Consider the following 40,890-nt stretch of genomic DNA (forward strand, 5'->3'; position numbering starts at 1 on the left):
GGCTCAAAGTGATAGGCCTCGATCAGGCGACGGGATGACCACCGCGCGGCCCACCTCGAGAAAGCGAGGGGGCAGCGGCGAGGGGTGGCCATCCCAGAGCCTGCCGGTCCGGCGAGGACAGCTGTTGTTCTATGGCGTTCGTTGACCGCGGCGGAGCGGCAGGGGAGGTCTGGTGACGTCGTTGGTCGGCTTGCGCTGCCGGCCGCCGGTCTCCGGTGACCTTCAGCCAGCCGCCCGCCGCGCCCGGCCCGCCGCGCCCGGCCCGCCGCGCCCGGCCCGCCGTGCCCACCCGGGCCCGGCTAGCGCCGGCGCCACTGACCCGGACCCGGCTTGCTCGCCGCCACCCGCCCCGTCCGGGCCCGGTCGCGTTACCCCCGCCGCCGGGCTGTGTCGAGGAGTTCGCCGCGTGTGCGGGCAGCGAGGCTGTCTCCGGCCACGACCTCCCGGAGGCCCGGAAGCCCCCAAGTCCACTATGGACTGAGCCGCCAAAGCGATGTGACTTCGGCGGCGCGAGCCCGGTGCAGCGGGTCGGTGGAGTCGAGCGCGCGCGGATGACGCGGTGTCGCTTCGGTGCGGTCCACGACCCGCAGCCCCGCCGCCGCGATCCAGCCGAGGAGCTCGGCGCGCGTGCGCAAACCCAGGTGCTCGGCGAGGTCCGAGAGCACCAGCCATGCCTCGCCGTGCGGGGTCAGGTGGCGGCGGGCCCGGTCGAGGAAGCCGCGCAGCATTCGGCTGCCCGGGTCGTACACCGCGTGGTCGAGCGGTCCGCGCGGGCGGCCCGGCAGCCACGGTGGGTTGGCCACCACCAGTGGTGCCCGGCCGCGGGGGAACAGGTCGGCCGGCACCACTTCGGTGCGGCCGGCGAAGCCGAGCCGGGCCAGGTTGTCGGTGGCGCACGCGATGGCCCGGGGGTCGGTGTCCGTCGCCACCACCCGCGCCACCCCGCGGTGGGCGAGGACGGCGGTGAGCACGCCGGTGCCGGTGCCGATGTCGAACGCCAGGTCCGTGCCCGGCAACGGCGCCTCCGCGACCAGGTCGACGTACTCCTGCCGCACCGGCGCGAACACGCCGTAGTGGGGGTGGATCCGCGCCCCGAGCGCCGGGACGGCGACACCGCGGCGGCGCCATTCCGCCGCGCCGAGGACGCCGAGCAGCTCCCGCAGCGGCACCGCCGCGGCGGTGTCCAGGGGGCCGTAGACCGCGGTGCACGCCGCGCGCACGTCCGGCGCCCGGCGCAGCGGGACGACGTGCCCGGGGTCCAGCGGGACGTACAGCAGGGAGAGCAGCCGCGCCCGGCGGGCCCGGTCCGCGCGGTAGCGGGGGTAGTCGTCGGGCGGGGGCGGCGGGATCCGCCGGTTCACGGCGTCGAGCAGGTGCCGCGCGGCGGGGTAGCTGCCGCGCCAGAGCAGGGCGGTGCCGGTGGACATCGAGCGGAGGGCGGCGTCGGCGGACAGCCGGTCGTCGGCGGCGGCCGCATGCCGCGTGGGTGGTGAGAAGAGCCGGCGATCGGGTTCGCCGGGCAGGACGAGACGAGCCACGGTAAGGGGGTTTCCGTTCTTGCTGCGGGCACGACGAAGCACCCGCGAGAGGTGCGGGGTGTGCGAAGGACCGGAGCGGGAACTAGCTCAGGACAGCAGCATGAACGGGAGTCACTCTTCGAGCCTAGGGCCTGGGGCGATGGCGTACAAAGGATGAAGAGGTGATGCCGGATGACGCCCTCGGTGGTGCGGCACGAGAAGCGGCGCCGGTGGGCGGTCGTCGCCGCCGTGGCCGCTGTGCTCGTTTCCGCGCCGTCGGTCGTCGCCGCGCTTGCCCCGGCCGGCGCTGCGGCCGATCCGGACCGGCTGCGGGCGCTCGTGCTGGATTCCGCCGGACGGCCGTACCAGGGTTACGCCGAAAGCGCCGGTTCGCTCGCGCTGCCGGAGCTGCCGAACCTCGCCGCCGTGACCGCGCTCTTCTCGATGCGGACGCCGATGCGCGCCTGGTACGCCGGGCCCGACCGGTACCGCGTCGACATCCTCGGCACCGCCGGCGAGCACGACGTCTACCGGCTGCCCGACGGCGAATACACCTGGGACTACGGCGACAACACGTTGACCGAGCTGATCGGCGAGCCCGGCCTGCGGCTGCCGCGGGCCGGTGACCTGCTGCCGCCCGAGCTCGCGCGGCGGATCCTGGGCGCGGCGAAGGGCGACCCGGTGAGCGCGCTGCCGGGGCGGAACGTCGCCGGGGTCGCCGCGTCCGGCCTGCGGCTCGTCCCCGCCGATCCGGACACGACCGTCGGGCGGGTCGACGTCTGGGCGGACCCGGCGACCGGGGTGGCGGTGCGCGTCGAGGTGACCGCGCGCGGGCAGGAGGCCCCGATCCTGGTGACCGAGTTCCAGCAGCTCGAACAGACGACGCCGGTCGTCGAGGCACCGCGGCCGGCGCTCGGGTCCGGGTTCGGCGTGACGAGCGCGCCGGACGTCGCCGACACGCTCGGCGCGTTCGGCCAGGTGCCGCTGCCGTCCTCGCTGGCCGGGCGCCCCGCGGTGTCGTCGAACTTCGGGGGCTTGCAGGGCGCCGCGCTCTACGGCCGGGGGCTGGCCGCCTTCGCCGTGATCGCCGTGCCGCGCACGGTGGCCAACGCGGCGGGCGACGCCGCCGGGAAGGCCGGTGCGGTGCAGGTCAAGCTGGCCGCGGGGAGCGTCGTGCAGCTGTCGATCACGCCGCTGTCCCTGGGCATCGTGCGGTCGTCGGTGTCCCGGCGCTCCTACCTGCTGGCCGGGACGGTGACACCGGAGGTGCTGAAGTCCGTGGCCGACGAGCTGTCCCGGCTGCGCCGGAGCGGCCCGTGATCGTCACGCGCGCGCTGACCAAGCGCTACGGCCGCACGGTGGCCGTCGACGCGGTCGACCTCGAAGTCCGCGAAGGCGACCGCTACGGCTTCCTCGGCCCGAACGGCTCGGGCAAGACCACCACGGTCCGGATGCTGCTGGGCCTGGTCTACGCGACCGCCGGGGAGATCGAGGTGCTCGGGAAACCGGTGCCGAAGCGGGTCGCCGAGGTACTGCCGGACGTCGGTGCGCTCGTCGAGGGCCCGGCCGCGTACCCGCACCTGTCCGGGCGCCGGAACCTGGCGCTGCTCGACGCCGCCGGCCGCGGAGGAGGGCGGCGCACGCGACGCCGTCGCATCGACGAAGCCCTCGAACAGGTCGGGCTGGCCGGGGTCGACCAGCGGCCGGTGAAGGCGTACTCGCTCGGCATGCGGCAACGGCTCGGGCTCGCCGGCGCGCTGCTGCGGCGGCCCCGGCTGCTGATCCTCGACGAGCCGACCAACGGGCTCGACCCGCAGGGCATCAAGGAGATCCGCGAGCTGCTGGTCGAGCTGAACGCGGGCGGCACCACGGTGTTCCTGTCCAGCCACCTGCTGGCCGAGGTCGAGCAGCTGTGCACGCGCGTCGGCGTCGTCGACCGCGGCCGGCTCGTGCTGGAAGAGGACCTGGCCACGCTGCGGGCGGCCACCGGCCGGATCCTGGTCGGCACGCCGGACGCCGCCGCGGCGGCCGCGGTCCTGGACGGCCAGCTCGAAGCCCGTGACGGCGACCGGCTGGTCATCCGGCACGGCGATCCGGCGGCGCTGAACGCGCTGCTCGTCGAGGCGGGAGTGCGCGTGACGTCGATCCACGCCGAACAGCGGACGCTGGAACAGGTCGTCCTCGACGTGACGGGTCCGGGCTCGGACCGGTTCGGGGCGGCGGGGTGATCGGCGTCGAACTGCGGAAGCTCGCGCTGCGGCCGCGGGTGTGGTTCAGCGTGGTGCTGCTGTGCCTGCTGCCCGCGATCGTCGGCGTCTTCCTGGCCACGGCCGACTTCGCGCCGCCGCCGGGGCAGGGCGGGGCGTTCCTCTCGGCGGTGGTGAACGACGGCGCGCTGTACCCGGCCGCCGCGCTCGCGCTGGTGCTGCCGCTGTTCCTGCCGATCGCGGTCGCCGTCACCGCGGGCGACGCGATCGCGGGCGAGGCGGCCACCGGCACCCTGCGCTACCTGCTGGTGCGCCCGGTCGGCCGGACGAGGTTGCTGGGCGCCAAGATGGTCGCGCTGGCCGTGTACGTCACCGCGGCGATCGTCATCGTCGTGCTGACCTCGCTGGTGCTCGGGGTGATCCTGTTCGGCACCGGCGGCAACCCGGGCGTCGCGGGGCCGGGCGGGCAGCCGACCGGCGTGACGTCGTTGTCGGGGCAGTCGCTCAGCTCGTCCGCGCTGGGCCTGCGGCTGCTGGGCGCGGTGACCTACATCGTCGTGTCGATGCTCGGGTTCGCGGCGATCACCGTCTTCCTCTCGACGGTGTCGGACTCGGCGCTGGGGGCCGCGCTGGGCGGGCTGGCCGTGCTCATCACGAGCACGGTGCTGGAGACCCTGGACGCCGCCGCGTCCGTGCGGCCCTACCTGCCGACGCACTACTGGCTGTCCTGGATCGACTTCTTCCGCGATCCGGTGCTGTGGCGCAACATCGACCACGGGCTGCTGCTGCAGGCCGGCTACATCGTGGTGTTCTTCGGGGCCGCGTGGGCGAACTTCGCGACGAAGGACGTCACGAGCTGAGGCAGTCGGTGGGCGCTTCGAGCGGGGTGGTGCCGAGGGCCTGCAGGACGATCTCGGTGACGGCGGGGTCGGTGGGCAGGTCGCCGTGGCCGGCCGGGTTGCCGGGGCAGACCTGCTGCAGCGAAACGTTGACGGCGCCGTCGAGCCGGGCGGAGTCCGGCGGGGTCACCGTCTCGTCGAGGTCGGTCCAGAGCGACAGCCACGGCAGGCCCGGCGGGAGCGGCTGCTTGGCCAGCTCCTGCAGGAGGCTGCTGCCCGGGGCCAGCTGGACGCACGCGGCAGGACACCCGCCCGGGACCAGCGCGCCACCCGCCGTGGCCAGGCCGGTGCCGTGCATCGGCGCGCCGAGCGTCACGACCCGGCGGGCCTGGTGGTCGCCGCCCTCGCGGTCGACCCACAGCCGCGCGACGACCCCGCCGGCGGAGTACCCGACGACGTCGACCGAAGGCGCGCCTTGTTCGTAAGCCTTTTCGACGGCTTCGGCGAGGACGCCGGCCTGTTCGACGAGGTCGCCGGTGCCGTCGCCGGCCAGGGTGAGCACCTCGGCGGACCGGCCGGTGGCCTGCCGGATCCGCTCGGCGAGGGTCTCCAGCGCACCTCGCCCGCCGCCGTAGCCGGGGACGAGCAGCACCGGGCCGGGCTTGTTCTGGTCCGGCGTCCCGGCGTCGGGCGCGGCTTTCGCCCCCGAGGTGGCGACCACGGTGGCGACGACCACGGCCACCACGGCGACGGCGACACCGCTCAGCATCAGCCGCCGCCGCGGGCTGAGCCCACTCCACCAAGCCGTGATCCGCACCGCTCCATGATGACCCGGTCCGCGCTGGGCGGGCGTGACGGAAGCCGGATCTCGCGTGATGGAGCCCGTAACTCGCGTGATCGGGCCCGTAACTCGCGTGATCGAGGCCGTAACTCGCGAGTTCCGGCCTCAATCACGCGAGTTCCGGCTTCAATCACGTGGGGTACGGGCGGGATCACGCGGGATCCGGGTCAGCCGGCGCCGTAGCAGACGTAACTGGCGGCGGCGGGGGAGTCCGGGAGCTCCGACTGGGCCTGGGCCAGGGCGGCCGCCGGGGTGTGGCCCGCCGCGAGGTGGCGGTGGTGGCGGAGCATCAGGGCGCGGCCGGCGTCGTCGGGGATCGGGAGGACCGTGGCCACCAGGCTCGTCGTGCCCAGCGCCAGCAGGGCCGAGGCCAGGCCCAGCAGCTCGTCGCCCGCGTGGATCGCCGAGCGGCCCGAGTCGCAGCCCGACAGCACGACCTGGCGCGGCGGGCGGGCCAGCCGTTCCAGGTCGTACACCGTCAGCGGACCGTCGGCGAGCCGGAGCGACGAAAACAGCGGGTTGTCCGTGCGGAACACCCCGTGCGCCGCGAGGTGGCCGAGCGCGGCGCCGTCGAGCGCGGCGAGCACCGGCTCGACCCGCGCGGTGCGGCCGGTGAACCGCCGGGCGCCCGGGTAGCGGCGGGCCAGCGCGGCGGCCTCCGCGGCGGCGTGCGGCAGCCCGGGACCGGCCACGAGGACGTGGTCCCCGCCCTCGCCGCGCGGGGCGGTCGTCGCGCGGTGCCACAGCGCCGCCGACGGCGCCAGCGACACCGGACGGCCACGGCTGCCCGGCAGCGCCGGCCACGGCAGCTCGTGCAGCCGCCCGGTCGGCACGATCACCAGCGGGCCGTCGTCCAGCGGGAGCGGGGCCAGCAGAAGGTCGTCGAGGCGGCGGGCCGTCCGCTCGGCGAGCCCGGCGAACGAACCGAGGCCGAACGCGCGGCGCCGCAGCGCGAACCGCAGCTCGTCCAGGCGCTCCGCGGCCTCGGCCGCCGAGCCCAGCTCGCACCGCCGCAGCCGGCCGCCGCCGAGGACGAGCGCCGTCAGCCGCCCGTCCAGCTCAACGTACTCCACCAGCGTGGCCGGGCCCAGCGCCGCGGCGAGCTCCGCGCGCGACGGGATGCGAGTGTCCGAAGCAACTGTGGTCGAAGCAAGAGTGGTCGAAGCAAGAGTGCCGGAGGCGTGCCGGGCGCGGTCGCGCACCGCCTTCTCGAGCCGGGCTTGCCGGCGCAGCAGGGCCGGCGCCTGGCCGGTGCCCGCGGCGAGGTCGACGGCGGTCTGGCGCAGCGCGGCGAGGTCCGCGGCCAAGCCCTCGTCGTCCGGCGGCCGTGCGGGCCGCAGCCGCAACGCACCGGCGTGCCGCTGTTCCGCCCACCGCAGCACGGCCTCCGGGTGGCCCGCTTCGACGGCGAGCCGCAACCCCAGCCCGGTCAGCTCGCTCGCGTGGCCGGACGCGTGGGCGCGCAGCTCGCTCGCCCCCAGTCCGGCCCGGAACCGGCCGATCACCCGGACGCCGGCGCGCACCGCCGCGTCCGCGCCCCGGCGGTCGCCGTGGACCAGCCGCAGCAACGCCGTCGCGTGCCAGGCACGGGCCCGCAGCTCGGCCGGGCCGTCGCGCCCGGCCCGGCCGACGACCGTCAGCTCGGCCTCCGCGACGGCCGGACGGCCCAGCGCCAGCGCCAGCGACGCGACGATCAGCCGCGCGTCCAGGGCCGGGACCACCCAGCCCGCGTCGGCCAGCGCCGCCACCGTGCGCTGTCCGGACCGGAGCATCGCCGTCGTCCGGTGCCCGCTGTCGCGCCGGGCCCGCAGCGCCAGGTAACCGCCGAGCGCGGCCCAGCCCGGCCGGTGCTGGCGGGCCGCGGACCGCCGCGCCAGCGTGGCTTCACGCAACGCCGTTTCCGGGTCGTCGTCCAGCAGCGCGACCTTCGCCAGCAGCAGCCGCGCCTGGACGAGGTCGACGGCGTTGCGCCGGCGTCGGTAGTCGGCGACGGCAGCCGTGGCGGCTTCGCGCGCTTCGGCGATCAGGCGGACGGAGAGCAGCGTTTCGGCGCGTTCGATCGGCAGCAGGCCCTGGTCGGTTCCGGCTTCTTCGTAGCGCGACGCGGCTTCGTCGTACGCGGCGAGCGCGGCCGGGACGTCGCCGCGGACGGTGGCGGCGAGCCCGCGGTTCTGCCACACCATCGCCGTCCGGCCGAGGTGGCCGGTCGCGGTGAACCCGTGCTCGGCCCGGCGCAGGTCCTCCTCGGCACCCCGCCAGTCGCCGAGCCGGGCCAGCACGATGCTGCGGTTCGTGCGGACGGTGGCCTCGATCAGGGCGTCCCCGCCCGCCGCCCGCAGCGTCTCGAGCGCGGCCGCGAACTCCGCGGCGGCGGCACCGAACCGGCTGATTTCGGTGAGCACGACGGCCCGCTGCATGCGCAGCCGCGCCGCCGCCGTCCCGGTCAGCTCCGGCATCGCGCGGTCCAGCTCGCGCAGGGCTTCGGCCGTGCGCCCGGTCAGCGTCAGCACGTACCCGAGCACCCCGCGCGTCTGGGCGGCCCGCTCGCGGAGGCCGGCGCCGTCGGCCAGCCGGACGGCTGCTCGCAGCCGGGTCTCGGCGTCGGTGAGGCGGCCGGTGGCCACCCCGGCGAGGCCGAGGGCGTGCTCGGCGACCGCGGCGGTCTCGGCGTGGCCGTCCGCTTCCGCGAGCGCGGCCCCGGCCAGTGCCCGCGCACGGACCGGCGCGGTGAACGCCAGGTCCGCCGCCGCGACGGCCTTGGCCAGTGCCCCGGTCATCGCCGCTTGTGCCCGCTCCGGCCGGTGTGTATCGATGGGAGGGGTTCGCGGATCGGGTTACCGACCCGTTCACTCATGACCGGTCCCGGAGGGGGACACATGACCCGATATCGCCATCGAGCCGGCGAGCTGCTGGTCCATGCCGACGATTCTGCCGCGATCCACGCCGAACTGGCAGGGTTCGGCTATCACCCGGACGGGGGCGCCGGCCCGCTGTGCCGCTTCACCGGCACCCGCCCGGTCCCGGAGGTGCTCGCCGCCCTGCGCGGCCACGCCGCGAGCCCGAACCACCTCTTCGGGCTGGACCGCATCATCTGGGCGGAACCCGGCCTGCGCCCGAAGCCGACCACCAACGAACTGGCTCCGTTGCCCGACTCCGATGCGCCCCCGACAGTCGGGGTGATCGACACCGGCATCCTGCTGTACCAGGGCGAGCCGCACTCGTACCTCGGCCACCGGGTGGTGTACGACCAGGAGGACACCGTCCGCCCGGAACGCGACGAAGACGGGAATCCGATCGGCACGGCCGCGCACGGAACCTTCGTCGCCGGGGTGGTGCTGAAGCAGGTGCCGCCCAAGGTCCGCGTCCGCATGAAGGGCGTGGTCGACAAGTCGGACGGTGCGGCCGAAGACCTGGCGGTCGCCAATGCCATCGACGAACTGCGCGAAGAGGGCATCACCCTGATCAACCTGTCCTTCTCCGGCGCGACCTGGGAGGACGAACCGCCGAAGGCCATCGAGGCGGCCCTGCGCAGGTTGCCCGCGGACGCGGTCGTGGTCGCGTCCGCCGGGAACCGGTCCAGCCGGCGCCGGGTCTACCCGGCCGCGATCATGCTCGAGGACACCCCCGGCAGGCCCCGAGACTCCCACGCCCGGGTGATCGCGGTGGGCGCGGCCGACCCGACGAAGGATCCGGCCAGGCCGCGGGTGGCCGACTTCAGCAACTACGGTCCCTGGGTTTCGGCCTACGCCGACGGTGTCGACGTGCTCGGCCCGTACTTCCGGCCCGGGTACCCGACGCAGCCTGCCGGCGCATTGCCGCAGTACAACGGTTTTGCCGCCTGGAGTGGAACCTCGTTCTCGGCGGCGATCGTCACGGGGAGGATCGCGGCGAGGATGGCCGGGGACGTCTCGGCGCGGGCGGCCGCCGATCTGGTGGTCCGCCTGCCGGAGGCCGGCCGCGAAGATTCGCCCGTGGTGCAGCTTTGGGACGTGAACGGTGCTCAGCGTGTCCCGTTCGTGCAGGGTCGGCTGATCGAACCGGGTGTGGGTTAGAGGCTCGCCCAGCCGGTGGTGACCGCCGTGCCGTCCGCGGCGGTCACCGTCACCCGGGTCGCTCCGCGTTGGAGCCCCGTCGCCGTGAACCAGCCCTCCGCGCCGATCGGGCTCGTGCGCCGCTCGCCCGCCACCTCGATCACCGCGTCGCCCGTCGCGCCGGTGATCAGGCCGCGCAGCGAAACCCGGCCGCCCGCGTATTCCACCTGCAGCTCCACCGACACGCGCGGCGACTCGAACGACAGCAGCCGGACGTCGTCGCCCGCCGCGCGGACCGTGCCGGCTTCCGCCAGGTCCGAGTCGAAGGCCAGGTCCGCCAGCTCGGCGTCCAGGTCCCGGGTGGTCAGTGCCGCGCGGGCTTGGCGCAGCACGAGGTCCGGCACCGGGTCCGCCTCCGCCGCGGCCGCGGCCGCGCGCAGGAGGTCCATGAGCTCGTCGTCGGTGGTCATGTCCGGTCCTCCGTTCCGAGCCCGGCCTGGCCGGCCCGTTCGCGCAGCCGGCCCAGGCAGCGCTGCCGGGTCGGGCCGATGCTGCCGACCGGCATGTCGAGGGCGTCCGCGACCTCCGCGTACGACGGCGGTGGCGTCGCCATGAGCACGCGCAGCAGCCGACGGCACTGGTCGGACAGCTTGTCGAGCGCGCGCCAGAGCGCGGCGTCGCGCTCGCCCAGCAGCAGGGCCGCGTCGACGGCCGGGCCGGACGCCGGTTCGCTCTGCCAGACCTGGTCGTCGGCCGGGCGCTCCCGGTCGGTGCGGCGGAGCTGGCGCAGGCACTCGTGCCGGGTGGTGGTGGCCAGCCAGCCGGGCAGCCGCTCCGGTTCCTTGATCCGGCCGAGGTTTTCGACGAGCTTCAGCCAGGTCGTCTGGACGACGTCGGCCGCGTCGGCGTCGGAGAGCCGGTGGGCGCGGGCGATCGACCAGAGCAGGCTGGCGAACCGGTCGACCAGGGCGTCCCACGCTGCCTGGTCGCCGCGCGCGGCCGCTTCGAGCAGGGTCGTGGTGTCCACTTCACCTCCGCTTGACCCGCTCAGCCTAGCCAACAGCAGCCCTTCGGACCCGTACGCCATCGGGGGACTCCTTCGCGTCTTCCTCCCGCTCATCCGATCCGGTGAGAGCACCGGAAATACCTGAACCGGCTTCGTGGCGGCCCTCGTGTGCGTGGTGGGAGCGGTGGAGACGGATCGGGGTGAGCCGGTCGTGCGCATGCGGCTTTTCGGGGGTTCCGGGTGGCGGAGCCCCCGGCCTGGGGCGAAGCCCCGGATGTTGCTGCGGGTGTTGCTCGTTGTGCCGGTGCTCGTGCTGGAACTGGTCGCCTGCGGGCAGCCGGTGGTGGAGGTGAAGGGCCGGGCGCAGCCGGTGCCGGCGAGCACCGGCGCACCCCCGTGCGATTTGCTCGGGGACACGCCGGTGGCACCGCTGTTCGCCAGGCTCTAGTCGAACGGATCCAGCGTCAGGTAGGCCGTCGCCGGGTTGCCGTCGTTGACCAGGGATTCGTAGTGGCCGACGTCGTCGAACGCGAAGGCGTACGCCTTGCCGTCGGCCATCTGCGCGTGGATCTTGCGCGCGTAGTGGTTGGTGACCGCGTCCTGGTAGAAGCCCGCCGGGCTCGTGTCCGGCTGGTTCGCGTTGGTCAGCAGCGTCGAGCGGTTGAAGCCCGCGCAGAGCGTGCGCGAGATCCGGCCGCGGACGTCGTTCGGCGCGTCGAGGTTCTTGTAGCAGCCGAAGACGCTGTCGGAGTCCGGTTTCTGGAACGCCGTCACGAACCCCCCGGACGTGTTCGTGAAGTTCATGGTGCTGCCGGAAACGCGGCCGTAGTACTTCACGTTCGGCTGGTCCGCCACCGGTGTCACGGTCAGCGTCGACGAGCTGTACTTCGTCCAGACGCGGTTGATGTAGTCCTGCAGCACGGTCGCGGGCAGCGCGCCCGCTTCGATGCCGTGGCTCGGGGCCAGCGCGCGCAGGACCGTGCCGTCGGAGCGGGTCCGGACCAGGTTGGCCCAGCCGCCCGGCTGGCCGCGCAGCGCGGTGTAGAAACCGTTGTAGCCGCCCGGTTTCAGGTGCCCGGTGCTCCTCGTGGTGCCGCCCACGGGCTGCACGCCGACCGCGTACGGCGCGGAGAACATGTCCACCTGGGTGCTGTTGATCCAGAGGCCGCCGTCGTTGAGCGTGTACTCCGACCAGTTGAAGAGGATGTCGACGTTCGGGTCGGACGGGTTCTGGATCGCCGGCTGCACCAAGCCGCCGGTGGCGAGCTTGAAGACCAGCTTCTGCCCGTAGGAGAAGTAGATCCGGCCGGAGAACTTCGGGATCCGGATGGTGATCGACTGGCCGTTCGCGGGGCCGGGGATGGCCGCGTCGGGCGCCGGGACCGGCGGCACCGAGCCACCGGGCCAGGCGTGGAACCCGCCGTTCGCGTCGGCCCAGCCCTGCTGGCCGGTGGCCAGGTTGGTGCCGAGGTCGTAGAGGTAGACCGGGTCGCCGCGCCCGGAGTTGTTGGTGATCTTCAAGGGGATCGTCGCCGGCACCGCCTCGGCGGCGGGGGCGGTCGCGGTGGCCACCGCGAGTGCCGCGGCCAGCGCCACAAGCCGTTGCCGGACGGACGTCTTCGTGCGCACGGGCGCCTCCTCGTCGAGGCTGATGATCGCAAGTTGTTCAGACCATTTCAGCGTCGGTGGCCCGGTGTGCGGTTGTCAAAGGCTGATGGTTATCAGCCCCCGTCCGGACCAGCGGCCGGCGCTGCGCGGCCACGACGGCGGCCAGCACGATCGCGGCGCCCAGCAGCTGCCACGCCGTCAGCCGCTGGCCGAGCACGAGCCAGCCGAGCAGGGTGGCGACGACCGGGCTCAGCAGCCCGAGGAACGTCACGTGGGTCGCGGACAGCGCACGGATCCCCCGGAACCACAGGGCGTACGCGAACGCGGCCCCGATCAGCGCGAGGTAGGCGTAGCCGGCCAGGTTCGCGCCGGACAGCGACGCGGGCGGAGCGCCTTCGACGGCCAGCGCGACCGGGACGAGCACCAGGCCGGCCGCGACGAGCTGCCAGCCGGTGGTCGCCAGCAGGGGCGCGGGGGACGTCCAGCGCTTGCTCAGCACCACACCGGTGGCCATCACGACCGCCCCGCCGGCCGCGGCGGCGACGCCGATCGCGTCGAGGCGCGCGCCGGCCTGCAGGACCAGCAGGCTGACGCCCGCGACCCCGGCGACACCCGCGAGCACGGTGCGCCGGGTCAGGCGTTCGCCGAGCAGGCCGGTCGACAGGCCGGCGACCAGGAGCGGTTGCAGGGCGCCGAGGGTGGCGGCGACCCCGCCGGGCAGCCGGTAGGCGGCGATGAACAGCAGGGCGAGGAACGCGCCGATGTTCAGCGTCCCGAGCACCAGCGAGCGCCACCACCAGTCGCCCTTCGGCAGGCGGCGGGTGAGCGCGACCAGCAGTAGCCCGGCGGGCAGCGCCCGGATGACGGCGGCGAGCAGCGGCCGGTCGGGCGGCAGGAACTCGGTGGTGACGAGGTAGGTGGTGCCCCAGATGGCCGGGGCCAGTGCGGTGACGAGGACCTGTTTGTTTAGCACTAAGGCAGGTTACCTCAGCACTAAGGTAACTCGCTACTCTTTCACTTAAAGCTAAGGCATCGGTTACGCTGTGCCCATGGCCGACCACGTGGACCGGGTACTGGCGCAATGGCACGCCGAGCGCCCCGACCTCGACGTTTCCCCGATGGCGGTGATCGGCCGGCTGTCCCGGCTGAGCGCACTGGTCGACGCGGAGCTGCGCCGCACGTTCGCCCGCCACGGCCTGGACCGCGCGACCTTCGACGTCCTCGCGACGCTGCGCCGCAGCGGGCCGCCCTACCGGCTGACCCCGACGGAGCTGATGCGGTCGGCGATGGTGACGTCCGGGGCGATCACCCAGCGCTTGGACAAGATGGAGGCGCGGGGCCTGGTGGAGCGCACGCCCAACGAGGCGGACGGCCGCGGGGTGCGCGTGCGGCTGACCGAAGCCGGCGGCGAGCTGATCGACCGCGCGCTGCCCGAGCACGTCGAGACCGAGCACCGGATCCTGGCCGCGTTGGACACCGGCGAGCGCGAAGAGCTGGCCGCGACGCTGCGGACGCTGCTGGAGAGCCTGGGCGGCTCGGGCTCCTAGGAGATCTGCCGGACCGGCTCGCTGCCCAGCAGCAGGTCCAGGTCGATGCGGCCGCCCGCCGCGGCCAGCACGGCGTCGATCGCCAGGTCGACGTCGAGCTTGCGGCCGTGCTGGTCGGCGTAGGCGCGCATCAGGTTCCCGATGTGCCGCTCCGGGTTGCGCCACGACGGCCACCGCATGGACGCCTGCTTCGCCAGCTTCCCGAAGTCGGCCTGGCGCGCGGTCGCCTCCAGCAGCCACTCCAGGTAGACGCGCATGCCGTGGACGGCCGTGTGGCCGGGGTTCGCCACCGGGCCGTGGCCGGGCACCAGGGTGCGCGGGCGGAACGTGTCCTGCAGCCAGTCGAGCGCGTCGAGCCAGCCGGGGATCGAGCCGTGCACCGCCATCGGGGTGTCGCCGATGCCCACCAGGTCGCCGGTGAACAGCGTGCCCGAACGCGGCTCGTGCACCACCAGGTCGCCCGGCGTGTGCGCGACGCCCGGCACGGCCACGACGTCGACGGTCGCGCCGCCCAGGTCCAGCTCGTGCCAGCCGGTCACCGGCCGGACGGCTGCCGGCTCCGGCGGCTCGAGCACGCCCCACTGCGTGTAGGTGAAGACGTTGCCGTAGGTCTGCGGCCCGGCCTTGACCAGTTCCAGGCTGCCGGGAGCGGCCAGCGCGGTGCCGCCGTCACGCAGGGCGACGCCGAGTCCGTTGTGGTGTTCGCCGTGCGCGTGCGTGATGACGACCGTGAGCTCCTGGTCGCCGGCGTACTTGCGGACGTCGCGCAGCAGTTCCAGGGTCGCCTGCTCGGTGCCGCAGGTGTCGATCAGCGCGACGCACTCGGTGCCCTGGATCCAGCCGCTGTTCGCGACGAACCATTCGGCCGGGCTCTTCACGTACGCCACCACTCCCGGCCGCGCGTGCCGGAGCGGGACGATGTTCGATCTGACGGCCGGCATGCTTTCCTCCCCTGGACGGACGATGCGGTTAACGACGGTGACCGGGCCGGGTTGCGCGGATTCTCCCGGAATGTTTCCGGCAATTTCTGTCGGCTGACCGGTCGAGAATTTTTCGGATTCTCCGAAGTGCAAGGTCTTGACAGCCGATCACAACCGTCCATACTGGTATATACCTTTATGGGAGGGTCCGGGAGAAAAACCAGGGGGACTTCGCGCTCGTGGGCCGACGGAAGGTCTGAGGGGTCCTTCCGTCGGCCGCGCGAAGGCCGGTCACCGGCAGTGTTGACACAGATACTGGTACGAACCAGTATGTCTCCTGCCGTCCGGGAGGAGAAACATGACGGGGGCACATCTCCGGATCGACAACCGGCTGATCCACGGTCAGGTCACCGTCGCGTGGACCCGCCGCCTCGGCGTGCGCCGGCTGGTCGTCTGCAACGACGACGTCGCCGCCGACGACCTCCAGCGGATGCTGCTCCCGCAGGCCGCGCGGGGACTGCCCACGGAGGTGCTGTCGGTCGAGGCCACGCTGGCCACCGAAGCCGGCGCGGACGTCATGATCATCGTCAAGCACCCCGGGGACGTCTTCCGCCTCGTCGAGGGCGGGCTGCGGCCCGAGGTCGTCAACGTCGGCAACGTCGCCCCCCGGCCGGGTGATCCCTACACCATGGTCACCCGCTCGATCGCGGTCACCGCGGACGAGGCCGACGCCTACCGCAAGCTCGCCGCCGCGGGCGTCCCGCTGGTCACGCAACTGCTGCCGCAGGACAAGCCCGCCGACTTCGTCTCGCTGCTCGACCGGAAAGGGCTTTAGCTCCAGCATGCTCGTCGCGTTGGCCCTGACCCTGTGGGCGATCTACTGCACCTACGACGGGCTCGGCCCGTTCCTCATCTACGCCCAGCGCCCGCTCATCGCCGGCTCGGTGGCCGGGCTGATCACCGGCCACCCGCTGCTCGGCCTGCTGATCGGCGCGACGCTGGAGCTCGCGGCGCTGGGTGTCTACACCTACGGCGGCGCCACCATCCCGGACTACCAGACCGGCGCGATCGTCGGCACCGCGCTCGCCGCGGGTGCCGCCGGCGCTCCGGCCGCGCAGGCCGCGATCGGCATCGGTGTCGGGCTGCCGGCCGCGATCCTGCTCTCGGCGCTGGACCCGGTCGGCAAGATGGTCACCACCGGCCTGGTGCACCGGGCCGACGGCTACGCCGCCGACGGCAACGCCCGCGGCCTGGCGATGATCCACTGGGTCAGCCTGATCCCGTGGGTGGCCGTGCGTGCCGTCCCGACGTTCCTGGCCGCGCTCGCCGCGTCCGGCGGGCTGGTCAAGGACATCACGGCGAGCATCCCCGCCGGTTTCGTGCAGGGCATGACGCTGGCCGGGTCGCTGCTGCCGGCGGTCGGCTTCGCGCTGCTGCTCGGCATGATGGAGCTGTCGCGGTACTGGTACCTGCTGCTCATCGGGTTCGTCGGGTTCGCCTACCTGCACCTGCCGGTGCTGGGGATCGCGCTGATCGGCGTCGCGGTCGCGATGCTGTTCGTGACGCTGAAACGCGACGAGCCGGCGCTCGCCGTCCCCGAACCGGCCGAGGAAGCGGCCCCCGCGGAGTCCACAGTGGATCCAAGGCTGACGAAACAGGACCTGCGGCGGGTGTTCCGCCGGTACTTCTGGTCGAGCCAGATCTCCTGGAACTACGAACGGATGCAGGCGCTCGGCTTCGCGTACTCGATGGAGCCGGTGCTGCGCCGGCTGTACCCGGAGAAGGCCGACTACGTCGCCGGCCTGCAGCGGCACCTGCAGTTCTTCAACACCTCGGTGCTCGTCGGCGGCCCGTTGATCCTCGGCTCCAGCGTCGCGCTGGAGGAGGCGGGGACGCCGAAGTCGGCGGCGAGCACGAAGGTCGCGCTGATGGGGCCGATGGCCGGCATCGGCGACACCGTCGTCTTCGCGCTGTACAACAGCATCGTCTTCACCATGGGCGCGTCGTGGGCGCTGCAGGGCAACTGGCTCGGCCCCGCCTTCGCCGCCGTCATGGTGCTCGTGCCGTACGCGCTGGTGCGGCGCTGGCAGTTCGGGTTCGCCTACCGCGAGGGCAAGCGGCTGGCCGGGCACCTCGCCGCCGGTGCGCTCGCGCGCGTCGCCCAGGGGGCGACCGTGCTCGGGTTCGTCGTCCTCGGCGGGTTCATCCCGTCGATCGTCAAGGTCGTCACCACGCTGACCTACCGGCAGACCACCACGGTCCAGGGGCAGCCGGTGACGCAGTCGGTGGCGATCCAGGACCGGCTCGACGAGCTGCTCCCGTTCCTGCTCCCGGTGCTCGTGACCGCCGGGGTGTACCTGCTGACGGTCAAGGCGCGGCTGCGGCCGGTCTGGGTCATCGGCATCGTCGTCGTCGCGGGGGTCGTCCTGGGGTGGCTCGGCTGGTTCGCGCCATCGGCCCCGGCGAAAGGTTAGGAGTCCGCCATGACCGTCCCGATCATCCTCGCCGGCCACGGCCGGCTGCCCTCCGGAGTCGGGGAGGCCGCCGAGATGATCCTCGGCCCGCAGACGCGGCTGAAGGTCTGCGAGCTGAGCCCGCGCGACAGCCCGGAGGAGTTCGGCGCCCGCGTGCTCGCGCTGGCCGGTGACGCCGAGGGTGTGCTGGTGCTCGCCGACCTGCACGGCGGCTCGCCGTTCAACGCCGTCCGCACGCTCGCGGCCGGGCACCCGCGCCTGCAGCTGGTCTCGGGGCTCAACCTGCCGATGCTGCTGGAAGTCCTGCTGCACACGACCGACGACGTCACCGCGCTCGCCGGGGTGGCCCGCGCCGCCGGCCGCGACGGCGTCGTCGACGTCCTGGAATCGACCTGGTGACCGCCGCGCTCCTGCTCGCCGCGCAAGACGTCCGGATCACGCCGGGGCCCGGCCACCCGCTCGGCGGCTACCTGGCCCGGCACGGGGTCGCGACCGGCACGCACGACGACCTCGAGGCGTCACTGATCTGGCTGTCCACCGAGGACGACCCCGGCGTGGTGTGGGTGGCGCTGGACGCCCTCGCGGTCGACGCCGGGCTGACCCGCACCCTGGCCGACGCGGTCGCCGCGGCGGTGGGCATCGACCCGGACCGGGTGCTCGTCTGCGCGTCGCACACGCATTCCGGGCCCGAGGGCTGGACCGGCCCGCTGCACCCCGGCCTGCCGGGGCGGCGCGACGCCGGGCTGGTCGGCGGCATGGCGGAGAAGGTCACCGGTGCGGCGCTGCGGCTGCGCGCCGGCCGCGGCCGGGTCCGCGCCTGCTGGCACGCGGGTTCAACCGAAGCCGTCGGCGGCAACCGCTACCGGCCCGACGGGCCGCACGACACGTCGTTCGGCGTGCTCGAGCTGCGCCGCGACGACGGCACCCCGGCCGCGCTGCTGTTCGACTACGCCAGCCACCCCACCGTGCTCGGCCCCGACAACCTCGCCTGGTCGGCGGACTGGCCGGGCGCGACCCGCCGCGAGCTGGCCACGCTGGCCGGGCAGCCGGTCGCGGCGTTCCTGCAGGGCGCGGCGGGCGACGCCAGCTCCCGGTTCGTCCGCCGCGGCCGCGGCCACGACGAGGTCCGCACGCTCGGCGGCCACCTGGCGACGTCGATCGCGCGCACGCTGGCGGCGGTGTCGCCCCCGCCCGCGACGGCCGGCCCGGTGCGGCTGACGCGGTCGACGCTGCACCTGCCCTACCGCGACATCCCGACCCTCGAGGCCAGCTTGGAGCTGCGGCAGGTGGCGGAGGAGCGGTGGCAGCGCGAGCTGGCCCACCACGGCGAGGACCACCCGGCGGTCCGCATCGCCCAGACCCGCTACGAGGGCTGCGCGATGCTGGCGACGATGGCGGCGGGCGGCCGGCCGACGGGCTGCGCGGAGGTGCCGGTCAGCGTGGTGTCGCTGGGGGAGATCGCCTGGCTGCACACCCCGTTCGAGCTGTTCGCGTCCCTGGGCCTGCGCATCCGCCGCGGCAGCCCGTTCCGCCACACCCGGGTGATCGGCTACACGGACGGGTACCTGGGGTACCTGCCGGACGCGGACGGCCACCGCGACGGCATCTACGAGTCGTACGTGACGCTGTTCGGCCCGGAGGCCGCGGACGAGCTGGTGGAGCACTGCCTGAAGGTGCTGCGGGCGCACCAGGCCGGCTGCTGCGCCGGAGGAGAACCGTTGTCCTGAGCGGGGAACCCGGGGGTTGCCTTTCTCAGGAGGACGGGCTGCGCCGGGCCTGGGTGAAGACCGTGTAGCGATCGGCCCGGTACAGCGACCGGCCCGCCTCGATGACGCCGCCGCTCTGGTCGTGCAGCGTGCCTTCGATGATCAGGCACGGCTGGGTGGCCTCGATGCCGAGCAGGGCGGCGTCGTGGCTGTTCGGCAGGACCGCGGAGATCGCCGTGTCGTTCCACTCCGGGCGCACGCCCCAGCGTTCCTCGATCGTGCGGTGCAGGGACTGGGTCTCCCAGTCGAACAGCTCGATGTCCGGGAAGCGGTCGACGGACAGGTTGGTGCGCTCGACCGCGAACGGCTCGTCTTCGACGTAGCGGAGGCGCTCCAGCCGGAACACCCGCGCGCCCGGCGGCACGTTCAGCCGTCCCGCGATGCGCGGGCCCGCGCTTTCGACTTCGGCGTGCAGCACCTTCGTCTTCGGCACGACGCCGCGGGCCTGCATGTCCTCGGTGAACGAGGTGAGCATGTCGATGTGCGCGGCCTGCCGTTCGGCGGTGAAGGTCGCGGTGCCGTGCTGGCGGTACAGGACGCCGTCCGCGACGAGGCGGTTGACTTCCTGCCGCACGGTGCCGCGGGCGACCTGGAAGTGCTCGGCGAGAAACCGTTCGGACGGCATCAGCCGCCCCGGCCCGGCCTCCGTGGCGACGCTTTCCAGGATTTCGCGCAGCTGATCGCCCTTGGGCCGCCCCGGCTGCAGCGCGTCCGGAAGGCGCAGATCGCTCGCGGCGACGTGTTTCGGACGGGGCATGCCCTCAGTATGTCGCGCGACGCCCGCCGGGGTAACACCCGGCGCGGCTCAGCCGGTGGCCCGGTCCCCGAGCCGGTCGAGGAACTCCGCCGCCAGTGCCTCTCCCGTCACGTGCCCCACCGCGCGGTAAAGCGCTCGGGACTCACGAGCCGTCCCGGCCGCCAGCGTCGATCGGCCCGCCGCGGCCTGGACCGCCGCCAGTCCCAGCAATGCCTCCGCCTCCACCACCCGGAACCCGCCCGCCCGGGCCGCGTCCAGTGCCGTCCGGGCGTGTTCGCCCGCCTCGCCCGCGCGCCCGTCGGCCGCCAGGACCCTGGCCAGCGTGGCCGCCGCCTCGGCCAGCTGGCCCCGGAGGCCCGACTCCGCCGTCAGCGAACGAGCCTCGCGCAGGACCCGCTCCGCCGCGCGGAGATCACCCCGGCTCTCCTCCGCCCGGCCCAGCGCGATCAGGGCCGCCGCCTCCACCTGGCGGTCGCCGTCACGGCGGACGCACGCCAAGGCCGCCTCCGCCGTCGTCACGGCCGCGGAGTGGTCGCCGCGGGCCATCTGGAGGGCGCTCAGCACGTTCAGGGCGGTGGCCTCGCCGAAGCTGGACCCCAGGTCGCGGAACGCCTGCAACGCCTGGTCGAGGGTCTCTCCGGACTCCGCCAGCCGCCCGGTGGCCATGAGCACCCAGCCGAGGTCGGCGAGGTTGGCCGCCTCCCAGAACGCCAGGTCCTCCTTGCGCGCCAGCGCGATCGCCTCGACCAAGCAGTCCTCCGCCTGCTCCAGGCGGCCCAGCTGCCGGTAGTGGCAGCTCAGCGAGTTCAGCGCCAGTGCTTCGCCCGACCGGTTGGCCAGCTCGCGGAACAGCTGGATCGCGCGCCGGCTGTGCTCGACGGCCTCCGACAGCCGCCCCGTCCACTCCAGCATCGCGCCGAGGTTCGCCACCGCCGTGGCCTCGCACTGCCGCCAGCCGCACGCGCGGCTGGCCAGCACCGCCTTCTCCGAGTGCCGGATGCCCGCTTCGTGCTGGCCCTCGCGGAAGTACGCCCCGCCGATGGACAGCTGGACCAGCGCTTCGGCGGGCTGAGCGCCGTGGTCCTGCGCCGCGCGCAGCACGATCGGGGCCAGCTCGAGCCACTCCGCCCGGCGGCCGTGGTCGTGGAAGAACCGCCGCAACGCGTCGGCGAGGTACCAGGCGCCCGGGTACGGCCCGCGCGTCGCCGCCTGTCGCAGCGCCGCCGAGAGGTTCGGCACTTCGACGTCCAGCCAGGCTACGGCTTCCGCGGCGCCGGCGAAGACCACCGGGCTCGGCGCCGAGGGCGCGTCCTCGCGGGGGAGGGCCACGATCCGGGCGCCGAGCAGGGCGACGGCGGCGTCCGCGGCCGCGCAGTAGCCGGTGAACAGCCGCTCCCACGCCCGGTCGCGCGCGGGCTCGTCCTCCTCGGCGCGGACGCACTGCTCGGCGTAGCGGCGGGCGAGGTCGTGGAACCGGTAGCGGCGGGGTGCGTGCGCCTCCAGGAGGTTCGCCGCGATCAGCCCGCGCAGCCGCCGGGTCGCCTCCTCGACCGGCACCTCCAGCAGGGCCGCCGCGGCGATCGCCGTGAAGTCGGCCCCCGGCACCAGCGCGAGCAGCCGGAACGCCTGCCGCAGCCCCGGCGGCAGCGCCTGGTAGGACACCGAAAACGCCTTGGCGACGGCGCTCTCGCCCGCCCCGTCGAAGCCGAGGTGGGCCAGGGGATCACCACGCAGCTCGTCGACCAGCTCGCCGATGCTGGCGACGCCGGTGTTCGCCGCGGCGATCCGCAGGGCCAGCGGGTGGTGGCCGCACAGCCGGGCCAGCTCGGCGGCCGCTTCCGGCTCGGCGGCGGTCCGGTCGCCGAGCAGGGTGGTCAGCAGCGCACGGGAGTCGGCCTCGCGCAGCTGCGCCAGGCCCAGCGACCGCGCGCCGACGCGGGCCACCAGCTCGTCGAGCCGGTGGCGGCTGGTCACCAGCACCCGCCCCGACGACGGCAGCAGCGGCAGCACCTGGGTGGTGTCGCGGGCGTTGTCCAGCACCACCAGGGCCTGCCGGTCGGCCAGCAGCGACCGGTAGAGCTTGCTCTGGTCGTCGAGGCCCGGCGGCACGTCCCGCAGGTCGACGCCGAGGGTCCGGAGTAGTTGCGCGAGTGCGGCCGCGGGGGTGAGCGGCTCGTCGTCGGCGTCGAAACCGCGCAGGTTCACGTACAGCTGGCCGTCGGGGTAGCGCGTCCGGGCGGTGTGGGCCCAGTGCACGGCCAGCGCCGTCTTGCCGACGCCGGCGGTGCCGGTGATCACCCAGACGTCCCCGGGTTCGTCGAGCGCGGCCAGCTCCGCGGCCCGGCCGGCGAACCCGCGGACGTCCAGCGGCAGCTCGGCGGGCCGCGGGGTGACCGGGACGGCGGGCGGGACGGGTTCGCCCTCGCCGCGCAGGATCCGCATCCGCAGGTCCTGCAGGGCCTGGCCGGGCTCGATGCCCAGTTCGTCGACCAGCAGTTCGTGCGCCCGCGCGTACGTTTCCAGGGCCTCCGGGGTACGGCCGCAGCGGTGCAGCGCGAGCATCAGCGCGGCCCGCAGGCGCTCGCGGAACGGGTGTTCGTCGACGAGCCGCCGCAGTTCCCCGACCACCTCGCCGTGCCGTCCGGCGGCGAGTTCCTGCTCGTACAGCTCCTCCAGCGCGACGAGCCGGCGTTCGGCCAGCGCCGGGCCTTCGTACTCCGCCAGTGCCTCGCTGACCCCGCCGAGCGGGGTGCCCTCCCACAGCGCCAGCGCCGCCCGCAGGTGCGTGACGGCGTCCGCGCCGGAGGTCGCCCTGGCCTTGGCGACCTCTTCGTCGAAGACGTCGAGATCGCGGTCGCCGGGTGCGACTTCGATGAGGTAACCGGGCGCGCGCCGCACGATGACGTCGCGGCCGAGCAGCTTCCGCAGTTCCGAGATGTGCACCTGGAGCCGGCCGCGGACGCTCGGCGGCGCGTTTTCGCCCCAGGTCAGGTCGATGAGGCGGTCCTCGGTGACCACCCGGTTGGGGTTCAGCAGCAGCGCGGCCAGCACGGACGTCTGTTTCTGGCCGCCGGGGCGGACCGAGCCCGTGTCGCCGAGGACCGTGACCGGTCCGAGCAGGCGGTAGCGCACGAGATGCCCCCCGGAAGACGGACCGAAGCGAAACGGAAGTGCCGTGGTCAACCCTAACTGCGGGCAGGAAACGAGGGAGGCCACGGGTGGACCGAGACGACGTGCAGCGTCTGTTGTTCGTCTGCTTCCCGGACGCCGGGGAAGCCGCCGGCCGCTACCGGGCCTGGCGCGATCCGCGGATCGCGGTGCAGGTCGTGGAGCTGCCGGGCCGGGGCGAGCGCCGGGACGAGCACCCCTACCGGGACATGTGGCTGCTGGTCGAGGCCCTGGCCGGGGAACTGGCCGGGGCGCTCGAGAGCCCGCACGTGCTGTTCGGCGCGGGGCTCGGCGCCCTGGTCGCCTACCGGCTGGCCCAGCGCCGGGTGGCCGCGGGACTGGGGGTCTCGCGGGCACTCGTCGTGGCGCACCAGGCGCCGCCGTCCCGGGCCGCGCGGGCGGTGCCGGAGCAGGCGGGGCGCGCCGACGTCAGCTTGCTGGCCAGCGACGCGCACCTGCCGGTGGCGCCGCCGCTGCCGTGCCCGATCCGCGGCTTCGGCGAGCCGCACGTGATGACCGGCTGGGGGGAGCACACGAGCGCCGGGTTCGTGCTGACGCCGGCGCGGGCGCAGGACAGCGCCGCCCTGCTGCGCGACGCTGTCCTGCGGTCCGCCCACCTGATCTCCGCCATGGCGGGGCAGGGGCCGGCGCCGGCGCCGAAGCTGGCCGGGGCGTAGCCGGCGCTCGATGCCCCGCCGGGAATCGGCCGGTGGCGGCCGCCCGCCCGGGATGACCGGTGTGGAAACCTGACGACGGACCCGGTGTCCGACGCCCTGCACTGATTCCAGTCACAAAGTACACAAGCGCTGTTATGATTCGGCCGTGATGCGGCCGTGCCCCTGACCCGCGCCTTCGTCGACCTCACCCCGCTCCGCGTCTCGGCGCCGTTCCGGCGGCTCTGGGTGGGGCGCGTCTTTTCCGGTTTCGGCTCCCAGATGACGCTCGTCGCCGTGATGTTCCAGGTCTGGGAGCAGACCCGGAGCACCGTGTGGACCGGTGCCGTCGGGCTCGCCCAAGCGCTGCCGATCGTCGTGTTCGGGTTGTTCGCCGGTTCGCTCGTGGATCGGGTCGACCGGCGGAAGTTCGCGCTCGTCGCCACGACCGGGCAGGCCGTTTGCTCGATTTTCCTTGCGGTGCAGGGGTTTCTCGGTGACGTGCCGGTGGTCGCGGTGCTGGGGCTGGTGGCCGTCCAGTCGTGTTTCGTCGCGGGTGGCGGGCCGGCCGCGCGCACCTTCATCCCGCGGCTGCTGCCGCCGGAGCAGCTGTCCGCCGGGCTCGCGCTGAACCGGATCGCCTTCCAGGGCGCGATGCTGCTCGGCCCGGCGCTCGGCGGGCTCGTCCTCGGGTGGTTCGGCGTCGGCGGCTGCTACCTCGTCGACGCGCTCACGTTCGGCATGGGCTTCTACGGCGTCTTCGGCCTCCCGGCGATGCGGCCCGGCGGCGAGCCTTCGCGGCCCGGGCTGCACGGCGTGCTCGACGGGCTGGCCTTCCTCGTGCGGACGCCCGTCGTGCGGGGTGCGCTGCTCACCGACCTCGCCGCCACCGTGCTGTCCATGCCGATCAGCCTGTTCCCGCTGGTCAACGCCGAACGCTTCGCCGGCGACCCGCGCACGCTGGGCCTGTTCCTCTCGGCCGTGGCGGTCGGCGGAGTCGTGGCGTCGGTGTTCTCGGGGACGTTCACGCGGCGGTCGCGGCCGGGCCGGGTGATGCTCGCGGGGTCGGCGCTCTGGGGCGTCGCGCTGACGGGGTTCGGCCTGGCCCCGGACCGGTGGCTCGGCCTGGCCTGCCTGGTCGTGGCGGGGGCGGCGGACACGGTCTCGGTGGTCTCGCGGGGTGCGCTGGTCCAGCTGGCGACCCCGGACGCCCTGCTCGGCCGGGTGGCGGCGGCCGAGCAGATCGTCGGCCAGGCCGGCCCGGACGTCGGCAACGTGCGCGGCGGTCTCGTCGCGGGAGCGACGTCGGGAACGTTCGCGCTGGTCAGCGGCGGGGTGCTGTGCGTCGTGGCGGTGGCACTGGTCGGCGCGGCGACGCCCGGCCTGCGCCGGTTCACCACCCCCGCCGAGACCGCGGCGAGCTGATTCTCCGCGCCGGTCCGCGAATTCGACGAATTCAGGCGGCGGCGGGCCGGTGAAGCCGGAGGAATGCGTTCTGCCCGGTCGGCCGATCCGGCGGAACGCCGTCGGCGGCGACCCGCCATTCGTTGTCCCGCAAGTGGTTTCCGTGGATGAGCCGATCAGCCCGCAGCCGGTACGGCCGTTCGGCCCTGTAGTGCGGGAGCGGTGAATGGGGGTTCTCCGTTCCGGTCTCTCGGCGCTTCAATGGGCTCGGTGTCGGAGGTGGCGCGAATCCGGAATAGCTCGGACGCGGTGAACAAGAATTGACCGGAAATCGTTTTTGTGGCCGCGGGGTCGGCGCGGCGCGGGATGCTCCGCGATTCGGCCGACTCTTCCACTGGGGGCCGCGGTCGCTCCGGCGACGCGATCCGGCGTCCCGAACCGGGCCGTGGTGGCCGCTACCTGGGGTGGCAAGATCACGAAAACCGGAAGTCCGGCGTCGGTTTCTTTTCGACGTGTCCGTCGGCCCTGTCAGTGGGTTACCCGTTCCGCGTCTTGTCACTCTTTCGCGTGAACGTGACGTGACGTATTTCTCGGCAACACATTTGCGACCCGGGAAATCGTCATCTACAGTCCGGCTGATCACGGCCGAACGAGCCGTATTCCGTGATCCCGTAATCTTCTCCGAGGAGTGGCATGCTTCATCGCGCCTCGACCCGCCGGCTCGCCGTGCTCGCCCTGGTCGCCGTCCTGCTGACCGGGTGCAGCCAGCTGAAGAGCTCCTCTGCCCCCGGTGCCGTCGAAAAGCCGTCGATCCGGGTGGCGATCCTCACCACCGTCGACCTCGCACCGCTGTGGCTCGCGCAGGAGGGCGGGTACTTCAAGGCCGAGGGGCTCGAGGTGCAGACCGACGTCGGTACCAGCGGCCAGGAGACGCTGAGCCGGATGACGAGCGGCCAGGACGACATCGCGCTGTCCACCTACACCCTGTTCTTCCTGGCCAAGAGCAGTGGCAGTGCGGACGTGAAGCTGGTGACCGACGGCACGTCGGCGAGCCCGCGCAGCAACGAGGTCGTCACCGTCCCGAACTCGCCGGTGAAGACCGTGCGCGACCTCGAGGGCAAGCGGATCGCCATCAGCTCGAAGAACGCCGCTTCGGACGTGCTGACCCGGTCGGTGATGCGCGACCACGGCGTCGACCCCGCCAAGGTGCAGTGGGTTCCGATGCCGCTGCCGGAAATGAGCGGCGCGCTCGCGCAGGGCCGGATCGACGCGGCCTACCAGCCGGAACCCTTCCTGACCCAGGCCGCGCGGACCGCCGGCGCCTACCCGGTCATCGACGCCGCCAGCGGCAGTACCCAGAACTTCCCCCTCACCGGCTACGGCGCCACCGCCAAGTGGGTCCAGGACCACCCGAAGACGCTGCGGGCGTTCCAGCGCGCGATGCTCAACGCCACCCGCGCTTCGGTCGACCGGGCCCGGATCGAACCCCTCGTCGTCCGCAACGCCAAAGTGGACCAGGACGTCGCCAGCCTGATGGTGATGCCCGCCTTCGGGTCCAGCTTGGACGCCCGCCGCATCCAGCGGGTACCGGACCTGCTGCAGCAGCTGGGCGTGGTCCAGACGAAGATCGACGCCTCCTCGATGATCGCCCCGCAGACCGGCAGTGGCTGAGCCGGCGACCTGATCGCCGAAGGGGCGGGTGCGCATCGCGCACCCGCCCCTTTTTTTGCGTCACGGGGGTGCCGCCAGGGCTTCTCGCGGCTGCCCGGGATTTCGAAATTTTCGGACCACCCCGGTCCGGTCCGGTTTCGGCGATTCGCACCTTGACACGACCGCCGCCGCAGCCCACCCTCTTCATACCGACCGCGCGGTACGGATTGGTCCACATAGTGGGATAGGAGAGTCATCGATGACGCTTCTCGGTGAGGCACTGCCCCGCGAAGACCTGCTCGTGGTCGACGGCCTCACCGTGCGGTTCGGCGGACTCACCGCCCTGCACGACGTCCACCTGAGCGTCGACGCCGGCACCGTCGTCGGGGTCATCGGGCCCAACGGCGCGGGCAAGACGACGCTGTTCAACGTCGTCTGCGGGTTCGTCCGGCCCCAGGCGGGCCGCGTGCTGTGGCGGGGACGGCCGCTCGTCCGGCACCGCCCCGAACACCTCGCGCGGCTCGGGATCGTCCGGACGCTGCAGGGCCTCGGCCTGTTCCCCGGGCTGACGGTCCTCGAGAACGTGATGGCCGGCGCGGGCCGCCACGCCCGGACCGGTGTGCTCCCGGCTCTCGCCGGCGCCGGCCGGTCGGCGCGCGACGAAGCCGACCTGGCCGGGCGGGCCCGCGAAACCCTCGGCGAGCTGGGAATCGCCGACCTCGCCGGCCGGCTGCCCGGCGTGCTGCCCTACGGCGTGCGGAAACGGGTGGCGCTCGCGCGGGCCTTGGTGGCCGAACCCGACCTGCTGCTGCTCGACGAACCCGCGAGCGGGCTGTCGTCCGCCGAACTCGCCGAGTTGTCGACGTTGATCGTCTCGCTGCGGCGGCACATGGCCGTCGTGCTCGTCGAACACCACATGGACCTGGTCATGGAGGTCTGCGACCGCGTGGTGGTGCTGAACTTCGGCGAGGTGATCGCGGCGGGCAGCCCGGCCGAGATCCAGGCCGACCCCCGCGTGGCCGAGGCCTACCTCGGTGACCCCGCCGAGGAGGCGCCCGGTGCTTGAGATCGAAGAGCTGTCCGTGGCCTACGGCGCCGTCCGCGCGCTCGACGGCGTCGGCATCACCGTCGAACGCGGCGGGATCACCGCCGTGCTCGGGGCGAACGGCGCCGGGAAGACCACGTTGCTGCGCACGATCAGCGGCCTGCAGCCCGCCCGCGGCGGGCGGATCACCTGGGACGGCAAGGAACTGACCGGGCTGGCACCGGACCGGATCGCGCGCGGCGGCGTCGCGCACGTGCCCGAAGGCGGCGGCGTCATCACCGAGCTGACCGTCGACGAGAACCTCCGGCTGGGCGCGCTGTGGCGGCGGGACCGCGCCGACCGGGCCGCCGCGCGCCGGGAGATGTACGAGCTTTTCCCGGCCCTGGAAGAACGTTCGGCGAAACCCGCCTCCACGCTCTCCGGCGGCGAACGGCAGATGCTCGCCATCGGCCGCGCTCTGATGAGCCGCCCGTCGCTGCTGCTGCTCGACGAACCGTCGCTCGGGCTCGCCCCGCTCATCACCGCCCGGATCATGGGCATCCTGCGCGATCTGCGGGCCACCACCGGGCTCACCGTCGTGCTCGTCGAGCAGAACGCGCACTCCGCGCTGTCCATCGCCGACCGCGGGTACGTCCTCGCGCTCGGCCGGGTCGTGGCCGTCGACGCCGCGGCGGAACTGCTGGCCGACGACGGCCTCCGCCACGCCTACCTCGGTTTCTGAGGCTTCTGACCCACCCACCAGGAGGTGAACGGTCCGGCATGCAGGACTTCTTCGACCTGACCCTCGGCGGGATCTCGGCCGGCGCGGTGTACGCGGCGCTCGGGCTCGCCCTGGTCATCATCTACCGGGCCACCCGGGTGGTGAACTTCGCGCAACCCGCCCTCGCCCTGATCTCGACCTACCTCGCGTACTCGGTGACGAAGGCGACGGGCAGCTACTGGCTCGGCTTCGCCGTCGCCATCGTCGCCGGGACCGTGCTGGGCGTCGCCACCGAACGGCTGCTCATCCGGCCGCTGCGGCACCGCTCCGAGCTCAGCTCGATCATCGTCACGCTCGGGCTCCTGCTGGTGCTGCAGGCGGTCGCGGGCATGATCTGGTCCAACGAGCCGCTAGCGTTCCCGTACGCCTTCGACTTCCGCGGCCGGTTCTCCGCCAACGACCTGTTCGTCGTGCTCGTCGTCGTCGCCATCGCCGCGCTGGTACTGGTGGTGTTCAAGTACACGCCGCTGGGCCTGCGGATGCGCGCGGCCGCGTTCGCCCCCGAAGTGGCTCGGACGCTCGGCGTGCGGGTCGGGCTGATGCTCACCGCCGGCTGGGGGCTGGCCGCGGCCGTCGGCTCGCTGGCCGGGCTGCTCGCCACGCCGCCGTTCCTCTTCCCGAACGTGCTGGACGGCGTCTTCGTCTACGCGCTCACCGCGGCCGTGCTCGGCGGCCTCGACAACCCGCTGGGCACCATTGCCGGCGGGTTCGTCCTCGGCGTCGGGCTGTCCTATGTGTCCGGCTACTTCGGACCGGAGATGGTGACGATCGCCGCGCTGGTCATCCTGGTGGTCGTGCTGACGCTGCGGCCCGCCGGGTTGTTCGGCCGGGCCAAGGTGAGGCGGGTATGAGCGTGCGCACGGAAGTCCCGGAAACCCGCGTGAAAACGCCGAAGCGGCGCCGCACGCTGCCGCCGCTGCTCGTCCACGCGCTGGCCGCGCTGGGTGCGCTCGCCGTGATCGTGCTGCTGACCCTGGTCACCGACGAGTTCACCAACCTGCGCATCGCGACGATCGGCTACTACCTGATCGCCGTGGCCGGGCTGACCCTGCTGACCGGCCTCACCGGCCAGGTTTCGCTGGGGCACGGCGCCTTCATGTTCATCGGCGCGTACACGGTGGCGCTGCTGGTCCGGCGGGTGCCGTCGTTCCCGCTGTGGGCCGACCTGCTGCTCGCGTCGGTCGCCGGCGGCCTGGCGGGGCTGCTGGCCGGCGCGGCGGCTGCGCGGCTGCGCGGCCCGTACCTCGCCGGCGCGACGCTGGCACTGGCCGTCGGCCTGCCCGCGCTCACCCGGAAGTTCCCCGACTTCCTGGGCGGCAGCAACGGGCTGAGCTTCACCGTCCACAGCAGACCGGCCGGCGTCGGCGTCCCGGAACTGCGGTGGCAGACCTGGATCGTCTGGCTCAGCGTGCTGCTCGCGCTGGTGCTGGTGGTCAACATCGTCCGCGGCCGGCTCGGCCGGGACTTCCGCGCGGTCCGCGACGACGAGGTCGCCGCCGCGTTGAGCGGGATCGCCGTCGGGCGCACGAAGATCCTCGCCTTCCTGGTCAGCGCGGTGTGCGGCGGGCTCGCCGGTGGCCTGCAGGCGTTCCTGCTCGGCACCGCCGCGCCCGGCTCGTTCACGCCCGCGCTGTCACTGAGCCTGCTGGCCGCGGTGGTGCTGGGCGGGCTCGGTTCCCTGTGGGGCGCGCTGTGGGGCGCGGTCGCGCTCGTGTACTTCCAGGCCTGGTCCGAGGACCTCGCCGACGTGCTGCACCTGAACACCGACGTGGCCAACAACCTCCCGCTCGCGGTGTACGGCGTCATCCTCATCGTCGTCGTGCTCGCCTTCCCCCGGGGCATCCAAGGTGGCTTCCACCGGCTTGGCGTCCTCCTCCGTCGATCCGCGAACCAGAAGGAGAACCATGAGAAGCACTAAGCTCGGCGCGGGTTTCTTCGCCCTCGCCCTGGCGCTGACCGCGTGCGGCGGCGCGGGGGAGAGCGACGGCGGCGGTCAGCAGGCGGCCACCGATTCGGCCGTCGGTGTCACGAAGGACGCCGTCGTCATCGGCAGCCACCAGCCGCTCACCGGCCCGGCCGCGCCCGGGTACAGCAAGATCTCCGTCGGTGCCCGCGCGGTGTACCAGGCGATCAACGACGGCGGCGGGATCAACGGGCGCAAGATCGACTACAAGGTGGAGGACGACGGCTACAACCCGACGAAGACCGTCGAGGTCGTCAAGAAGCTCGTCCTGCAGGACAAGGTGTTCGCGATCGTCGGCGGGCTGGGGACGCCGACGCACTCCAAGGTCGTCGACTACCTGAACACCGAAGGCGTGCCGGACCTGCTGGTGTCCTCGGGCGCGCTCGCCTGGGACAACCCGCAGAAGGCGCCGATGACCTTCGGGTACCAGGTGGACTACACCCGGGAAGGCAAGATCCAGGGCAAGTACGTCAAGGACACCTTCGCGGGCAAGAAGGTCGGCTACTTCACGCAGAACGACGACGTCGGCCGTGACACGCAGGCCGGGCTCGACCAGTTCGTCAAGGACCAGACCGTCGTCCGGCAGGGCTACGACAGCGCCAACACCGACGTCACGCCCCAGTTGTCCGCGCTCAAGGCGGCCGGCGCCGAGGTCGTCGTCTGCGCGTGCATCCCGGCGTTCACCGCGCTGGCCATCCTGGCCGCCGCGAAGATCGGCTACCACCCGCAGTTCGTGGTCAGCAGCATCGGCGCGGACCCGGCGACGCTCTCCGGGCTGCTGCAGGACTTCGCCAAGCGCGGCGGCGCCAGCGTCTCCAGCGGGCAGCTGCTGGCCGGCCTGATCGGCACGGGGTACCTGCCGGACGTCGCCCAGACGTCGGACCCGTGGGTCGCCTACTTCAAGGCCATCCACGACAAGTACATCGCGAAGGAGCCGTTCACCAACACCGTCCTGTTCGGCATGGTGCAGGCCTACACGTTCGGGCAGGCGCTCAAGGCGGCCGGCCCGGAGCCGACGCGGCAGAAGATCGTCGACGCGATGAGCTCCGGGTCGCTGAAGGGCCCGGGCCTGACGCCGTTCGGCTTCTCGAAGGAGTCCCACGCCGGCTACACGGGCGCGTACGTGTTCAAGATCAACCCGGACACCTCGACGACGGTGATCCAGCCACCGGCCGTCACCGACCGTGGCACGGGCGCGATCACGCCGTACTCCGGTGAGCGGGCCACTCCGGAGCAGGTCAACCTGGTGAGCAAGTGACGACGGGCCGGCCCGTGGGCGCCACGGGCCGGCCCGTTCGCTCACATAGGGTGGCGACATGAGTGTCAGGGAGAAGGTCGTGCGGGCGGCGGTGCGGCTGTTCGCCGAGAAGGGCTTCGAGGCGACGTCGGTCCGCGAGATCGTCGAGGAAGCCGGCGTCACCAAGGGCGGGCTGTACCACTACTTCGAGTCCAAGGACGACCTGCTCTTCGAGATCTACGCCGCGATGCTGCGGATGCAGACCCGGCGGATGGTGACGATCGCCGAGTCGGACCTGCCGCTGCCGGAGCGGCTGCACGCGATCATCGCCGACGTCGTGGTCACGAGCATCGCCGACCTCGACGCGGCGACCGTGTTCTTCCAGTCGTTCCCGCTGCTGGAGAAGTCCAAGCAGGTCCAGGTGCGCGCGGAGCGGCGGACCTACCACGAGCGGGTCCGCGACCTGGTCGCCGAAGGCCAGCAGGCGGGCGTCTTCCGCGACGACGTCCCGGCGGACCTGGTGATCAACTACCACTTCGGCGCCATCCACCGGCTGGGCATGTGGTACCACGCCGAGGGCGAGCTGTCGGGGGAGCAGGTGGGGAAGCACTTCGCGGACCTGATGCTGCGCAGCCTGCGTCCTTAGTGGACTCCGCGGCTCGTGGCGGGCCCCGCCGGCGGAAACCGCTCGCCGAGCCGCCACCGCGGCCGGTACGGTCGGGGCGTGTCGAGTCCCGAAGCGTCCAGGGCAGGGCTGCCGGTCTTCCCGGCAGCCCGGTGACTTCCCGCATCCCGGAGTTCCCGGGTTCCCGGGGTGACCACGAAATCGTCCATCGATCTCGTGCTCCCTGGAGTTTCGTGTGCCCCTGTACTTCCTCGCCCTGGCCGTGTTCGCCATGGGCACGTCCGAATTCATGCTCGCCGGGCTGGTGCCCGGCATCGCCGCCGCGCTCGGGATTTCCCTGGCGCAGGCGGGCTACCTGACCGCCGCCTTCGCCGCCGGCATGGTCGCCGGCGCGCCGGCGATGGCCGCGCTCGCACGGTCCTGCCGGCGGCGCACCGCGCTGCTGGGCTTCTTGGCGCTGTTCGCGGTGACCCACGTGGCCGGCGGGCTGACGACGTCGTTCGCCGTCCTGCTCGGGACGCGGGTGCTGGCCGCGGTGGCGAACGCGGGGTTCCTCGCGGTCGCGCTGACCGCCGCCACCACGCTCGTGCCGCCCGGTCGCGAAGGCCGGGCACTGGCCGTCCTGCTGGGCGGCACGACGATGGCGTGCGTCGCCGGAGTGCCGGGTGGCGCATTGCTCGACGCGGCTTTCGGCTGGCGGTCGGCGTTCTGGGCGGTCGCCCTGCTCTGCCTGCCCGCCTTCGCCGGGGTGTGGCGGATCGCCGACACCCCGGCCGGGGCGAAGCCGTCGGGACTGCGTGACGAGCTGGCCGCGCTGCGCCCCCTCGCCGGGGTGTTCCTGCTCGCCGCGCTCGTCAACGCGGCCACGTTCGGCGTCTTCACCTACTTGGCGCCACTGGCCGCCGGCGTCGCACCGGTGCCGCTGGTGCTGGCGGCTTTCGGTGCGGGCTGCTTCGCCGGGGTCACCGCGGCGGGCCGGCTCGCGGACCGGTGGCCCGGCCGGATCATCGCGTTCGGTGGCCCCCTGCTGCTCGCCGGCTGGATCGCGGCGGCACTGGCGGCGCACCTCCCGGCGGCGCTACCCGGCCTCGCGTTCGTCCAGGGCGCGTTGTCGTTCGCGGTGGGCAGCACGGTGATCACGCGAATCCTGCACGGGGCAACGGGCGCACCGACGATGGCGGGCGCCTTCGCGACGGCGGCCCTCAACGGCGGCGCGACGGCCGGTCCGGTGCTCGCGGGGGCGTTGCTGGGAGCGGTGAGCCCGTTCTGGGTCGCCGCCGGGCTGGTCGCGGTGGCGATGGTGCTCGCGTCGGTGGTGCGCAGGAAGTTGACGCGGGTGCCTGAGGGGCCTGGTGCTGTGGGCGCCGGGCAAGTCCCGGGCCTGCCGGAGTGAGTCGCGGGGGCCGGTCCGGCGGCGGCAGGTTCCGCCGCGGCGCGGCCTTCGCGCGGACAGGTCTCGCCGCGGCCGGTTCGGCCGCGGCGAGGTCTCAGTGCCGGGCGAGGAGCCCCGTCACGGCGTGCCCGCTCCGGGTTGAGTCCTCGCCGCGGCCTCGGCTTGGTGCTGCCCAAGGCGTTCACACGGACACTCGCCGGTCCTGTCGTAGCGAGTACAGGGCAATCCCCAACCCGCTCAGGGTGAGTGCGGCAGCGACCAGGTAGATCGGCCGCGGGCCCCCGGTGTCGATCACCTCGCCGCCCAGCCGGCCGGCAAATGCCGCCGCCAGCTGGTAGCCCGATGCGTTGACCGCCACCGCCAGCGTGGGGGCCGCGCCCGCCGCCGTGATCACCCGGGTCTGCATGCCCGGCACGATCGCGAAGGCGAGCGCGCCCAGCACCACCGTCGACACCACCGTCGCGAGCTGGTTGCCGCCGGCCAGCCAGGCCAGGGCCAGCACGCCGGCCAGCACTGCGAGCAGGCCGGCCAGCGACGGCAGCAGCGCCCGGTCCGCCAGGCGGGCGCCGACGGTGTTGCCGAGGACCGCGCCGGCGCCGTAGCCGAGGAGGAGCGCCGGGACGGCTCCGGCGGGGAAGCCGCCGACCTCGGTCAGCAGCGGGGCGAGGTACGTGAAGACCGTCAGGACTCCTACGTTGCCGGCCGCGGTCAGCGCGATCGCCAGCTGGACCCGGCGGTCGGCGAAGACGCGCAGCTCACCGGTCACCGGACCGGTCGTCGATGACGGCCGGTCCGGGACGAACCGCAGCACCGCCAGCAGCGCCAGCGCAGCGGCGGCCGAAACCGACCAGAACGTCGCCCGCCAGCCGAGGTGCTGCCCGACGACCGTGCCCAGCGGCGCGCCGAGGACGATGCCGAGGTTCAAGCCCAGCGCCACCTTCGCCACGGCGGACGCCTGCCTGCCCGGGCGGGCCTCCGCCGCCGCCGTGGCGATCGCGACGGCGAAGAAGGTGGCCACCACCAGGCCGGCGAGCACCCGCGAAACCAGCAGGAGCGGATAGCCCGGGGCCACGGCGGAGGCCGCGTTCGCCAGCACGGCCGCGGTGACCAGCCCGATGATCAGCGGTTTCCGCGAGACCCGCGCGGTCAGCAGCGTGACGATCGGCCCGCCGGCGATCATGCCGATCGCGTAGGCGGTGGTCAGCAGACCGGCGGCCGAAAGCGGGATCGCCAGCCCGCCGGCGACGTCCGGAAGGATGCCCGACACCACGAATTCGCCGGTCGTGAGGCTGAACACGACGAGCATGAGGGAAAAGACGGCCACGGAACCCCCAGTTGGTTCGAGTTGTAATGATTCGAGCTAGAACTATCACAGTTCGAACCATGGGGTCTAGAGTTGCGGGCATGCCGAGCGAGGAGATCGACCGCGACGTCTGCAAGCTGGTCCACGGCCTCGCGCGCACCCTCGACAGCCACGTCCGCCGGGTCGCGGACGCCATGGCGCTCACCCCGAGCCAGGTGGTGGCGCTGCGCGAGCTGTCGGAGCCGATCACCGCGCGCGAGCTGGCCGCGCGCATGGCGTGCGAGGCCTCGAACGCGACGTTCGTGCTCGACCGCCTCGAGGAACGCGGGCTGCTCAACCGGCACCCGCACCCGACGGACCGGCGGGCCAAGCAGATCGTCCTCACCCCGGAAGGCGACCGGCGCCGGGCCGAAGCGTTGAAGCTGCTGGGCGACAGCTCACCGCTGGGATCGCTGCGCGCGGATCACCAGGAGGCGCTGCGGGATCTGTTGCGTGCCTTGGCTTCCGAGGACTGAAGGGGACGCCGCCTGCTGCGTCGAGAAGGCTCGTCGACGATCAGGAAGAGTGGCGCTCCGCCCGGCGGCGCCGGACGTAGTGGGTGACCAGCAGCGCGATCGCCCCGATCGCGATGCCGCCGGCGATCGTCCGCACCGGCAAACCGAGGCCCGCCAACGGGCCTGCCGCGTTGACCGCGGAACTGATCACCAGAACCAGCCACAGGAGAACCGGGCTCGGAGTACGCGTGGAAACGTTGTCGTTGTTCATGCCGGCAACGCTAGGGATTCGCGACGACGGCGAGAATGCCGTCCGCACCCGGATGCGGGGTGGTGCCTGCGCTACCCCGCATCCCGGCCGAGGTAGGCCAGCACCGCCAGGACCCGTCGGTGCCCCGCGCCTTCGTCGGACGGCAGGCCGAGCTTCGCGAAGATGTTCCGGATGTGCTTGAGCACCGCGCCGTCGCTGACGACCAGGAGCTCGGCGATCGTGCTGTTGTTGTAGCCCTCGGCCATCAGCCCCAGCACTTCGCGCTCCCGGGCGGTCAACGCGTCCAGGGGGTCCGCCGCGCGGCGGCGGGCCATCAGCTGGCCGATCACCTCCGGGTCCATCGCGGTGCCGCCCTTCGCGACCCGCTGGAGTGCGTCGACGAACCGCTCGACCTTGCCGACGCGCTCCTTGAGCAGGTAGCCGACCCCGCCGACGCCGTCGGCGAGCAGCTCGACCGCGTAACTCGTCTCCACGTGGGCCGACAGCACCAGCACCGGCAGCCCCGGGTGGATCTCGCGGGCGCGGACGGCGGCGCGCAAGCCCTCGTCGCGGTGGGTCGGCGGCATGCGCACGTCCATCACGACCGCGTCGGGGCGCTCGCCCTCGATGAACGCCAGGAAGTCCTCGGCGTTGTCCACCGCGGCGGCCACCTCGATGCCGGCCGTCTTCAGCAGCAGGGAGAGGCCTTCGCGCAGCAACGCGTCGTCCTCGGCGATCACGACCCGCATGGCAGCTCCACTCGCAGCACGGTCGGCCCACCGGGTGGGCTGGTCAGGGTGAGGGTTCCGTCGAAGGCTTCGGCGCGGCGGCGGATGCCGGCCAGCCCGCTGCCCCGCGACTCGTCGGCGCCGCCGCGGCCGTCGTCGCGGATTTCCAGGCGCAGCAAGGACGCCGTGCCGCCGAGCGTGATGTCCACCTGGGACGCGTCGGCGTGCTTGGTCACGTTGGCCAGCACTTCGGCGACGACGAAGTACGCGGCGGCCTCGACCGCGGCCGGGCGGCCCGTCTCGTACTCGACGGCGACGGCGGCCGGCACCGGGCTGCGCTCGGCGAGCGCACGCACCGCCCCGGCCAAGCCGCGTTCGCTCAGCAGCGGCGGGTAGATGCTGCGGACGACCGTGCGCAGCTCGGCCAGCGCGTCGGTCGCGGTGTCCTGCGCCTTGACCAGCAGATCGCGTGCTGTCGCCGGGTCGCGGTCGTACAGCTGGCCGGCGATGCCCAGCTGCAGCACGACCGCCGCGATCCGCGCCTGCGTGCCGTCGTGCAGGTCACGTTCGATGCGCCGCAGTTCGGCCCCGTGCGCCTCCAGCGCCGCCGCCCGGGTCGCGGTCAGCTCGGCGACCCGGTCCGCCAGCACGACGCCGGGGGCGGGCGCCAGCAGCTTCCGCGCGGTGCGGGCCTGCCACCGGGCGACCCGCGGCAGCTGCAGGGTGGCCGCGACCATGGCGGCGGCCACCAGCAGGTCCAGCCCGGCCCGCGGCCAGGAGTCCACCACGATCCCCAGCGAACCTTCGATCCCGCCGGGCACCAGCGGCCAGACGAAGACCGTGATCACCTGCTGGACCGCGCCGAGCGGCAGGCCGAACGCCAGCGCGCCGATGATCATGCCGGTCGCGGCGTGGATCGCGAGCCACGCGAGGTCGCGCCGGGTGGCCGGGTCCTTGAGCGGGGAGCCGTCGCGGTAGGGCTCGGGGATCGGCTCGCCGAGTGCGCGCGCGGCGCGGCGGCGGTCGACCCCCACGGGCCACCGCGCCAGCCGGATCGCCGGGGCCAGCGACGGGATCCCGATGCCGAACGGGCACAGCAGCAGGACGGCGAACAGCCCGGCGAGGGCGAACAGCGAGAGCATCGAGGTGCCGGCGCCGACCACCAGGTAGCGAACCGCCGACCAGCACTCGCGCAGGCGGGTCGTCACCCGGACAGTGTCCCACCCCACCACCGTGGTGGTGCTGGCGCTACCCCCGATCCACCCCTCCACGGGATCGAAGTCCCGGTGCGCGCGACCTAGTTTTCCTTGGGACGCAAAGAACAGTCTTAAGGGGACAGAGATGACCACAGCGAGCGCGTACGCGCTGGAGCTCAGCGGGGTGCGGAAGGTGTACGGCTCCGGCGACGGCGCGGTCACCGCGCTGGACGGGGTGTCGGCGGGGGTGGCGCGGGGGACGTTCACCGCCGTGATGGGCCCGTCCGGCTCGGGCAAGAGCACCTTCCTGCACCGCGCGGCCGGCCTCGACCGGCCGACGTCCGGGCGGGTGCTGCTCGGCGGCACCGAGATCGGCAGGCTCAAGGAACGCGAGCTGACGGAGCTGCGGCGCACCCGGATCGGGTTCGTCTTCCAGGCCTACAACCTGCTCTCGTCGCTGAACGTGCTGCAGAACATCACGCTCCCGCTGCGGCTCGCCGGGCGGAAGCCGGACCCGCAGTGGCTGCGGGAGATCGTCGACGGCGTGGGGATCGCGAACCGGCTGGAGCACCGTCCGGCGGAGCTGTCCGGCGGGCAGCAGCAGCGCGTCGCGATCGCGCGGGCGCTCGTCACCCGGCCCGAGGTGGTGCTGGCCGACGAGCCGACCGGCGCCCTCGACACCCGCACCGGGCGGCAGGTGCTGGACCTGCTCCGCGCGATCGTCGAGCAGATGGGGCAGACCGTGCTGATGGTGACCCACGACCCGGTCGCGGCGTCGGCCGCGCACGGCGTGCTCTTCCTGGCCGACGGCAAGCTGGCCGGCCACCTCTCGCACCCCACCCCCGAGCGGGTGGCGGAGCGGATGACGCACCTCGGGGAGTGGTGACCGTGCTGACCCTCGCCTGGCAGACCATCCGGAGCCGGCTCGGCGGCTTCGCCGGCGCCTTCATCGCGATCCTGTGCGGCACCGCCCTGGTGGCCGCCTGCGGCGTCCTCATGGAATCCGGCCTGCGTGCCGGCGTCCCCACCCAGCGGTACGCCGCCGCGGCCGTCGTCGTGGGCGGGGCGCAGACCGTGCGCCCGCCCGGCGCCGACGCTCTCTCCACCGAGCAGGTCGGCGAGCAGCCGTCGGTCCCGGCGGCGCTGGCCGGGCGGATCGCCGCGGTGCCCGGGGTGCGCGCGGCGGTGGCGGAGCAGAGCTTCCCGGCGCAGGTCGTCACCCGCGACGGGCAGGTGCTCGCCGGCCGGGAATCGCTGGGGCACAACTGGGACGCGGCCGTGCTGGCGCCCTTCACCCTGCGCGGCGGCGACGCGCCCGCGACCGGCGGCGAGGTCGTGCTGGACGCCGACCTGGCGCGCCGGGCCGACGTCGGCATCGGCGGGCAGGTGCGGATCACCACCCGGTCCGGGACGGTGCCTTTCAAGGTGAGCGGCATCATCGACGGCGGCTCGCGCCAGTCGGCGGTGTTCTTCACCCCGGAACGGGCCGCGGAACTGGCCGGACGGCCGGGTCAGGTGCACGCGATCGGCGTCCTCGCCGAGCCCGGGGTCGATCCGGCGGACCTCGCCGACCGGGTGCGTGCCGTCGCGGACGGCGCCGAAGTGGCCACCGGGGTCGAGCGCAGCAGCATCGAGTTCCTCGACGTCAGCCAGACGCGGCTGCTGCTGCTGGCCATCGCCGGTTCGTTCGGCGGCTTCGCGCTGCTCGTCGCGGTGTTCGTGGTGGCGAGCACGCTGGCCCTGACCATCAACCAGCGCCGCCGGGAGTTCGCGCTGCTGCGCGCGGTCGCGGCGACCCCGCGGCAGATCCGCAAGCTCATCGGGATCGAGACGACGTTGATCGCGCTCGTCGCCGGCGTGCTGGGCAGTGTGCTGGGCCTGGCGGTCGCCGGTGGGCTGCGGGACGCGTTCGCCGCGATCGGCGTGATCCCGGCCGACTTCGGGCTGGCGATCAGCCCGCTCCCGCTGCTGGCCGCGGTCCTGCTCGGCCTGGGCGCGGCGCGGCTGGCCGCCTGGGCGGCGTCGCGGCGGCCGTCGTCGATCCGGCCCGTCGAAGCGCTGGGCGAGGCCGCGGTGGAACGCCGCGAGCTCGGCCGGGGCCGCCTGCTCACCGGCTGGGGCCTGGTGCTGGCCGGCGTCGGCGGCGCGCTCGCCCCCTTGTTCCTGCGCGGTGACCTCGCCGCCGCGACGTCGTCGATGGCGACGCTGGTGATCGTCATCGGCCTGGCCGTGGTCGGGCCGCAGGTGACCGGGCTGGTGATGCGGTTCCTGGTCCCCGTGCTGACGCGGCTCTGGCGGATCAGCGGATACCTGGCGGGAGCGAACGCCCACGCCAACGCCCGGCGCGTCGCCGCGGCGGTGACCCCGCTGATGCTGGCGGTCGCGTTCGCGCTCGTGACGTTCTACGGGCCGATGGCCACCACGACCGCGGCCCAGCAGGAATCGGCGCGGTCGACGACCGCCGACTACGTGCTCACGGCACCGGGCGGGGTCTCGCCGGAGGTGGCCGCGGCGGCCGGCCGGGTGCCCGGGGTCGCGGCGGCGACACCGGTGGTCCGCACGTCCGTGATCACCGCGACGCCGGTGGGCGACAGCGTGGAGGTCCAGCGGACACCCGCGCAGGGCCTGGCGGGCGACCAAGCGGGGGCGGCCCTCGAACTGGGCGTCGACGCCGGGCGGCTCACCGACCTGACCGGGGACACCGTCGCGCTCAGCGGTTCGGAAGCCGACTGGCTGGGCAAGAAGCTCGGCGACGAGGTCGAGTTCTACTTCGGCGACGGCGTCCCGGCGAAGCTGCGGCTGGTCGCCACCTACACGCACGACCTGGCCTTCGGTGACTTCGTCCTGCCGGTCGCGCTGGCCCGCGAGCACATCGGCGGCCGCCTGGACGATTCGGTGCTGGTCCGGCGGCAGCCCGGCGCCGACGCGGGCGCGGTGGCTTCGGCGCTGAGTGCGTTGCCGTACCCGGGTTTGGTGCTGGCCCCGGCCGCGGTCACCACCGCTCCGGAAGGCGGGGAACGGCAGGCGCAGTTCTACCTGAACCTGGTGGCGGCCGGCGTGATCGTCGGGTACCTGGCGATTTCGGTGGCCAACACGCTGGTCCTGACGACCGCGCAGCGCGGCCGCGAGTTCGCGCTGCTGCGGCTGGTGGGCACGACCCGCCGCCAGGTGACCCGCATGATGCGGCTCGAAGCACTGGCCACGGTCGGGATCGCCGTCGTCCTCGGGACGCTGGTGGCCCTGCTCCCGTTGGTGTTGCTCAACTTCGGCCTCCGGAGCAACCCGCTGCCCGCCGGGCCGCCGTCCGTCTACTTCGGCATCATCGCCGGCGCGGTCCTGCTCGGGATGGTGGCGATCGGGGTGGCGACGTCGGTGGCGCTGCGGGCCCGGCCGATCGACGCGATCGGCCTGCGCGAGTAGGGAAAGCGGGGTGGGCCCGGCCGGCCCCCCCCCCGCCGCCGGGCATCGAAACATTACCAAAGTTATTTCCAGACCCCCAGAAACACAC

The 40,890-nt window shown here is 73.5% G+C and carries 37 protein-coding genes; 23 read left to right on the top strand and 14 right to left on the bottom strand.

Translation table 11 applies throughout. The annotated features are described in order from the left end of the window. Positions 1-470: 470 nt before the first annotated feature. A complete protein-coding gene (locus ACFVYA_RS05785; RefSeq protein ID WP_387042855.1) occupies positions 471-1,538 on the bottom strand; it encodes a methyltransferase in 1,068 nt (355 codons plus the stop codon). A 171-nt stretch (positions 1,539-1,709) separates the two neighbouring features. Here ACFVYA_RS05785 and ACFVYA_RS05790 point away from each other — a divergent pair, with 171 nt between their 5' ends. From ACFVYA_RS05790 to ACFVYA_RS05800, 3 genes are read left to right on the top strand one after another with little or no spacing between them, the layout of a single operon-like run. After that, positions 1,710-2,837 carry a hypothetical protein gene (locus ACFVYA_RS05790; RefSeq protein ID WP_387042857.1) on the top strand — a complete coding sequence of 376 codons (1,128 nt, stop codon included), beginning with the start codon at positions 1,710-1,712 and terminating at the stop codon, positions 2,835-2,837. Further along, a complete protein-coding gene (locus tag ACFVYA_RS05795) occupies positions 2,834-3,745 on the top strand; it encodes an ABC transporter ATP-binding protein (RefSeq protein ID WP_285988703.1) in 912 nt (303 codons plus the stop codon). The genes ACFVYA_RS05790 and ACFVYA_RS05795 overlap by 4 nt, the downstream gene beginning before the upstream one ends. Then, a complete protein-coding gene (locus ACFVYA_RS05800; RefSeq protein WP_387042859.1) occupies positions 3,742-4,584 on the top strand; it encodes an ABC transporter permease in 843 nt (280 codons plus the stop codon). Before ACFVYA_RS05795 ends, ACFVYA_RS05800 begins: the two co-directional genes overlap by 4 nt. Here ACFVYA_RS05800 and ACFVYA_RS05805 read toward each other — a convergent pair. Together ACFVYA_RS05805 and ACFVYA_RS05810 are read right to left on the bottom strand one after the other, a co-directional pair. Next, positions 4,574-5,380 (bottom strand): lipase family alpha/beta hydrolase, encoded by an 807-nt coding sequence (locus ACFVYA_RS05805; protein ID WP_387042861.1) that lies wholly within the window; start codon positions 5,378-5,380, stop codon positions 4,574-4,576. The two genes, ACFVYA_RS05800 and ACFVYA_RS05805, sit on opposite strands and share 11 nt — an antisense overlap. 191 nt (positions 5,381-5,571) lie before the next feature. Continuing rightward, positions 5,572-8,181 carry a CHAT domain-containing protein gene (locus ACFVYA_RS05810; protein ID WP_387042862.1) on the bottom strand — a complete coding sequence of 870 codons (2,610 nt, stop codon included), beginning with the start codon at positions 8,179-8,181 and terminating at the stop codon, positions 5,572-5,574. Between the two features lie 99 nt (positions 8,182-8,280). Here ACFVYA_RS05810 and ACFVYA_RS05815 point away from each other — a divergent pair, with 99 nt between their 5' ends. Further along, positions 8,281-9,456 carry a S8 family serine peptidase gene (locus tag ACFVYA_RS05815; RefSeq protein ID WP_387042864.1) on the top strand — a complete coding sequence of 392 codons (1,176 nt, stop codon included), beginning with the start codon at positions 8,281-8,283 and terminating at the stop codon, positions 9,454-9,456. Here ACFVYA_RS05815 and ACFVYA_RS05820 read toward each other — a convergent pair. Beyond that, on the bottom strand, positions 9,453-9,905 hold the full coding sequence (locus ACFVYA_RS05820; protein ID WP_387042865.1) for a hypothetical protein: 453 nt from the start codon (positions 9,903-9,905) through the stop codon (positions 9,453-9,455). The two genes, ACFVYA_RS05815 and ACFVYA_RS05820, sit on opposite strands and share 4 nt — an antisense overlap. Next, the gene (locus tag ACFVYA_RS05825; RefSeq protein ID WP_387042866.1) at positions 9,902-10,462 is read right to left on the bottom strand and encodes an RNA polymerase sigma factor; all 561 of its coding nucleotides are present in this window, start codon (positions 10,460-10,462) and stop codon (positions 9,902-9,904) included. The genes ACFVYA_RS05820 and ACFVYA_RS05825 overlap by 4 nt, the downstream gene beginning before the upstream one ends. 265 nt (positions 10,463-10,727) lie before the next feature. Here ACFVYA_RS05825 and ACFVYA_RS05830 point away from each other — a divergent pair, with 265 nt between their 5' ends. Continuing rightward, a complete protein-coding gene (locus ACFVYA_RS05830) occupies positions 10,728-10,889 on the top strand; it encodes a hypothetical protein (RefSeq protein WP_387042868.1) in 162 nt (53 codons plus the stop codon). Here the strand turns inward: ACFVYA_RS05830 and ACFVYA_RS05835 are convergent. Both ACFVYA_RS05835 and ACFVYA_RS05840 read right to left on the bottom strand, forming a co-directional pair. Continuing rightward, entirely contained in the window at positions 10,886-12,070 is a 1,185-nt protein-coding gene (locus ACFVYA_RS05835; protein ID WP_387042870.1) for a glycoside hydrolase family 64 protein, read from the bottom strand. The two genes, ACFVYA_RS05830 and ACFVYA_RS05835, sit on opposite strands and share 4 nt — an antisense overlap. Positions 12,071-12,107: 37 nt before the next feature. Beyond that, entirely contained in the window at positions 12,108-13,022 is a 915-nt protein-coding gene (locus tag ACFVYA_RS05840) for an EamA family transporter (RefSeq protein ID WP_387042872.1), read from the bottom strand. Between the two features lie 76 nt (positions 13,023-13,098). Between ACFVYA_RS05840 and ACFVYA_RS05845 the strand changes: the two genes are divergently transcribed. Then, complete coding sequence (locus ACFVYA_RS05845) at positions 13,099-13,596, top strand: MarR family winged helix-turn-helix transcriptional regulator (protein ID WP_285988713.1); 498 nt, start codon at positions 13,099-13,101, stop codon at positions 13,594-13,596. Here ACFVYA_RS05845 and ACFVYA_RS05850 read toward each other — a convergent pair. Further along, entirely contained in the window at positions 13,593-14,537 is a 945-nt protein-coding gene (locus ACFVYA_RS05850) for an MBL fold metallo-hydrolase (RefSeq protein WP_387042874.1), read from the bottom strand. The genes ACFVYA_RS05845 and ACFVYA_RS05850 overlap by 4 nt on opposite strands. Before the next feature lie 337 nt (positions 14,538-14,874). Between ACFVYA_RS05850 and ACFVYA_RS05855 the strand changes: the two genes are divergently transcribed. The 4 genes from ACFVYA_RS05855 to ACFVYA_RS05870 are packed head-to-tail and all read left to right on the top strand — an operon-like array spanning position 14,875 to position 18,717. Next, on the top strand, positions 14,875-15,351 hold the full coding sequence (locus ACFVYA_RS05855; RefSeq protein ID WP_387042876.1) for a PTS sugar transporter subunit IIB: 477 nt from the start codon (positions 14,875-14,877) through the stop codon (positions 15,349-15,351). Between the two features lie 7 nt (positions 15,352-15,358). Next, on the top strand, positions 15,359-16,990 hold the full coding sequence (locus ACFVYA_RS05860) for a PTS system mannose/fructose/sorbose family transporter subunit IID (protein WP_285988716.1): 1,632 nt from the start codon (positions 15,359-15,361) through the stop codon (positions 16,988-16,990). Between the two features lie 9 nt (positions 16,991-16,999). Then, the gene (locus tag ACFVYA_RS05865) at positions 17,000-17,389 is read left to right on the top strand and encodes a PTS sugar transporter subunit IIA (protein ID WP_285988717.1); all 390 of its coding nucleotides are present in this window, start codon (positions 17,000-17,002) and stop codon (positions 17,387-17,389) included. Further along, a complete protein-coding gene (locus ACFVYA_RS05870) occupies positions 17,386-18,717 on the top strand; it encodes a hypothetical protein (protein ID WP_387042879.1) in 1,332 nt (443 codons plus the stop codon). Before ACFVYA_RS05865 ends, ACFVYA_RS05870 begins: the two co-directional genes overlap by 4 nt. Positions 18,718-18,742: 25 nt before the next feature. Here the strand turns inward: ACFVYA_RS05870 and ACFVYA_RS05875 are convergent, their stop codons facing one another. Continuing rightward, on the bottom strand, positions 18,743-19,513 hold the full coding sequence (locus ACFVYA_RS05875) for a GntR family transcriptional regulator (protein ID WP_285988719.1): 771 nt from the start codon (positions 19,511-19,513) through the stop codon (positions 18,743-18,745). Between the two features lie 48 nt (positions 19,514-19,561). After that, positions 19,562-22,645, bottom strand: a complete 3,084-nt coding sequence (locus ACFVYA_RS05880; protein WP_387042881.1) for a BTAD domain-containing putative transcriptional regulator — start codon at positions 22,643-22,645, stop codon at positions 19,562-19,564. 86 nt (positions 22,646-22,731) lie between these two features. Between ACFVYA_RS05880 and ACFVYA_RS05885 the strand changes: the two genes are divergently transcribed. From ACFVYA_RS05885 to ACFVYA_RS05930, 10 genes are all read left to right on the top strand, one after another. Then, positions 22,732-23,358 carry a thioesterase II family protein gene (locus ACFVYA_RS05885; protein WP_387042883.1) on the top strand — a complete coding sequence of 209 codons (627 nt, stop codon included), beginning with the start codon at positions 22,732-22,734 and terminating at the stop codon, positions 23,356-23,358. Positions 23,359-23,514: 156 nt separating this feature from the next. Beyond that, positions 23,515-24,759 carry an MFS transporter gene (locus tag ACFVYA_RS05890; RefSeq protein ID WP_387042885.1) on the top strand — a complete coding sequence of 415 codons (1,245 nt, stop codon included), beginning with the start codon at positions 23,515-23,517 and terminating at the stop codon, positions 24,757-24,759. A gap of 672 nt (positions 24,760-25,431) precedes the next feature. After that, positions 25,432-26,409 (top strand): ABC transporter substrate-binding protein, encoded by a 978-nt coding sequence (locus tag ACFVYA_RS05895; RefSeq protein WP_285988723.1) that lies wholly within the window; start codon positions 25,432-25,434, stop codon positions 26,407-26,409. 238 nt (positions 26,410-26,647) lie between these two features. Then, complete coding sequence (locus ACFVYA_RS05900; RefSeq protein ID WP_387042887.1) at positions 26,648-27,454, top strand: ABC transporter ATP-binding protein; 807 nt, start codon at positions 26,648-26,650, stop codon at positions 27,452-27,454. Then, positions 27,447-28,154, top strand: a complete 708-nt coding sequence (locus ACFVYA_RS05905) for an ABC transporter ATP-binding protein (RefSeq protein WP_387042889.1) — start codon at positions 27,447-27,449, stop codon at positions 28,152-28,154. Before ACFVYA_RS05900 ends, ACFVYA_RS05905 begins: the two co-directional genes overlap by 8 nt. A 38-nt stretch (positions 28,155-28,192) precedes the next feature. Continuing rightward, the gene (locus ACFVYA_RS05910) at positions 28,193-29,044 is read left to right on the top strand and encodes a branched-chain amino acid ABC transporter permease (RefSeq protein WP_285988726.1); all 852 of its coding nucleotides are present in this window, start codon (positions 28,193-28,195) and stop codon (positions 29,042-29,044) included. Then, the gene (locus tag ACFVYA_RS05915; RefSeq protein WP_387042891.1) at positions 29,041-30,111 is read left to right on the top strand and encodes a branched-chain amino acid ABC transporter permease; all 1,071 of its coding nucleotides are present in this window, start codon (positions 29,041-29,043) and stop codon (positions 30,109-30,111) included. The genes ACFVYA_RS05910 and ACFVYA_RS05915 overlap by 4 nt, the downstream gene beginning before the upstream one ends. After that, positions 30,098-31,414, top strand: coding sequence for an ABC transporter substrate-binding protein (locus tag ACFVYA_RS05920; protein WP_387042893.1), 1,317 nt, complete (start codon positions 30,098-30,100; stop codon positions 31,412-31,414). The genes ACFVYA_RS05915 and ACFVYA_RS05920 overlap by 14 nt, the downstream gene beginning before the upstream one ends. A gap of 58 nt (positions 31,415-31,472) precedes the next feature. Then, positions 31,473-32,039 carry a TetR/AcrR family transcriptional regulator gene (locus tag ACFVYA_RS05925; protein WP_387042895.1) on the top strand — a complete coding sequence of 189 codons (567 nt, stop codon included), beginning with the start codon at positions 31,473-31,475 and terminating at the stop codon, positions 32,037-32,039. 202 nt (positions 32,040-32,241) lie between these two features. After that, positions 32,242-33,411 carry a Cmx/CmrA family chloramphenicol efflux MFS transporter gene (locus ACFVYA_RS05930; protein ID WP_387043059.1) on the top strand — a complete coding sequence of 390 codons (1,170 nt, stop codon included), beginning with the start codon at positions 32,242-32,244 and terminating at the stop codon, positions 33,409-33,411. Positions 33,412-33,592: 181 nt separating this feature from the next. On the opposite strand, the gene ACFVYA_RS05935 is transcribed toward ACFVYA_RS05930, so the two are convergent. Further along, positions 33,593-34,735 (bottom strand): MFS transporter, encoded by a 1,143-nt coding sequence (locus ACFVYA_RS05935; protein ID WP_387042897.1) that lies wholly within the window; start codon positions 34,733-34,735, stop codon positions 33,593-33,595. Positions 34,736-34,815: 80 nt separating this feature from the next. Between ACFVYA_RS05935 and ACFVYA_RS05940 the strand changes: the two genes are divergently transcribed. After that, positions 34,816-35,229: a MarR family winged helix-turn-helix transcriptional regulator gene (locus ACFVYA_RS05940; RefSeq protein ID WP_387042899.1), complete on the top strand. Its 414-nt coding sequence runs from the start codon at positions 34,816-34,818 to the stop codon at positions 35,227-35,229. Between the two features lie 40 nt (positions 35,230-35,269). On the opposite strand, the gene ACFVYA_RS05945 is transcribed toward ACFVYA_RS05940, so the two are convergent. The 3 genes from ACFVYA_RS05945 to ACFVYA_RS05955 form a co-directional block, all read right to left on the bottom strand. Beyond that, positions 35,270-35,479, bottom strand: coding sequence for a hypothetical protein (locus ACFVYA_RS05945; RefSeq protein WP_285988733.1), 210 nt, complete (start codon positions 35,477-35,479; stop codon positions 35,270-35,272). 71 nt (positions 35,480-35,550) lie between these two features. Next, a complete protein-coding gene (locus tag ACFVYA_RS05950) occupies positions 35,551-36,207 on the bottom strand; it encodes a response regulator transcription factor (protein WP_285988734.1) in 657 nt (218 codons plus the stop codon). Beyond that, positions 36,195-37,394 carry a sensor histidine kinase gene (locus ACFVYA_RS05955; RefSeq protein ID WP_387042902.1) on the bottom strand — a complete coding sequence of 400 codons (1,200 nt, stop codon included), beginning with the start codon at positions 37,392-37,394 and terminating at the stop codon, positions 36,195-36,197. Before ACFVYA_RS05955 ends, ACFVYA_RS05950 begins: the two co-directional genes overlap by 13 nt. 133 nt (positions 37,395-37,527) lie before the next feature. Between ACFVYA_RS05955 and ACFVYA_RS05960 the strand changes: the two genes are divergently transcribed. Together ACFVYA_RS05960 and ACFVYA_RS05965 are read left to right on the top strand one after the other, a co-directional pair. Continuing rightward, complete coding sequence (locus tag ACFVYA_RS05960; RefSeq protein ID WP_387042904.1) at positions 37,528-38,268, top strand: ABC transporter ATP-binding protein; 741 nt, start codon at positions 37,528-37,530, stop codon at positions 38,266-38,268. Then, positions 38,262-40,802 (top strand): ABC transporter permease, encoded by a 2,541-nt coding sequence (locus ACFVYA_RS05965; protein WP_387042906.1) that lies wholly within the window; start codon positions 38,262-38,264, stop codon positions 40,800-40,802. The genes ACFVYA_RS05960 and ACFVYA_RS05965 overlap by 7 nt, the downstream gene beginning before the upstream one ends. Positions 40,803-40,890: the final 88 nt, after the last annotated feature.

The organism is Amycolatopsis sp. NPDC058278 (assembly GCF_042881395.1).
Taxonomy (GTDB): Bacteria; Actinomycetota; Actinomycetes; order Mycobacteriales; family Pseudonocardiaceae; genus Amycolatopsis.

Excerpts from the sequence above, each read along its gene's own strand:
- ACFVYA_RS05815 (WP_387042864.1), top strand. The coding sequence starts at position 8,281 with ATGACCCGATATCGCCATCGAGCCGGCGAGCTGCTGGTCCATGCCGAC.
- ACFVYA_RS05845 (WP_285988713.1), top strand. The coding sequence starts at position 13,099 with ATGGCCGACCACGTGGACCGGGTACTGGCGCAATGGCACGCCGAGCGC.
- ACFVYA_RS05960 (WP_387042904.1), top strand. The coding sequence starts at position 37,528 with ATGACCACAGCGAGCGCGTACGCGCTGGAGCTCAGCGGGGTGCGGAAG.
- ACFVYA_RS05875 (WP_285988719.1), bottom strand. The coding sequence starts at position 19,513 with ATGCCCCGTCCGAAACACGTCGCCGCGAGCGATCTGCGCCTTCCGGAC.
- ACFVYA_RS05950 (WP_285988734.1), bottom strand. The coding sequence starts at position 36,207 with ATGCGGGTCGTGATCGCCGAGGACGACGCGTTGCTGCGCGAAGGCCTC.
- ACFVYA_RS05855 (WP_387042876.1), top strand. The coding sequence starts at position 14,875 with ATGACGGGGGCACATCTCCGGATCGACAACCGGCTGATCCACGGTCAG.
- ACFVYA_RS05810 (WP_387042862.1), bottom strand. The coding sequence starts at position 8,181 with ATGACCGGGGCACTGGCCAAGGCCGTCGCGGCGGCGGACCTGGCGTTC.
- ACFVYA_RS05910 (WP_285988726.1), top strand. The coding sequence starts at position 28,193 with ATGCAGGACTTCTTCGACCTGACCCTCGGCGGGATCTCGGCCGGCGCG.
- ACFVYA_RS05920 (WP_387042893.1), top strand. The coding sequence starts at position 30,098 with ATGAGAAGCACTAAGCTCGGCGCGGGTTTCTTCGCCCTCGCCCTGGCG.
- ACFVYA_RS05820 (WP_387042865.1), bottom strand. The coding sequence starts at position 9,905 with ATGACCACCGACGACGAGCTCATGGACCTCCTGCGCGCGGCCGCGGCC.
- ACFVYA_RS05900 (WP_387042887.1), top strand. The coding sequence starts at position 26,648 with ATGACGCTTCTCGGTGAGGCACTGCCCCGCGAAGACCTGCTCGTGGTC.
- ACFVYA_RS05790 (WP_387042857.1), top strand. The coding sequence starts at position 1,710 with ATGACGCCCTCGGTGGTGCGGCACGAGAAGCGGCGCCGGTGGGCGGTC.
- ACFVYA_RS05865 (WP_285988717.1), top strand. The coding sequence starts at position 17,000 with ATGACCGTCCCGATCATCCTCGCCGGCCACGGCCGGCTGCCCTCCGGA.
- ACFVYA_RS05915 (WP_387042891.1), top strand. The coding sequence starts at position 29,041 with ATGAGCGTGCGCACGGAAGTCCCGGAAACCCGCGTGAAAACGCCGAAG.
- ACFVYA_RS05940 (WP_387042899.1), top strand. The coding sequence starts at position 34,816 with ATGCCGAGCGAGGAGATCGACCGCGACGTCTGCAAGCTGGTCCACGGC.
- ACFVYA_RS05895 (WP_285988723.1), top strand. The coding sequence starts at position 25,432 with ATGCTTCATCGCGCCTCGACCCGCCGGCTCGCCGTGCTCGCCCTGGTC.
- ACFVYA_RS05945 (WP_285988733.1), bottom strand. The coding sequence starts at position 35,479 with ATGAACAACGACAACGTTTCCACGCGTACTCCGAGCCCGGTTCTCCTG.
- ACFVYA_RS05850 (WP_387042874.1), bottom strand. The coding sequence starts at position 14,537 with ATGCCGGCCGTCAGATCGAACATCGTCCCGCTCCGGCACGCGCGGCCG.
- ACFVYA_RS05860 (WP_285988716.1), top strand. The coding sequence starts at position 15,359 with ATGCTCGTCGCGTTGGCCCTGACCCTGTGGGCGATCTACTGCACCTAC.
- ACFVYA_RS05925 (WP_387042895.1), top strand. The coding sequence starts at position 31,473 with ATGAGTGTCAGGGAGAAGGTCGTGCGGGCGGCGGTGCGGCTGTTCGCC.